The sequence below is a fragment of the Nocardia colli genome (assembly GCF_008704205.1).
GTDB classification, from domain to species: Bacteria; Actinomycetota; Actinomycetes; order Mycobacteriales; family Mycobacteriaceae; genus Nocardia; species Nocardia colli.
Genome location: NZ_VXLC01000015.1, coordinates 287,800 through 345,470 on the forward strand (window position 1 = coordinate 287,800; position 57,671 = coordinate 345,470).

The window sequence follows — 57,671 nt, forward strand, 5'->3', positions numbered from 1 at the left end:
TGATCCAGATGCTCATCGCGCCGATCGTCTTCCTGGTGATGGTCACCGGGATCGTCGCGACCGGCGGGATGAAGGCGGTGGGCCGGATCGCGGCGCGGGCGCTGCTCTACTTCGAGATCGTCACCACGGTGGGCATGCTGCTCGGGCTGCTCGCGGTGAACCTGTTCCGGCCCGGCGCCGGGGTCGCGCCGCCGGCGCACGCCTCCGGTGACCTGTCCAGCTATGTGAACGGCGGCGCGGACCACAACTCGTTCGGCGAATTCCTCTCGGAGATGGTGCCGGACAATGCGGTCAACGCGTTCGCCACCGGCAGCATCATCCAGGTGCTGATCTTCGCGGTGCTCTTCGCCATCGCGTTGATCAAGCTGCCGGATCGGATCTCCCAGCCGATCGTGGACGGCTGCGCCAAGCTCAGCGACGTGTTCTTCCGGATGATCGGCATGATCATGCTGCTCGCCCCGATCGGCACCTTCGGCGCGGTGGCGGCGACGGTCGGCAAGTACGGGCCGGAAACCCTTACCGCACTGATGAAGCTGGTGGCGGTCTCCGCGATCGCGCTGGTGGTCTTCGTCGTGGTGATCCTCGGCGGGGTCTCGCTGCTCGCGGGCTTCTCGCTGTGGCGGCTGATCAAGGTGCTGCGTAAGGAGTTCGCGGTGGTGCTCGGCACCTCGTCCTCGGAAGCCGTACTGCCGCAACTGATGCAACGACTGGAGCAGGTCGGCTGCCGTCGCAGCGTGATCGGTCTCGTTGTGCCGACCGGGTTCTCGTTCAACCTGGACGGGGTGGCGGTCGTGGTGCCGATCTGCGTGGTCTTCATCGGCCAGGTGTATGGCATCCCGCTCGGCTTCGGCGATCAGCTCGGGTTGTTCCTGATCTTCCTGGTGCTGTCCAAAGGCACTGCCGGAGTGAGCGGTTCGGCCTTCATCACGCTGGCCAACACGGTGGCCGCGACCAGCCTGGTGCCCGTCGCCGGACTCGCCCTCGTGCTCTCGGTCGACCGGTTCCTGTCGCTGATGCGCGCTTTGACCAATGTCCTCGGCAACGCGGTCGCGACGGTCGTCATCGCGCGGTGGGAACCCGACGGCCTCGACCGCGAACTCGCCGCTCGAACCATCGGGCTGTCCCGCCCGAAAACCACAGTAGGAGAGAAGTAATGCCCCGAATCGTCGCTATCCACGAGGGTGTCGTACCGATCAGTTCCTCGATGAGCAACGCGTTCATCGACTTCAGTGCGATGGACTGCTCCATCGTCGCGGTGGTCAGTGACGTGATCCGGGACGGCGCACCGGTCGTCGGCTACGGCTTCAACTCCAACGGCCGCTACAGCGCGGGAGAGATCTTGCGCCGCCGCATCATTCCGCGATTGATGCAGGCCGACCCGGACGAACTGCTGACCGAAGACGGCGCCGCCATCGATCCGGCGGTGGCGTGGAATCTCATGCTGCGCAACGAGAAACCGGGCGGGCACGGCGAACGGTCGGTCGCGGTCGGCGTGGTCGACATGGCGCTGTTCGATCTTGCCGCCAAGCTCGCCGGGCTGCCGCTATACAAGTGGCTCACCCGGCACTACGGGCTCGGCGCGCCGGATGACGACGTGTTCGTCTACGCGGCCGGCGGCTACTACGCGCCGAACAAGGGACTGACCCAGCTCCAGGAGGAGATGCGCGGCTTCCTCGACCAGGGCTACGACGTGGTGAAGATGAAGATCGGCGGCGCGAGCCTGGCCGACGACGTCAAACGAGTCGAGGCGGTGCTCGACGTGCTCGACGGCGACGGATCGCGGCTGGCCGTGGACGCCAACGGCCGATTCGACCTCGACACCGCGCTCGAGTACGGCCGCGCGCTCGCCCCGTACGGCCTGTTCTGGTATGAGGAACCCGGCGACCCGCTCGACTTCGCCCTGCACGCGACGCTGTCCGAGCGATACCCCGGCCCGCTGGCCACCGGCGAGAACCTCTTCTCGCTGCCGGACGCCCGCAACCTCATCCGCTACGGCGGCATGCGCCCGGACCGCGACTACCTCCAGTTCGACCCGGTGCTCGGCTACGGCCTGGTCGAATACCTGCGGATCCAGGACATGCTGCGGCAGCACGGCTGGTCCTCGCGCCGCTGCATCCCGCACGGCGGCCACCAGTTCTCCCTGCACATCGCCGCGGCGCTGCGGCTCGGCGGCAACGAGTCCTATCCCGGCGAGTTCCAGCCGACCGGCGGTTTCGCCGACGCCGCCGTGATCGGGCACAGCCGGCTGCGGCTCACCGACACACCCGGCATCGGCTTCGAAGACAAGGCTGAACTGCACCGAGTCTTCCGGGCGCTGCACACGGGGTAGCGCCTCCCCGCCACTGGGCCGCCGACCGGTTAAGATCAACGCGGCCCATGTGGACGTGGCGGCGTCCCTGGGTGTACGGGGAAGTGGCCCGCCCAGCGACAGATCGACCTTCCGTTGGGCGGGCCACACACCGGAACCGCCCTCCTGCTCGCGCGCCGCTGAACGTGTTGTGGCGCAGCGGTCGACCCGCGTCGACGATTCCCTTCCGCGGCCGTATTGACCGATCGCCGAAGCACATTCGTGCCCCACCACGCCCGTTTCGCCTGGTTGGGGCGCCGTGCATGTGCACTATTGCCGATCGGAATCTTTCTGAACTATGTCAATGGTGGCTGTCTGGGTCGCAGTGGTGTGCTCGTTCCAGACGACGCGGTCGATAGTTCTCGGCTGCCGTCGTGCCGTTCGAACACACGAGAGGAGCCGATTCGTGGCTTCGGTTGCACGCTCGGTCCGGGATGGACTGCGCTGGTCGGTTCTGCTGGCGGTCGTCACGGCGGCGGCGGGAGCGTTGGTGCCGGTGGGAGCCGCTTCGGCGGCGGAACCGGTGCCGGTCAGCGTCGCGGCAGATCGTCAGGAGCGGGTGCTCGAGACGCGCGATGGCGTGATCGTCTCGCAGGTGAGCTATCTGCTGCCGCTGCCAGCTGGAGCACCCGCGCATCCCGCGGCCTGCGATCGGGCCGGATATCTGCGCTACCGCGTGGTCGGCAGTCCGGAGAACTCCGCCGACGCCGACCATGTGATCGTGCAGCAGCCTGGTGCGATCGGCGGCGCGGTGAACAACGACAGCGTCGCCGCCAACACGGTGGTCGCGGCGAAGGCTTCAGGGCAGAACGTCGAGTTCTGGGCGTTGGCGCGCCGCAGCTCATGCCTGGATGAGACGACGGGTTTCGACTACGCGTTGCGAACCGGCAATTACCTCGACGCGGTCGACTACTACTTCAACCACAAGCCGATCGACGGGCAGGTGTTCGGCGGGTTCAAGGAATCGCCGGATCTGGCCGTGCTCGATGGCATGGGCATGGAGCGGATCATTCGCGACGAGTACGAGCTGATGCTCGCCGAGATCCCGGATCAGGCTGTGCGGCAACGGAAGTACGTGTGCACGGGGATCTCGCTGGGCGGCCTGGTCACCGGGTTCTTCGCGGACTGGGACTTCGACGGCAATCCGGCGACCACCAGCGACGCCGGCTACAACCAGTGTGCCGCGTTCGCCGCGCAGGACACGATGATCACCTCGGATCCGGTGGCGATCCAGAACACGCCGTTCCTGCACGATCTCACCAATGCGATAGTCGGCCCGACCAACGATGTGGTGAAGGCCGTCGCGAATGTCGGTGTGCTGCCGCGCTCGCTCGTCTCGCTGCCGATCATCGGCGCGCGGACGTTCATGATCTACCGGCTGGCCGGGCTCGCCGCGCATCTGGAACCAGACGCGGAAAGTCAACTGCTGGCGCATCTTCCACATGACCTGGATATCGACGCCACGCTCGATTTCATGTTCTCCGGGTCGCTGACCTCGTTCGCCACCAACGGTGCGGACGGTTCCGGCAGCATGCGCGACTTCCGGTTCACCAACACGGCCTTGCTCGGCGAGTTCATCGACAACAACTCCGGCAACTTCGCGCTGTTCCAGCAGGGTGTGGGGGCGCTGGCGGGTGGACCGGTGTCGGAGAAAACCTTTCCGGTGCCGGGCTCGGTCACCCAGGTTCCGCTGCTCGGCGGATTCCTGCGCGCGATCGCCGGTCCGCAGCCGCGCGTTCGCCCGACCGATCGCGACGCGCTCTACACCTGGCGCAATTACGACGACGTGCGCGGCGTGCCCTACACCTCGCCCAACCACGAGGCCTCCGATATCCGGGACGCGGCAAGGCAACTCGGCACCGGTGGCCCGTACGCGTACTGGGAGACCTACTTTCCGGCTCGGCTGTTCATCGATATCGGCGCAGGCTACGGCGGCGCGCGCAGCGGTGACATGACGAACCTGCGTTACCGCAATATGGCGCGGACCAAGCCCAGCTATATCGCTTACGCCGGTGACGGTTTCGTGCAGCAGGGCGTCGGCATCGTCGTACCGCCGCCGCCCACCGCGCAGGTGGTGACGCTGCCGGGTTACAGCCACGTCGACACGATCGGTGCGGCGCGCGTACAGAACGACGGCAAGCCGGACGCCAGCGCGCAAAGCCTGGCCGACTTCGTGAAAACCCTTGGATGACAACACATAACGGAACCACGCAGACCGGAAAGCGGGGAGCGATGCGGCTCACCAGTCGGATCAGATTGATGCTGGCCACGGCGATGTCGATGGCTATCACGGCGGTACTGATTGTCGCCGGCCTATCGGTGCCCATATCGACTGCCGCACCTGCGGTCTCGGTGGGGGCGGACCGGGCGGAAATCAGCCCGGTGACCGGTGATCCGGCGCTCGGCGACGATGTCGAGGCGAGCTATGTGCGGCTGCATTATCCGAGCCCGTACTCCACGATGACGCATCCGGAAGCCTGCGACTGGATCTCGTTCGTGCGGTATCGGTCCAAGAAGGGGCCGGAGCAGACGTCCGAGGCGGACGCGGTGCTGAGTGTGCAACCCGGCACCTTCTCGGGTGCGGCGAACATGAATCCGCAAGGCCCGCAGGTGGTTCGGAAGGCCGCGGCGACCGGTAAGTCGGTCGAGTACATATCGCTGGATCGGCGGGCGAACTGTGCCGAGGATCGCACCGGTTGGGAAGCCGCGGACAAGGCGGGCGACTATCACGTCGCCGCGGACTACTACTTCGGCGGTAAAGCGATCGACGGCAAGTCGTACCGCTACCAGACCCCGCAGGACCTGAACTATCTCGGCGAATACGGCCTGGCGCTGACCATGGACGACTGGCGGGTGGTGATCGAATATCTGCTGCCCGATCCCGGTACCCGGACCAAGAGCTTCTGTGGCGGTCATTCGTTGGGCGCCTTCCTGACCGGGCCGATGATGGCGTGGGACTTCGACCAGAACGCGGCGACCACCGAGGACGCGGGCTTCAACCTGTGCGGTGGCGGCATCATTCCGGAAGACGGTTTCGCCATGACCGATCCCGCCGGGTTCGCGGGAGCGCCGCCATTGGACATGTTCTTTTCCGCCGTCGGCGGTGCGGTGAAGAACGGCGTGGATTGGTTGTTGAAGAACGGTCTGGGTGTCGCGCAGTGGCCGGTGCTCGCGGCCAGCGAGATCATGAACGCCTATCAGCTGGCTGGCATGGCCGCGGACCAGAACCCGGACGGCGAAAGCGATTTGAAGAGTCTGGTGCCCGCTGATCTGCGCACCGAACCGTGGATGCGGGCGTTCTATGGCAAGGACTATCTGGACCTGTTCACCGGCCAGAATCTGCCGCGCGATTTCCGGCTCACCAATACCGCGGCACTGGGCATGCTGTTCGACCAGAACTCGGCGGAGTATGTCCTGCAGGCGGGCCTCGGCTATTACGACTGCCCGACGGTCGGCAAGACCTATCCGATTCCCAACGGACTCGCCTCGGTGCCGATCCTCGGACCGACCTTGTTCATCATTCCGCTGCGCGTCGGTTACGGCCAGAACTACACCCCGGTCGACCACAACCAGCTCTGCGGCTGGAAGAACTACGACCGGATGCCCGCCGCCACCATCGACGGAATCGATCCGGTCCGCGGCCAGCCGACCGACCGTGACCACGAGGTCACCGACATTCGTCAGTTCGCCCGGGCGATGAACCCCGGCGGGCAGCCGACCGACTTCTTCGAGGAGTACACCCCGCTGCGCATCATCACCGACACGATCTTCGCGCTCGGCCTCGGCCGCGACGGTGAGCTACGGCAGTTGCAGAACCGCAGCGGCGGCATCCTGAACTTCCTGCTGCACGGTGACCGCTGGCAGAGCACCCCTTCGGCGCGGCGCAACCTCACCCTGCTCTCGGGTGACTCGCCGTTGCAGAACGCGGGCTACGGCGGCATCCTGCCCGCCAACGCCAAAATCATTCCGGGCTACCGCCATTACGACGTGGTGACCGCCGCGGAACGGCAGAACAACGGCATGCCGGAGATGGCGAGCAGTCTGATCGCGAACTTCATCACCCAGCCGTGAGGTGACCGCCGAAGGGGCGCCGGCATTTTGGTGGAAGTGCGGTTGCCGCGCGCCTCTTTCGGTGTACTGTCCAGACACATGTCCAACGCGCGTATGGGCATGTGTTCTGGGAAGGATTGTCGATGGCACTGGTCAAGCCGCAGCGGGTGTCCGGGGGCGCCGATGAGCACGGACATCTGGAGGAGTTCCGCAGCGATCCGATCGCGTTGATGCGGCGGGTGCGGGCCGAATGCGGGGATGTCGGGGCATTCGAGCTGGCCGGGCGGGACGTGATTCTGCTGTCCGGGGCCGACGCCAACGAGTTCTTCTTCCGGGCCGGTGACGACGAGCTGGACCAGGGCGCGGCATATCCGTTCATGAAGCCGATCTTCGGCGAGGGGGTGGTGTTCGACGCGAGCCCGGAGCGGCGCAAGGAGATGCTGCACAACCAGGCGTTGCGGGCCGATCACATGCGCGGGCATGCCGCGACGATCGCCGGTGAGGTGGATCGAATGCTGGCGGGGTGGGGAGATACGGGGGAGATCGATCTGCTGGAGTTCTTCGCCGAGTTGACGATCTATACATCCTCGTCGTGTTTGATCGGGCGCAAGTTTCGCGGAGAGCTGGATGGGCGGTTCTCGCATCTGTATCACGAGCTCGAGCAGGGGACCGATGCGCTGGCCTATGTCGATCCGTATGCGCCGATCGAGAGCTTCCGCCGCCGGGACGCGGCGCGGGAGCAGCTGGTCGAGTTGGTGCAGGCGATCATGGACGGGCGGGCGGCGAAACCGCCTGCTGGCAAAGGCGATCGGGACATGCTCGATGTGCTGATCTCGGTCAAGGATGAGGACGGTGCGCTGCGGTTCTCGGCCAGCGAGATCACCGGGATCTTCATCTCGATGATGTTCGCCGGGCATCACACGACCTCGGGGACCGCGGCGTGGACGATCATCGAATTGCTGAGGCATCCAGAGGTTTTGGGCACGGTGGTGCGTGAGCTCGACGAGTTGTACGCCGACGGTTCGGAAGTCGGTCACAACGCGTTGCGGCAGATTCCGAATCTGGAAGCGGCGCTGAAGGAGACGCTGCGGCTGCATCCGCCGCTGATCATTCTGATGCGGATCGCGCGGGACGAGTTCGAAGTGTGCGGGCATCGGATCGCGGCGGGGGACATGGTCGCGGCGACGCCGGCGATCTCCAACCGCATCGCGGCGGACTTTCCGGAGCCGGATGCGTTCGATCCCGCGCGCTATCTCGATCCACGGCAGGAGGACATCGTCCATCGATGGACCTGGATTCCGTTCGGGGCGGGCAGGCATCGGTGCGTGGGGGCGCCGTTCGCGTTGATGCAGTTGAAGGCGATCTTCTCGATCCTGTTGCGGGACTGGGAGTTCGAGCTGGCGCAGCCGTCCGATACCTACCGCAACGATCACTCGAAGATGGTGGTGCAGTTGCAGCAGCCGTGCCGGGTACGGTATCGGCGTCGGCGGTCGTAGATGTCGATGCGCTGCTCTTGGACGAGCGCGCCGAATTTTCCTCGATTCGCCCATCCCGCGCCCGGAATTCCGGTACTGCCTTGGGTGCGGCAGCGTCGGTGCTGGGCGCGGTAGCGAATCGAGGAATCATGACCATTGCGCGTGGGCTGCTGATCGGCGGCAAGGATGTCCCGGCCGAGGGCGGCCGGACTACCGAGGTGATCACCCCGCATACCGGGAACGTGTACGCGAGGGTGGCTGCCGCCACGGCCCCGGATGTCGCCGCCGCGGTCGCTGCGGCGGCCGCGGCAGCCGAGCCGTGGGCCGTGGTGAGCCCGTTCGCGCGGCGCAAGATCTTTCTCGCTGCCGCCGACCTGCTCGACGCCAGGCTCGAACAGGTTGTTGAGCTGATGGCCGGCGAGACCGGAGCGACCTTCGGTTGGGCGGCGTTCAATGTGTCCTTGGGCGCCAACATGTTTCGTGAGGTAGCCGCGGCGGTGACCGCGCCGCGTGGGGAGGTGCTCGCCGCCGAGCAGCCGGGCGCGCTGGGGTTGGCGGTACGGGAGCCGCTCGGGGTGGTCGCCGCGTTCGCCCCGTGGAACGCGCCGATCATCCTCGGCAGCCGGGCGGTCGCCGCCGCACTGGCCGCCGGAAATGCCGTGGTGCTCAAGCCGAGTGAGGCCGCGCCGCTGTCGAGCGGGCTGTTCATCGCGGATATCCTGCGGGAGGCCGGATTGCCGGACGGCGTGCTGAACGTGGTGACCAACGATGTTTCCGATGCCGCCGAGGTCGCGCAGGCGTTGATCGGTGACGAGCGGGTGCGTGCGGTGAACTTCACCGGTTCCACGAAGGTCGGTCGCATGATCGGAGTCCTTGCGGCGCAACATCTCACGCCCGCGGTGTTGGAGCTCGGCGGCAAGAACTCGGTGGTTGTGCTCGCCGATGCCGATGTCGACTACGCCGTACAGGCTGCTGCTTTCTCGATGTGTGCCAATGCGGGACAGATCTGTATGTCGGCCGATCGGTTGCTGGTGCACGAGTCGTTGGCGGAGGAGTTCACCAGCAAGCTCGTCGCGGCGGTGTCCGCGCTTCCGACGGGCAGTCCGGAGGAGCCGGCCACCGTGATCGGGCCCTTGGTCAGCGAGGCAGCGGCCGCACGGGTTGCCGGGTTGATCGCCGATGCGACCGGCAAGGGCGCGAAAGTGCTTGCGGGTGGCGGTGTTCCGCAGGGTGCGCGGTATCCCGCGACGTTGTTGACCGGGGTGCCGCGCGAGGCTGAGTTGTACCACGCCGAGTCGTTCGGCCCGGTGTGTGTCATCGATACCTTCCGCACCGACGAGGAAGCCGCGGACAAGGTCAACGACACCGAGAACGGGCTGTCCGCCGGGGTGATCACCGAGAACCTGAGCCACGGCCTGCGCGTGGCCCACCGGCTGAAGACGGGGATCGTCCATATCAACGATCAGTCGGTCGGCGACGAACCGCAGGCGCCGTTCGGCGGGGTCAAGAGTTCCGGCTACGGGCGGTTCGGCGGACGCTGGGGCATCGAGGCGTTCTCCAACACCCGCTGGATCACCATGCTGACCGAGCACGCCCAGTTCCCCGGCTGAGCGCCGCTATCGGGTCAGTCTGCCGAGAAGCGAGGCGGCGCAGGCGATTCCGAGGACCGCGGACAGCACGAGGACGCCCAGGTCGAGCCAGAGGTGGTAGGTGCCGCCGACGAGCAGTCCGCGCAGGGCGTCCACCTCGTAGCTGAGCGGGTTCACGTGGCTGATCACGCGCAGCCAGCCGGGCATCAGGTCCAGCGGGTAGAGGGCGTTGGAGGCGAAGAACAGCGGCATGGTGATCGCCTGGCCGATGCCCATCAGGCGGTCGCGTTTCACCACCAGGCCGGCGATCGTCATGGACAGGCAGGCGAAGAACGAGGCGCCGAGGAGCACGGCGACCACCGCGCCGAACAGCTTCAGCGGATTCATCGTCATGTGCACGCCCATGATCAGCGCCAGCACCACGATGATCAGCACCTGGGAGACCGCGCGGACGCCGGCGGCGAAGCATTTGCCGGTGATCAGCGCGGCTCGCGGGGTGGGGGTGACCATGAGCTTGTTGAGGATTCCGGCGTCGCGGTCCCAGATCAGCATGATGCCGTAGAAGATCGCGATGAACAGCGCCGACTGCGCGATGATGCCGGGCGCGAGGAAGTCCAGGTACGGCATGTTCCCGGTGGGGATGGTGTGCAGCCGGGAGAAGGTGGTGCCGAAGATCAGCAGCCACAGCGCGGGTTGTACTGCGCGCGTGACGAGTTCGGTGCGGTCGTGGCGCAGCTTCTGGAGTTCGACGAGGGCGAAGGTGTTGATTCGGGAGCCCAGGGTGAGCAGCCGCCCGAGGCCGTGCGGCGCCAGGCGCAAGGGGCGGTAGTCAGCCGGCGCGTTGAGCGGTCCGGCGGGTGCTTCGGACACCACGCAGTCCTCCTTCGGTGGTCGAGTCCTCGTCCAGGTCGGCGCCGTGATGGCGGAAGACGTCTTCGAGGGTGGCGTCGGGGCCGAGCGCAGCTTTGAGTTCGGCCGGTGAGCCGACTGTTTGCAGTTTTCCCTTGTGCAGCAGAGCGACTCGGTCGCAGAGCAGATCGGCCTCGGCCATGTAGTGGGTGGTGAGCAGGACCGTGGTGCCGAAGCGGTGGCGCAGGTCGCGCACGCGATCCCAGACGCTGTCGCGGGCAATGGGATCGAGGCCGACGGTGGGTTCGTCGAGGACCAGCAGGGCGGGGCGGTTGACCAGGGCCTGGGCCAGTTCCAGTCGGCGGACCATACCGCCGGAGTAGCTCGAGGCGAGGCGATCGGACACGTCGAGGAGGTCCATGGCGGCCAGCACCTCGGTCACCCGGTCGGCGCGTTCGCGGCGGGGGACATCGAACAGCCGGGCGAACCAGGTGACGTTCTGCCGGCCGGTGAGGGCGCCCTCGATCGAAAGCTGCTGGGGGACATAGCCGAGGTTGTAGCGGATGTCGATGTCGCGGCGGCCGACCTCGAAACCGAGGATGCGGACCGTGCCCGCTTCGACCGGCATCAGCGTGGTGAGCAGGCGGATCGTCGTGGTTTTGCCCGCGCCGTTGGGGCCTAGCAGGCCGAATACTTCGCCTCGATCGATGCGCAGGTCCAGGTGGTCCACCACGGTGTGGTCGCCGTAGCGGTGGGTGAGGCCGGTGCATTCGACGGCCGGGGAATCATCGGGTGGAGCAACGGAATTCGATCTCATCTGCGCGTCCTCTGTTCGTGTTCGTGCAGGATCCCGGTGAGCTTGCCGACGACTTCCAGGCCGCGGATCAGTTCCGCGCGTTCGTCGGCGGTCAGCTCCGCGAGCGCGGTCGCGACCAGATCGTGCCTGCGCCTGCGTGTTTCATCGACGGATCGCTGAACCGGGCCGGGCAGGCTCAGCCGGGTCGCGCGCCGGTCCGCCGGATCCGGCTCGCGGACCAGCAGTTCCGACTTCACCAGCGCGGTGACGAAGGTCGACACGCTGTTCGGCGCGAGCCCCAATTCGGTCGCCGCCGCCTTCACCGAGATGTCCGGGTTACGCCCGACCAGACGCAGAAACTCCGCCTGCGCCGCACTGACCCCCGGCTGATCGAACGATCGCCCGACCAGTCGAGCCACCTGCCTGCGGAAACGACCGAACGTACTCATCAGCCGCTCGACCAGCTCCGCCGACTCCAGCGTCTCCTCCATGTCGCCATATTAGCTCTGACTCAGAGCTAAATCTAGAGGGCGCTCTCCGGGAGGCCGCGCACCGGCCGGGCTAGGCGCCTGCGTGTGGGGGTAGCGGAGGGAGTTCGAGGTTGGCGCGGAAGGTGTTGCCTACGTAGTCGGTGCCGACGATGTTGCGGCGGCGGAGTTCCGGTAGGAGGCCGTTGAGGAGGAAGTCGCGGGTGCGGGGGTCGGCGAGGCCGCCGAGGCTGATGACGTCGAGGACGCCGGCATCGTAGCGTTCGGCGATGGCGTCGGCGAGTTGTTCGGGGGTGCCTGCGGCGGCCCAGTGGCCGGTGTCCTTGGCGGCGATGATCAACTCGCGGAGGGTTTTTCCGGAACGGGCGAAGCCGCTGAAGATCTCGACGCGGCCGCGTCGGCGGTGGACCGAGTTCACGTCGGGGAGAAGGTGTTCCGGGATCGGCTTGTCCAGTGGGAGATCGGACAGGTCGACGCCGCCGCCGAGCATGTCGGCGAGGGCGCTGCGGCCCGCGACGAAATCGGTGGCCTCATCTCGTTCGCGGACCAGCCGGCGGACTTCGGCTTCGGAGGAACCGTAGGTGGCGTGGAACGAGCTCATGATCAGGGGGAGTCCGTCGGCTCGGCCCAATTCGGTTGCGCGGGTGCGGATCTTCTTCGTGTAGGTGATGGCGTCGTCGAGGGTCGGCAGCGAGGTGAAGACCACCTCGGCGAAGCGTGCGCCGAGTTCGATGCCTGCCTCGGACTGGCCGGCCTGGAACTGCACCGGGCGGCGTTGCGGTAGCGGCGGGATGTTCAGTGGGCCGCGGACGGTGAAGTGTTCGCCCGCGTAGTCGATCGGCCGGACCAGATCGGCGTTCAGGGTGGCGCCGCCGTTTCCGTCGGAGGTGAGGGCGCCGGGGTGCCAGCTGTCGAACAGCGCGTTGACGACCTCGAGGGATTCCGCGGCGCGCGCATAGCGTTCTTCCGGAGACGGCAGATCCTGGTCACCGTAGTTCTCCTCGCCGACCGAGGAGGTGACCGCGTTCCAGGCGGCGCGGCCGTTGCTGACGTGGTCGAGCGTGCCGAACAGCCGGGCCAGATTGAACGGGTGGTGGAAAGTCGTTGTCACGGTGGCGATCAGGCCGACGTGGGTGGTGACCGAACTGAGCGCGGACACGAAGATCAGCGGTTCCTGCGCACCGATCGCGCCCTGGTTTCCGAACGTGAGCAAGTCCGCGGCGAACAACGCGTCGAACTTGTTGGCTTCGGCGAGTTTCGCGATATCGATAGCCGAGGCCAGCGTGGATTTCCCTGGATTCAGCGCGGCTCCGTAGACATCGGGCGAACCACTGACTCCGGTAACAGTTTTCAACGGCCGCCGCCGTGTAGCACCCACTCGTTCGACGTTAAGAGGTCGGATCGGACGAGGCGATGGTTACCCTCGGCGTGAACGAAACCGCCCTCGGTTGCCCAGCGAACGCCCCGCGCGTCGGGACGACCTGCTCGGCGAAGTGCGGCACCATCGAAGCATGCACATCGATCTATCGGGACGACGCGCAATAGTTTCGGGTTCGAGCCAGGGAATCGGCCTGGCCATCGCCACCGAACTGGCCAGGTCGGGGGCCTCCGTGACCGTGAACGGGCGGGATCAGGCGAAGACCGAGGCCGCGTGTGCGACGATTGTCGACGAGGTGCCCGCCGCCGTCGTCACCCCGGTCGCCGCGGACCTCGCCTCCGCCGCGGGCGCCGAGATCCTGCACGAAGCGGTCGGTGAGGCGGACATCCTGGTGAACAATCTCGGCATCTTCGGCGCCAAGCCGGTGCTCGAGATCGACGATGACGAATGGCGGCGCTTTTTCGAGGTCAATGTGCTGTCGGCGGTCCGGCTGATCCGGATCTACCTGCCGGGCATGATGTCCCGCGGATTCGGCCGGGTGATGAACATCGCCAGTGATTCCGCGGTGGTCACGCCGCTGGAAATGGTGCACTACGGCACCACCAAGACCGCGCTGCTCGCGGTGACTCGCGGATACGCGAAAGCCGCTGCGGGAACCGGGGTTACCGTCAATTCGGTGATGGCCGGCCCGACTCACACGCCCGGCGTGGAGGACTTCGTGCGTGAGCTGGTCGGCGACGAATTACCGTGGGACGACGCGCAACGCGAGTTCATGCGGGAGCATCGCCCGTACTCACTGATCCAACGCCTGATCGAGCCCACCGAAATCGGCAACATGGTCGTCTACCTGAGCTCGGAGTTCGCCTCCGCGACCACCGGCGGCGCCGTCCGCGTCGACGGCGGATACATCGACTCGATCCTCCCCTGACGGGGGAGGAGTCCTTGCTCAATCGAGCATGCCGGCGATCTTCCGGACGGTGTTGCAGTTGCGGATGGTCATGCGCTGGGAGGGGCCGGGGCCGGCCAGTTTGGAGATGCCGGTTTTGTTGACGTCTTTGCCGTCGAAGGCCCAGAGGATCGCGCCGGGAACGTATTTCACGGTGTCGATGCCGTCCTTGGCGGGCAGCTTCTCGACGATGTCGGGGGAGTCGATGTCGGCCCACAGGAACATCACGTTGCAGCCCATCGACTTGCCGTGCACCCAATTGTCCGGCAAAGCGTCGGTGATCTTCTTGTACGCGGTTTTCGTGAGGGTGACGGCGTCCACCTTGAAGCCGAACGTGTCCTTGATGATTTTCTCCACCGCGTCGTTCACTTTGGCCGTCGCCTGCGAACTCTTCACCAATACGTTGCCGGAATTGATGTAAGTTTTTACGTCGGTGAAGCCGCCCTCTTCCAGGGCCGCTTTGAGATCGGCCATGCTGACCTTATTCTTGCCGCCGACATTGATGCCTCTGAGGAGGACGACATATTGCATGGGCCGGATTTTACGCGACGGGTAGTCGAGATGTCACTGTATTGCTACCGAAGTCGTTGACCGCCAGCGGATATCGGCCACGGGGTAGCGGACCGCCGCCCGCGTGCGACGCGCCGCGAAACGCCGATGTTGCTGGATGGAAACTATGACTTTGTCGGTACCCGATGGGATGCTTGCCTGATGGACTGGAAAATCGAGCTCATCGCGATCCCGGTGACCGACGTGGATCGTGCCAAGGACTTCTACGTGAAGATCGGTTTCAACCTCGATCAGGACAATGCCCAGGGTGATCTACGGTTCGTGCAGCTCACCCCACCCGGCTCGGCCTGCTCCATCTGCCTCGGTAAAGGCATGCCGCAGGGCGAACCCGGCAGTGTCCGCGGCGTCCACATCGTGGTTGCCAGCGCCGACGACGCCTACAAGAAGTTGCTGGACGCGGGTGTGGACGTGAACCCGGTCGAGGAACTGAGCTGGGGCAAGTTCGTGTACTTCGCCGACCCGGACGGTAACGAGTGGGCCGTCCAGGAGTTGCCGATCAAGTAGCAGCGCCGCGGCCTCGTGCGGTGGTGGGTGTCCGAGCGGCACGCCACCACCGGCAGGACTTCGCGGCCTCGAACCGGGGCGCTACCCGGTCAACGCCCAGTCGTTGATGGAGAATCGTTCGCCGAGCGCCCTGGCGTCGACCATGTACTCGCTGATCTCGGCGGCCTTGGCCGCCAAGTACTTGTCGCCGGTGCCCTCGCAGATCCGCAGCAGCCACTCGTAGGTTTTCTCGGCCGGCACCTCGTAGTCGAAGTGGACCTTGGCGAGCAGGAACAGGATGTCCTTGAAGTTGCGGCGATCGACCACCGGGGTCAACCCGAGCAGTCGCTGCTCGTCGGCGCCGGTGAAGGTCCGGCGCTGCCGGATCTCCGGTGGGGTGTCGCGGTTGTAGGTGCCGCGATCGCGGAAGATCGCCGCCTCGTCCCGGTCCGCGTCCAGGACGAAATCGACGCAGATCGATTGGCGGGACACGGTCGAGAAATTCACCGCCGAATGCACCGCCGCCGCGTCGAGATACCACAATTCACCGGGTCGCATCCGGAAAACATTGTCGCTGTCGGAGTGGAAAGCCTCCGGGTTGTCCTCCAGCACCATGAACGTCCGGAAGTAGTTGTCGTTGTCGCGTTCCAGCTCGACGAAATCGCGATGCGGCAGCACCATGGCGTCGATGAGATTGCGGGCGCGCACCATCTTGACCCGGTTACGGTCGAAGACCGTTTCCACCAGGTCGGTCAGATAGGTGGTCTTACGCCCGTGATCGGTGGTGATCGCGGCGCCCTCGATGTCCCGGTATTCGGTGTCATCGGTGAGTCCGCTGCTGTTGGCCAGCGAGATGTTCTTCCAATACCCGGAGGAGAACTCGTCGTATTTCTCCTCGACCCGTGGCACGCCGGCCAGGTAGTCCAGATCGGACGCTAAACGCTTGGCGTCCAGGTCTATACGAGCGATAATGTGTGACCGCATGTGCCTTCCCTAGTGTCATTCGAGGCTCCGTCGATACAGAAGTCCCGATCAGTGATTTACCGATGGACAATCCCGCCGATGCCGAACCAGCTACGCAATCGTGGTGTTCACCTCTCCGTTCCCGGCCTCGGGCGGCGGCCCGGAATTGTCGGACAGCGCCGCCAACATCGCGTCGAGTTCGGCCTCCGGCAAGCTCGCGATCCAGTTGTCGTCGTCGACCTCCAGCCCGCCCGGCGCGTCCTGGTCGAGTTCGCCGAGCATGTCGGCCATCGACTGCAGGTTCGAGTTGAGGAACAGCGTCTCCATCGGCACCTCGAGGCCGAAGCCGGTGCGAATTCGGGACACGAGCTGCACGACCATGAGCGAATGCCCGCCGAGCTCGAAGAAGTTGTCCTCGGCGCCGACACCGTTGATGCCGAGCATGTCTTCCCAGATGGCGGCCAGTGCCATGGCGGTCTCGCCCTCCGGCGGGGCCATCGACCCGCGCGACCTCGCCTCGGTGCGTTGCAGTGCCGCGAGGGTGCGCTGATCGATCTTGCCGTTGCTGGTCAGCGGCAGTTCGTCCTGGACCAGGATGGTGGTGGGCACCATCCAGTCGGGCAAGGTGCGCAACAGCGCGCGCCGCAGCTGGGTCGGGGTCGGCGCCTGAGCCTCGGCGGGGACGACGCAGGCCATCAGTGCTGTGCTGCCCACCCGGTCGTCGGCGACGAACACCGCGCACTGCGCGACCTCCGGCAATTGCAGTAGCGCGGAATGGGTTTCGCCGAGTTCCACCCGGTGGCCGCGGATCTTGAACTGGTGATCCGCGCGGCCGAGGTAGGCGAGTTCGCCGTCGCGGCGGCGGATGGCGGTGTCGCCGCTGCGGTACATCCGGGCGCCGGGTTGCGAGCTGTACGGGTCGGGCAGCATGCGCGCGGCGGTCATCGCCGGTGCGCGCTGGTAGCCGAGTGCGACGCCGGCGCCGCCGACGAAGATCTCGCCCGGAATCCCGGGCGGCACCGGCTCGAGTTCGTCATCGAGGAGATACAGCGTCAGGTCCGGTAGTGGCCGGCCGATCAACGACCCGGACTGGTCGGTGTCCGCGCTCGACAGTCGTCGGAAGGTCACGTGCACAGTGGTTTCGGTGATGCCGTACATGTTCACCAGCTCCGGCCTGCGGTCGCCGAAGGTGCGGAACCATTCGTGCAGGGTGGCGAAATTCAGTGCCTCGCCGCCGAATACGACGTAGCGCAGGGAGAGCTCGACCGGCTTGGCGACGGCGACTTGCGCGAGTTGAGTGAAGGCGGAAGGGGTTTGACTGAATACCGTCACTTCCTCTCGCGCGAGCAACTCCAGCAGCGCGTCCGGAACCCTGGTCAGCCACTGCGGAACCACGACGACGCGGCCGCCGTGCAGCAGCGCACCCCACAGTTCCCAGACCGAGTAGTCGAAGGCGTAGGAGTGGAACAACGTCCAGACGTCGTGTTCGCCGAGGTCGAACACGTGCTCCGCCGCGGTGAACAGGCGCAGCACGTTGGCGTGCGAGACCACCACGCCCTTCGGGGTGCCGGTCGAGCCGGAGGTGTAGATGATGTAGGCGGGCGCGGACGGGGGCACGACAGCGCTCACCACATCTGTCGAGGCATTCGCGAGTTCGGTTGCCTGCCAGTCCAACTCGATGATCGGAGCTGAGGTGGCGGGGAGCCGGTCGGTGAACCCGGGCGCGGCTAGCACCGCGGTCACCGCGCAGTCGGTGAATTGGATCGCGGTCCGGCTGGACGGGCTGTCCGGATCGATGGGCAGATACGCCGCACCGCATTTCAGCACGGCGAGCACGGCCGTCGGCAGGTCGACGGTTCGATCGACCATCAAGCCGACGATCGATCCCGGCCTGACCCCTTGGCGGACAAGCACATTCGCCAGCCGATCGGACCGCAGGTCCAGTTCGGCATAGGACAGCCGGGTGTTCTCATCGCACACCGCGATCGCGTCCGGACGATGCACCGCCTGATAACGGAAACGTTCGTGCAGTGCGGTGTCGACCGCGCCGAGTTCGGTTCTGCGGTCGCCGATCAGCTCGTCATTCTCGGCCTCAGTCAGCAGCGGCACCGTGCACAACGGGCGATCGGGGTCGGCCGTTCCCTCCTCCAGCAGCCGGGTCATCCAGCGGCCGTAGGTCTCGATGGTGGAGTCGTCGAAGAGCGCGTCGTCGTACGGGAAGTAGCCGATGACCCGGTCGTCCTCGCACCACAGCTCGACCATCAGGTCGTAATGCGTTACGCCGCCGTCCAATTCGGCGAAGCCGACGTCCAGGCCGAGCAGGTCCGGCGGCCGCGGGGCGGCGTCGCGCAGGCTGAACGAGGTCTGGAACACCGGTGTCACGCCGGGCACCCTGGCCGGGGACAGCTCGCGGACCAGCATGTCGAAGGGCAGATCCTGGTTGATCAGCGCGCCCGCGAACACGTCCCGGGTGCGTTGGATGAGCTGCCGCAGGGACGGCCGGTCGTCGAGCCGGATGCGGACCGGCAACCAGTTCAGGAAGTAGCCGAGCAGCTGTTGCAGCGCGGGCTGTGAGCGGCCGGCGATGGGCACGCCGACCACGAGATCCTGCTGCCGGGTCAGCCGGGAGAGCAGGGCGAAGTAGACGGCGAGAAAGACTACGTTGAGGGTGGCGGAGTTCTCCTTCGCCAGCCGGCGCGCGGTCGCGGTCAGCCGCACCGGGAACTCGATCGGGCAGAACTTGCCCTGCGAGGTCCGAATCGCTTGCCGCGGACGGTCGGTCGGCAACTCGAGCAGGCCGGAGTAGCCCGCGAGCTGGGTCCGCCAGAAGTCGAGCTGGCGCTCGAGCGACTGCTTGTCCAGGATCTCCCGTTGCCAATAGGCGAAGTCCGGATACTGCACTTCGAGCGGCGCGAGGGTGACCGGCCTGCCGAATTCGCCGGAGTAGTACGCGCCGAGTTCAGTAAGCAAGATGCCCAAAGACCAAGTGTCGGAGACGATGTGGTGCTGGACGAGGAGGAAGAGATGATCGTCGGCGCCGATCTCGTACACGTCGCAGCGCAGCAGCGGTCCGGTGAGCAGGTCGAACGGCTCGCCCACCGACTCCGAGGCGTGCTCGCGCGCGGCCTGCGCCGGGTCGGGCAGCTCCCGGAACTGGTGCACGACGAGCGGCACGTCCATGTGGTCGAGCACGACTTGGCGGGGGTTGTCATCCTTCAGCACCAGTACTGTGCGCAGGGCCTCGTGCCGCTCGACCACGCGGGCGATGGACCGGCGCAGCGCCTCGACATCGAGGGGGCCGCGCAACCGTAATGCGGTGGGCACGTTGAAAATCTGGCGCTGGGTGAACAGTTCGTTCATGAACCAGAGGCGCTCTTGCTCGAACGACGCGGGTATGTGGGTGAGGGTGGCCGGCCGTCGGCGGATGGTCCCGCTCGATTCCGCGCCGCGCTCGGCCATGATGCGTTCCACGAGAGCCCGCTGCGCGGGGCTGAGCGCGGCCAGTCGCTGCTGTAGGGCGTTGTCGGCGGCAGTTTCGTCTCGTTGCTCGATCATCTCCCCGTTCCTCTCCTATCGCCTCGGCAAGCGCCACGTGCGGCCGTCGTCCGTGCAGGGTTCGTGGACCGAAGGGGTGCGCTCGACAATCGGGGCAGTGCACCGTCACGAGTCTCGAGCGCCGCATCGTCAGTGCGGCGAGCCGACGAGTCATCCCGAGATACGGTGAATAGTTTGTTGTTTCTGTCGGACTTCCCCCAAACACTGGCACAGTCTCGGTGATGTCTCCAGCGACACTGTACTCGACATACGAGACGTGAGCTAGCGTACCGACCGGGCGAGATGCGCCGGTCATGCGCGAAATATGCGGCCGGACAGGGGCACCCAGAGGCTACAGGCCGGGTGTAGTGTGAGGTGCTATTCAGTAGAGGAGGCTGCGTGAAGGTCAGTTGGGCGCAGGTTTCCGCGTGGCGGATGCGACGGCAATACCTCGATCCGCGCGGCATCGGAACGGCTCGCGAGATCGTCGGCAGATTGTGCGGTGTGCAGGTTCAGGTGTGGAGCGCCGCCGAGTTGGCCGTCGCGTTGCGGCAGTCGGCGCCCGATCGGGACAGCGTCAACCGGGACGTCGCCGCGCTCGCGTTGATGAAGACCTGGGCGATGCGGGGGACCCTCCATCTGCTGCCGCCGAGCACGGCGAGCGCGTATCTGACGCTGATGGAGGCCAACGGTTCCTGGCGAAAACCCGCTTGGCAGCGAGCTTCCGGCGTCACGCCGCACCACATCGACGACCTGACCGACAAGGTGGCCGACCTGCTCGACGGCACCGTACTCACCCGCGATCAGTTGGTCCGGGAACTGGTGTCGGACAAGCGATTCGCCGGGATGGAGTCCAGGCTTCGATCGGGGTGGGGGCAGGTATTGAAGCCGCTCGCGTGGCGCGGTGTGCTCTGCCACGGTCCGAATCAGGGCAACAAGGTGACCTTCACGCTGCCGGCCAGTCAGTACCCGGACTGGGCGAAAGCGCCGGAGCTGGACGCGGCGGCGGACACCGTGATCAGGGCGTATCTGGGTGCGTACGGTCCCAGCACGCCTGAGGTATTCGACCGTTGGTTGTCGCTGAACAGTACAAGCAAGCCGAGGCTGCGAAAGTGGTTCGCGGACCTGGGCGATGCGCTGACCGAGGTCGACGTCGAGGGCCGCAAGGCGCTGATTCTGACCGAACACGCGGCCGAACTCGCCGACACCGCCGAATGCTCGGGTATTCGCCTGCTCGGTGGCTTCGACCAGTACATTCTCGGCCCCGGCACCAAGGACGACGTGATTCTCCCGCAGGTGCATCGCGCCGCGGTGAGCCGCACGTCCGGGTGGATATCGCCGATTGTCGTGGTGGACGGCCGGATCGGCGGCGTGTGGGAGGTGGTCGGCCACGAGGTGGTCGTGACCCCGTTCCCCGGCGGCGCGGACCTGCCGCGTACAGAACTCGAGCGGGAAGCGGCGCATGTCGCGCGCGCGGGTGGACTGAGTCGGCTGACGGTACGGGTCGATCGAGCGGCGGGATGAGCAAATGACCGGAACAACAAGCAAAGTCGAGCAGAGTCTCGGACCCTACGTCGAGCACTTGGGCCTGCAATTCGAGCAGGTCAGCCCGGATCGGGTGATCGCGGGCTGGTCGGTGCGCGGCGACCTGCTACAGCCGCACGGCATCCTGCACGGCGGTGTGCACTGTGCGGTGGTGGAGTCGGTGGCGAGCGTGGCCGCCGACTGCTGGCTCGGCGATCGCGGCATGGTGGTGGGCGTCAGCAACGCCACCGACTTCTTCCTGCCCGCCACCGCGGCCAACGGCAGGCTGACCTCGACCGCGCTGCCGGTGCATCGCGGTGCGACGCACCAGGTTTGGGTGGTGGAGACGGTGGACGCGGTCGGCAGTCTGGTCGCCCGTGGACAGGTCCGGCTACAGAATCTGCGCTGAGCCGCCGAGTGGCTGCGCCGGGCGTCCAGCGGGTTCGGGGCGCCCGGCAACGCCATGCCCAGTCGGCGGAAGTAGTCAGTCACAGACCGAATACAACACTGCGAACAGGCAACACTTCACCGGGTGCGCACCGGCCTTGACGCACATGACCTGGTGTGACATAAATGTCGTATCTTCGATGAGTATGTCGAGTAGTCATTGAAGACTAGAGAGTCGGCAGGTTTCGACCCTGTGGACTCGTCCCGAGCCGGGCGACTGATTCCGGCCTGCGCGTTCAGCACCGTCTTGTCGACGGAGACCGCGACGATAGGAGACGGGGACAGCATGCACAGTCCGATCGCGAACATGGATGTCGCGGACAAACGCCGGCTGCTCGCGGAAATGCTGGCCGGTGCCGAGCGAAAATCGGCCGGGCGCACGGGTCCGGTGTCCTTCGCGCAGCGGCGGTTGTGGATTCTGGACAGCCTGGTTCCCGGTAGCTGCGCCTACAACGTTCCCGTGGTGCTGCGGACGAGCACGCCGCCCGACCCGGTGGCGTTCGCGCGTGCGCTGGAAGTGGTGATCGACCGGCACGAGGTGCTGCGGACCGTGTTCGTCAGCCGGGACGGCGTTCCGGTCCAGCGAGTCGGCCCGAGCTTTCGACCGGCGATCGATGTTCACGATGTCAGTGCCGAACCCGATCCGGCTGCTGCCGCAGACCAATTGGTGCGGACCTCGATCCGGCGTCCGTTCGACCTGGCGACCGGGCCGATGCTGCGCGTTCTCCTGGTCCGGGTCGCGCCGGATGAGCATCTGATCGCGCTGACCGTGCATCACATCGTCTGCGACGGCTGGTCGATCGTGACGTTGTTCCGCGAGCTCGACGGGCTCTACGCGCAGATGCGCGGCGGCGCTCCCGTGCCACTGGCGAAACTCCAACACCAGTACATCGATTACGCGGTGTGGCAGCGGACGCGGCTGTCGGGACCGCGACTGACCGAGCTGAACGATTATTGGCGGGGGTGCCTCGACGGCGCACCCGGCCTGCTGCAACTGCCGCACGACGCGCCGCGCCCCGCGCACCAGCGTGCCAACGGCGGAGTCCACGAATTCACGTATGCCCGCCAATTACGCGAGGACCTACTGACTTTCGCTGCCAAGGCGAAGACCACGCCGTCGGTGGTGGTGCTGGCCTGCTTCAACGCGCTGTTGCAGCGGTTCTGCGCCCAGGACGACATCGTGGTCGGCGTTGCCACGGCCGGCCAGACGCACAGCGCGTTGCAGGGCATGATCGGATTCTTCGTCAACACGCTGGTCATGCGCATGGACATGACCGGACAGCCCAGCCTCGCCGAGGCCATCCGGCGCGGGCACGACCGCACGCTGGACATGTTCGCGCATCAGGACATGCCGTTCGAGAAGCTGGTGATCGAGCTCCAGCCGGACCGCAATCCGACCGTGACGCCGATCTTCCAGGTGTTGTTCAACTTCCAGACCGCGTCCAACGACCGGGTGCGGCTGCCGAATCTGGACGCCGATCTGGTGCCGTTCGACACCGGGATCGTCCGGTTCGACCTGGAATTCAATGTGTTCGTCGCCGAGGAGGAGATGGGCGGCAGCTGGCTGTACAACCGGGAGCTGCTCAACGCGGCGGCGGTGGCGCGGATGGCCACGCTGCTCGAACGCATGATCGCGGCGGCGATCGCGCGGCCGGAGGTGCCGCTGTCCGCGCTCGACCTGTTCGATTCGGCGGATCTGGCGGAGTTCGATCGGGTCGGCGGAGCGGTAGCGGCGAGTGTGCCTGTCGCTGTGCCGAATCCGGGTGAGCCGGTGGTTCGGGTGGGGCCGCACATCGTGTTCGCGGATGGCCAGCCGATCTCCGCGTCGAACGACGCGGCGACCGGAGCATATCGCTGGTTGGTCGACGACCTGATTCCGCAGTGGCGCAACGGGATCGATGCGGCCGCGCGTCGGGCGGTGGATCGTCGGCGGGCGCGGTTCCCGCTGCCGCCGCGTGGTGTCGTGTTGTTCGCGGCCGCGCCTGCCGCGATCGAGTTCGACGAAGCTGTCTGGGCGCTGGAGGCTGGTGCGCAGCTGGCGTTGGTCGACGTGCGCGCCGGACTGCTGGACGCCGTGCTGGACGCGCTCGCGACGGAAGACGTCGATACCTTGTGCATCGCACCGGGTCTGCTGAGTCAGGTGATGGATGCCGTTGAGCGGAAGGAGCTTTCGCCGCGCATCCGCAGGGCGCTCAGTACGCACGAGCCGCTCGGTGTCGAGCTGGAGGCGCGTTGTCTGCACCTGCTGCCGGATACCGAGTTCTGGACTGGGTACCGGGTTCCCGGGATCGGTGACATCGCGTCGCGCCGTTGCCTCGATGATCGGCCGCTCTGCCGGGACATCGCCGGCACGGTCGCCCCGGGCCTCGCGGTGCGGATCCGGGATGCCGATGGGCATCTGCTTCCGATCGGCGCCCCCGGCCGAGTGTGGGTGAGCGATTCCGCGGACAGTGAAGTAGCGACCGGTGACCTCGGACGATTCCGCGAGGACGGGCAGTTGGAACTGCTGGGACCGGAAGCGGCGCAGGTACTTCTGCGGCAGGTCCGGGTGTCGCTGGGCGAGGTGGAATCGCCACTGACCGCGCATCGGTCGGTGAGCGACGCGCGGGTCCTCTCGGTCGCCGACTCCGCCGGTGCATCGCGGTTCGTCGCGTATCTCGCGACTTCGCCAGGGACGCAGCCGGATCGGGCAGAGCTGCGCGATGACGTACGGGCACACGCGCAACGTCTGGTGCCCGGTCCGTTGGTGCCCAAGTCGTATGTCTTCCTCGACGCGCTGCCGCTGACCGCAAGGGGCACCGTCGATTCGGTAGCACTGCGCGAGATCCCCTGGGACGACAGCGAAGTCGAACGCGTCGCGCCGCGCAATGACACCGAGCGGCTGCTCGTCGACATCTGGCGCTCGGTGCTGGAGCTCGACCATGTCGGCATCCACGACAACTTCTTCCTGCTCGGCGGGCATTCGCTGCTGGCGATCCAGCTGATGAGCAGGCTGCGGCAGGCGACCCGAATCGACCTGCCGGTCAGCGTGCTGTTCCGGCATCGGACGGTGGCCGATCTGGCGGCGCGGGTGATCAGCATGTCCGGCGAGGCCGGGGCGCTGGGCAATCTGGTCGAGATCCAGGCCGGGTTCGAGCCGGTGCCGGTGGTCGCCGTGCATCCGGCCAGCGGAGGTGTATTCCCCTATGTCGCTTTGGCTACCGCGCTGAGCAATCGCACGGTGTACGCGTTCGAGGGGCGTGATCCGGGGCCCTCGGTGACCGCGTTGGCGGAGCGGTATCTCGATCAGTTGCCCGAAGACGTGCTGAGTGGGCCGTTCGCGTTGGTCGGCTGGTCGCTCGGCGGTGTGGTGGCGTTCGAGATGGCGCGCATCCACGCGCAGCGGGGTGGGCGCGAAGTGCCGCTGACGCTGATCGATTCCGCGTTGTTCGAGGTCGATGCTGCCGCGCCCGATGCGGAGGCGCGCCTCGCCGAGGGCTATTTGCACAGTGTCAGTGCGGATTTCGGCGTCGAGCTGCCGTCGTTGTCCGGACTCGATCGATTGTCGCCGCGGCGCGTGTTCGCGGATCTGCTGGAACGGTGGGGTTCTGCCGCACCCGAGGTGCTGGATCTGGAGGAGATGATGCGCCAGTTCTCCGTGTACCGCTCGCACATGCTCAACGTGGCGGTGTACCGGCCGCCGGGGCAGTACGCCGGGCCGGTGCACTTGTTGCCCGCGACGCAGTCGCCGCCGGGGATGGCGGCGATATGGCGGGAGTTCGCGCCGGAGCTCGTGGTTCGGGAGATCGACGGTGACCACTACAGCGTCATGCGCAATCCGGGGCTCGGCGCGGTGGTGACGGAGATCGAACAGCAGTTGAAAGGTCTCGACGCCGAGCGGGGGTTCCTCCGGTGATGCACAGCGAAATCCTCTCGGGCACAGTGGTTGGCGGGATCGGCGCCGCCGTGGCGGACTATCCGGACAACCCGGCGGTCGTGGACGATGCGCAGAGTCTGTCGTATTCGGAGTTGTGGCGGGAATCGGCGCGGATCGCGCATGGGCTGCGGGCCCGGGGAGTCGGTGCCGGTCAGGTCGTCGCGCTGGCGGCGGAGCGGTCCGCGAGCCTGCTGGTCGGGCTGGTCGGGATTCTGCGGGCGGGTGCGGCGGTGCTGCCGCTCGATGTCACGTATCCGCAGGCCAGATTGCGGATGATGGTGGACGACAGTGGTGCGGCCGTGGTCGTCGGGCATGCGCACACCGTCGCGCCGTTCGTCTCGGATGGACGTGAAGCATTCGTCATACCAAAGGTTTTCGAGGGTGGGAATGATCTGCCCACCGACCCGCTCGTCGAGCCCGATCCGGCGAACGGGTGTTGCCTGCTCTATACGTCCGGGTCGACCGGGCGGCCCAAGGGCATGCTCATGCCGCATTCCGGGCTGGCCAATCTGGTGCGCTGGCAGGCGAGCGCGTCGGTGTCCGGCCCGGGGAGCCGGACGCTGCAATACGGGGCGATCTCGTTCGATGTCGCGATGCAGGAGATATTCGCGACCCTGATCTCCGGCGGGACGTTGGTCTGCATCGACGACACCACGCGGCGCAATCCGGTACTGACCTGGGACCTGATCATCCGGGCGGAGATCAATCGAATATTCATGCCCTACGTCGGGTTGCAGTCGCTGGTGATGGTGGCCGACGAGGTCGACCTGGACGCGGTGCGGCTGCGCGAGATCATTCCGGCGGGGGAGCAGTTGCAGTGCACGAACGCGCTTCGGGCGCTGCTGAAGAAGCTGCCGGAGTGCCGGTTGTTCCAGCAGTACGGTCCATCCGAGGCGCACACCGTCATCAATCATCCGCTCGCCGACGATCCGGACGAATGGCCGCCGCTGCCGCCGATCGGTATTCCGATTCCGGGAAATCGGGCATATGTGCTGGACGATGCCGGCCACGAATTGGCACCCGGCGAGATCGGCGAGCTCTACATCGCCGGTGCGCAATTGTCGTTCGGCTATTGGCGGCAGCCCGGGCTGACCGCGGCGCGGTTTCTGCCCGCGCCCGACGGTGTCGGCGAACGGATGTACCGGACCGGGGATTTGGCCCGCCGCCGGGAGGACGGGACCATCGATCATTTGGGGCGCGCGGACAGCCAGGTGAAAATCCGGGGATTCCGGGTGGAGCTCGGCGAGGTCGAATCCGCGCTCAGCAATTACCCGGAGGTCAATGCGTGCGGCGTGACGCCGGCCGGTAGCGAGGGCATCGATCTGATTCTGGTGGCGTTTGTCGTCGCCGACACCGGGATCGATACCTCGGCGATCCGGGAAAGCCTGCGTGCCACGTTGCCCCAGCACATGGTGCCCGCCGTGCTGCACGTCGTGGACGCGCTGCCGCAGGTGCCGAGCGGCAAATTGGACCGGCGCCGGCTTCGGCTGCTGGCCGAAACCAGCATGACGGCAGGGGATTCGGACCGCGTTCGTGCCTGACCGATCCTGCCCGGCGGGTCTGCCATTCCATCTGCTCGAACCATGAACTCGAGGCGACGACACCATGACTGTGCAAGAATCGCAGACCATCGATTTCCGCAGTGCCATGCGGCGCAAATGCTTTCTGTACGACGATGGCGTTGTCCTCTCGGTCACGTTGCGCGCGCTCGGCCAATTGGGTTTACTGACAACGGATTCCGGCGGTGAGCGGTCGCTGCAGAAGCTGCTGCCGGATTTGACGCCGAGTGGGTTCGGATATCTTCGAGTGGCGTTGCGGTCGCTGGTCGCGCAGGGGTGGTTGCGCGAAGCTGCCGATCTGGACCCGATGTCGGTGTTTCTGAATTGGACGAGAGCCGGGCGAGCGGTTGCCGATGCGCCTGAGGCTTACCTACGGGTGGGGCGGTTTCTGGCGTCGTTCGACGATCCCGCGCCGGCGTCCTGGGCCGTGCCGTGGCGCGGTGAGCTCGTCGCGGAGTACGAGGCGCTGATCGGGTCATTGGAGATCTGGCGGCGCGAGTTCGTGCTCGAGGCGGCGCATTCTCCGGTTCATTTCGAAGGGGCGATGATCGTCCCGACGGTGCTGCATCTGCAGGCGTCGGGGGCGTTGGCGGACGAGGGGCCGGTGTTGCCGGCCAACCGATTCGGGCGCGCGGCCTTGCGGCTCTTGCAGACGTCCGGGTATGTCGATGCCGATGCGAGCTGGACCGGCGTCGGACGTGAGTTGTGTGCGTTCGCCACGCATTTCGGGATGGTGGGATCGTATCTGCCGATGTTCGCTCGACTACCGGAGTTGTATCGGGGCGAACTGGTGGTGACGACCGAGTTCGGAGTGCCCGAGTGGCACGTCAATCGGGAGTTGAACGTGGTGGCGAGTGGGCATGCGCATCGCCGCTACTACGCGGATGCCGACCGGATCTTCGTCGAGATCTTCGATCGGACACCGGTATCCAGTCAACCTGCGTTCATTGCCGACATGGGTTGTGGTGACGGTACGTGGCTTGCGCGGCTGTATCACCTCATCCGGGAATCGACGCTGCGCGGGCGTTGCTTGGACACCGATCCGCTGCTGATGGTCGGCATCGATGTCAACGAGGCGGCGTTGGACTGCGCTCGGGAGACGTTGCGTGAGGCCGGGGTTCCGGCGCTGCTGCTGGCCGGGGACATCAGCGATCCGGACGGGGTGCGGATCCAGCTGGAGGAGGTCGGTGTCGCTGTCGAGGACGGGCTGCATATCCGGAGCTTCATCGATCACAATCGGGAGTTCCGGGGTACGGGATCTACCGTGCCGAGTGGACCGTCGAGTGGTGCGTCCGTCGATTCGGCCGGACACGCGCTGTCCGACCGTGCGATCGAGGACGATCTGACCGTCCATCTTCGGCGGTGGCGCAACAACATTCGCAAACACGGGATGGTGGTGCTGGAGGCGCATTCCGTGCCGCCACAGGTCGTGCGGCGGCATATCGGGTCCCTGCACAGCATCGCGTTCGATGCCTACCACGGATACTCGCACCAGTTGCTGGTCGACCACGCCGCCTACACGCGGTGCTGCCGCGAAGCGGGGCTGGAGTCGATCGCGTACCTGGAGCAGAGGTATCCGGCTCGGAGGCCGTTCGTGGCAATCAGCTTGAATCGCTTGGCCGTACGCCCCGAGGGGGATCCGTCGTTCGCGGCCGCCGCCTCGCCGGAGCGGCACGACACCTGGCGGCCGGACGACTCGGTCGATCTCACCGATGGCGAGGGGCTGCATCGACTGCTGTTCGATGGTGGTGATATTCACCAGCCGCGCGGGTGGTGTGCGGCGGCCACGGGGGTGGTCGTCAAGGACGTTCTGCTGGAGATAGATCGCCGAACCCGCACTGCCACACCGGGTGAGGTCATCCGGGTGATGGACTACGGCGCGGGCACCGGGCTGGCCGCCATCGAGCTGATCAAAGCCTGCCGCGATATCGAGCTCGAAGAACGGCTGGCTCGGGTGGGTGCCGGGTTCGAGATCCACTTGGTGGATATACCTTCCGGCTGGTTCGCCAAGGGCTACGAACTGCTCAAGGGCAGCCCGTGGACTCGCTTCCACTCGATGCAGGCGCGGGACAAGACGTTTCGCGAGTTGCGGGACGTCACCGAGGGTCGGGCGATGGATATCGTCATGGCCAACATGGTGTTCCACCTGATCCCTGCCCGGGCGTTCACCCACGTAGCCGCCAACCTGGCAGAGGTGCTGGCACCGGGCGGCCGATTGGTCTGGAGCACACCGGATCTCGGACCGGCCGCCGAATCCTCGGTGCTCTTCCACGACCCCAACCGCCTCGCCCGGCAACACTGGATGCAGCTGATCGCCGAAGCAGACTCCTTCTGCGTCGACGGACTACCCGCCGCAGTGCGCACCGCAGCTGCGGTCGCCGCCCGCCTCTCCGAAGAGGAACGAATCCAGGCCTTCGGCCGCTCCGATCGCCGCATCCTCCCCACCGCGAACGACCGCTTCGCCGTAGAAGCCGCCCTCACCCCACATTTCCTGGGCGCCATGCAGGTTCGATCATTCGAAATGTCCGAACCCGAATTCATCGACGCCGTCCTCGTCCCCTCCAACCAACGCGAATACTTCCCCGAGGTAGCCGACGACCACCTCCGCGAACGAGTCCTCCGCCACCTCCTCCTCACCGACGTCCTCCCCACCCTCACCCGCGGCCCCGCCGGCACCGGCCGCGGCCTCAACGTCGAATGGACCTTCGGCGACTTCTACCGCCGCTGAGACAGCACCAGGGTCGTTCCCGCGGCCACCAGTATTCGAGCGTCCACACGTAATCCCACGGCTCGCTGCTCCGTGGGTCGCCGCCGCGCGTCGGCAGCCGACCGGAACTGAGTTGGATTCTGCCCTGACCGGACTCGACGGTACCGGGATCGCCGTGTTGGTCATCTCAGCGAGAATGCCGGTGTCGCCCGACTAAGGGCAACACCGGCATGGATCCGACGCGCAATTGGCGAGAGTACGTCAACTCTCCGCAGAGAAAAGCGTTACGCCGGTTGGCCGTTCGGCGTATCGAAGCGGACTTTGAGGCTGTCGAAGAGGATGTGGCGGCCGTTGTCGAAGTGGATGGGGGGTGCTTCGGTTAGGTGGAAGGTGGGGTGGCGGGCTATTTCCGACAGCACTGCCTTGAACTCCATGCGGGCGAAGTGTTCGCCGAGGCAACGGTGGATGCCGTGGCCGTAGGTCAAGTGGTGGTGGGAGTTGCCGCGGTTCAGCGAGAAGGTTTCGGGGTCCGGGAACTCTTCGGGGTCGCGGTTGGCGGCGTCGAAGAGGAGGACGACGCGGGCGCCGGCGGGGATGGTGACGCCGCTGACGACTACCTCGCGGGTGGTGACGCGGGTGAATCGGTCGGTGGGGCACCAGCGGCGCAGGACCTCGTCGCCGATGGTCGGCATGAGTTCGGGCTCGCGCTTCAGGCGCTGCTGGAGCTCTGGGTCGCCGGCCAGCCACCAGAGGATGCGGTTCACGGTGTTCATCGTGTTGGCATGTCCGGCAACGCAATACGACACGATGATGGAGTAGAGCAGGTCGTCGGAGACCGGTTCGCCGTCGAGGGTCGCGTTCACCAGCCAGGACAGGTAGTAGTCGCCGGGGTTCTCCCTGGCCCGCTTGATCTCGCCGGCGAGGATGGGCTGGTAGTGCATCCAGAAGCTGGTCGCGTCGGTCTCTTCGCCGAGGTAGCGCCACATCGTGCTGGTCATGGCGCGGATCTCGTGCTGCACCTCGACGGACAACCCGATGGCCAGCCCCAGCGCGCCGATGGCGTAGGGCTGCACCAGTTCGGCGACGAAGTCGCCATGGCCGCGTTCGACGATCGGTGCGATCAGCTCGGCCGCGAGCGCGCACACCGAGGCTTCCAGGTCGTGGATCGCCTGCTTCTTCAACGGCGGCGCCATCAGATTGCGGATCTTGGCCTGCACCGGCAGGTCGAAATCGATGGGGGAGAACGGCGGCATCCCTGCGGCGCGCGGAAAATGCACGCCCGCAGCGGAACTGAACGTCTCGTGGTCGCGCAGGGCGGCCTTGACGTCCGCATAGCCGGACAGGATCCACATGCCGCCGTGCGCGGACGAATAGGCGACCGGGGTGCGTTCGCGGATCGTGCGGTTGACGATCTCGGCCAGCTCCGGGGTGTACTCGGGATCGAGCCAGTTGAATGTCGTCGTGAGCCGATCGACGACGGCTTGTTTGGCGGGTTGCTCTGTCGCAGTCACGTTTCCTCCGAACCTCGGTGAGCCGCACCTATGACCCGGGCATCGGGGGAGGCACCGCGAGATCGCAGTCTATGGGCGCCGAGTGTTGAGTGTTATTGAACCAGAATGCCACAGGCAGAGGCAACAGTGCAGTGTTCTCGAAAGTGTATACATTGTGGGCGAATACCTCATTCGAGGACCAAGTCCGCGATGGGCGTGTGTGGGCCCGCTGCCGCGGCGGCGAGGATCCGCAGGACCTGGTCTATCTGCTGGTGACCGGACGCGTGATCCCACAGATCGGTGTTCAATTCGAGCATCGCGGACAAGCCGGACGGGCGCAGGAGACCGTGGAAGGCCATGTCGTATCGGGCGGTGCCGTGCGTGAGGAATCGGTAGTCGCAGTCGACACCGGCGGCGAACTGGGCCGGGATCCAGGACTCCAGCTGTAGCTCGCAGGTGACCTGGTAGACCGGATGCTTTCCGGTCACCCGAGGGCGCTGGAGGAGCTGCACGATGTCGGCGAACGGGGCCTGCTGGTGTTCGTAAGCACGCAATACGGCCGCGCGGACGCGCTGGACCAGCTCATCGAAGCGAGGGTTGCCGGACAGATCAAGGCGCAGCGGGACCACGTTGAGGAAGCAGCCGATCAGCTGTTCCGCGCCGCGTTGGGTGCGGTTGGCCGTCGGGATGCCGATCAAGATGTCGTGTTGGCCGCTGAGTATCTGCAACTGAACCGCCACCGCGGCGCAGAAGACGGCGAACGGGGTCGTCTTCCCGGCTGCTGCCAGTTCGCGTACGGCGGCAGCGCCGTCGACCGAGGTCGGCCGCTCCAGGAACTCGCCCCGGAACCTGGCCTTGTCGCCGCGCGGGCGATCGGTGGGTATCCGCAGCTCCGGTGCGCCGGCCAGTTCGCGGACCCAGAATCGGCGCAGCCGTTCGCCTTCGGGGCCGTTCAACATCTGCTGCTCTTCTTGGGCAAGGGTGCCGAAGTCGACCTCGTGCCGGGGCAGTGTCGGCGGGTGACCGGCAGCTCTGGCCTGGTATGCGGTGCTCAGTTCGCGCATCAGCAGGGTCATCGACACCTCGTCCATAACCAGATGGTGGAACAGCAGCTGTGCCTGGTGACGATGTGCGTCGAGCCGGATGATCCGGGCGCGCAGCAGGGGATAGGCGGTGATGTCGAAACCGGTGAACGCGATGTCCTGTTCGAGGCGCTTCAGCTCGGCCTCGCGTTCGGTCTCGTCCAGCTTTGCCAGGTCCAGGACGGGGACGTCGATGCCGGTGTGCGGGTGGATCCGTTGCACCGGAAGGCCTTCCACCTCCACGAACGTGCCGCGCAGGCCGGGCTGGTGCGCGACGACATCGTTCACTGCCTGGGCGAACGCGTCCGGTTGCAATGGTCCGGACAGGTCCAGGACCAAGGGGATGGTGTGGGTGAGGGAACCCGGGTCGGCCTGTTCGGCCAGCCAGAGTTGACGCTGGCCGGAGAGCAGCGGCACGTCGACGAGGGTGTCGGGCCAGCTCGGTACAGGCGCAGAATGCTCCGAATCGTTCGGCAGGTCAGGGATCAGACTGTCCGGCAGCTCGCCCAACTCGGAGACGAGCTGAAGCATCTTGTCCAGCTCCGGATTCGCGGTGCGCAGGTGGGTGGTCAGTTCGGCGGGCGTGGGATTCTCGAACAGCGTCCGCACCCGGACCGGCACGCCGAGAGTCTCCTGCATCTCGGCGGTCAGGCGGGTGGCCAGCATCGAATGTCCGCCGCAGGCGAAGAAGTCGTCGTCCGGTTGAAGGCCGGGTTGTTCGAGGGCCTGTATCCAGAGTTCGGTCACGAGTTCCAGCAGACAGTCCGAGGTTGGCGCAGTTAGGGTTTCGACCACGGCGGGCTCGGCGGAAGCGGTGTCGGGCAGTCCGGCAACGATTTCCAACCTGCCCTGCGCGTCGCGCCGAGCGGTAAGCCCGGTGGGGGATCCATCGAGCAGCAGCGCCGACGGCTGATGCACCGACCGCGCCGAATCCAGTTGCAGGCCCTCGGTTCCGGTCAGCACCGGCCACCAGTCCGCACCGCGGGAACGATCCACCGACAACATGATCGGCGTCCCGTCGGACAGTTCAACCCGGACCTGCTCAGTGCTGATCGGCGCAAGCGGTGCCGGAACCGGTTCGGTCAAAACCAGCTCGGACATGCGCAATTCGGGCCGCTCGAGCCATTGACGCAGCACGGTCGCGTAGTCCCGCACCAACGCGTCGATGCCGTCCGGCGTGTAGAGATCGCCGTCGTACTCCAGCCATAGCCTGACTTCGTCACCGGCGAACTCGATTTCGACGACCGTGTCGAACCGTCCGCGTTCGCGTTCGACGTCGAGCACCTGCACCGGGTGCCCGCCGAGCAGCAACTCGCCGACCGCGTCCACCGGCGGCAGGAACAGGTGCTGGATCAGCGTGGTCCGGTCGGTCGGGCGGGGCGCGCCGATGGCGCGCACGATCCGGTTGAACGGCAACCGAGCGTGCTCGATCGCGGCCGCCACGGTGTCCGAACAGCGCGTCGTCGCGTCGGCCAGCGTGAGATCACCGCCGAGGTCGAGGCGCAGCGGGACGGTGTTCGACATCTGCCCGACCAGCGTTTTCAGCTGCGGGACAGCGCGATTGGCGGCGAGCGCGCCGAGAATGAGGTCCGGGTGACCGGTGGAGCGGGCGATCGTCGCCGCCCAGCCGGCCAGGCACAGCGCGTACGGCGAGCAGCGCAGCGTGCGTGCGGTGCTGCGAAGCGCGAGGCCGGCGACTCCGGGCAGGACGAAGGGCGTGCGTCGGCCTACGCCGCGTTTGATGCGGCGGCGCGGCCGGTCCGGCCGCAGGTCCAGACTGGTCGGCGCATCGCGCAGAGTCTCCTGCCACCAAGCGGTGTCGGCAGCTTCGAGGGCGGGGAACAGGGTGTCGCGTTCCCACCGGACGAAGTCGCTGTATTGCAGTTCCGGTGCCGGCACCGGAGACGGGTCTCCGGCCAGCGCGGCGTCGTAGTCCGCGCTGAGCTCGCCGAGCAGTAGCCGAACCGCGGTGGCGTCCAGGAACAGGTGATGCAGCGCCACCACAAGGACATCTCCGCCATTCGGCCCGCCGCCGCGCAACAGCAGGAACGCGATGGCGCCCCCGGCCGCGGGATCGATTCCGGTACCGGCGAATCGAGTCAGTTCCTGATCGCGGAGCTGAACGAGATCCACGCCGGAGCCGACGGGCAGCGTGATCTCGGTGATCGGCAGTGGCTCCGGCACCGGTAGCACAACCTGTTTCGGCTGCCCACCCTCTGCTCGCACTGCGCTGCGCAGGATCTCGTGCCGGGTCAGCATCGCCCGGACCGCGCTGCGCAGGGCATTCGGGTCCAGCGTGTCCGGCACGGCGAGTCCGACGCACTCGGTCAGCGGGGCCTGCTCGGCGGCCGAACCGTCCGGGAACCAGAAGTGTTCTTGAATTGCCGCGAGAGGCATAGAGTTTTCGTAGTCTCTCATACAGACACCTTATCCGTTATGCAGCCATTGAGCAGGAGTTCTTGCCTTGCTGCACCAGTCAACACTCACGTGACTTCCCGGCAAAGAGACTGTACGGTGATGCGTGGTGTGTTGAGAAAAATCGACATCTCACACCGACTTCCCCGCAGAGGAGTCATAGGGCATGACCTCATCACTGAATCGTCGACCGGCTGTCCAGGAGACGGGCACGGATTCGACCCTGGTCTCCCGGATCGAAGACTTCGCCCGCACCACGCCATCGGCGCCGGCCGTCCGGCACGGCGATCGGGAACTGACCTACGCGGAGCTGAACCAGCAGTCGGACGAACTCGCCCGGCGGCTGGTCGAATTGGGCGTGGTGCGCGGTGACATCGTCGCCATGTACCTGGGCCGCTCGATCGAGTGGGTGGTCGGCATGCTCGGCTGCCTGAAGGCCGGTGCGGTCTGCATGCCGCTCGATCCGGCCGCGCCGGCCGAACGGTTCAGCCGCGCGATCGACGCCGCCCGCCCGGTCGTCGTGATCGGCGCGGCCAACGGTCATCCCATACCTGCCGGGTCGGATGGATTGCCCGCAGTGCTCCTCGACGCCGAGGTTCCCGCGCCGGACGACGTCTTCGACCTGCCCAGGGCACCGCGTCGGGCGGAACTCGCGTATGCCATGTTCACCTCGGGCTCCTCGGGTGTGGCGAAAATCGTGCTGGCCCAGCACTCTTGGATCGCCCTGAGCGCCGATCGGAGCGCCGCGATCAACGCGACCACCGGTGCCGACCGCGGCTCGTGGCTCGGCGCGGCCGGTGCCGGCATCGCGTTGCACGAGGTCAGCGGATTGCTCTGGCGGGGCGCGCACATCGTGATCGGCGAGCACGACGTGTACGCCAACCCGCGGGCGTTGCAAGACTGGCTGCTCGCCGAGCGGATCACGCAGTGCTTCGTGGTCGCGCCGGTCGGTGAGGTGTTGCAGAGCCTGCCGTGGCCGCGCGACTGCGCGCTGCGGCTGCTGACCTGCGGCGGCGAACGGTTACATCGTTGGGGGCCGGCGGATCTGCCGTTCGAGGTGGCGGTCTCCTACGGCTGCCTGGAGGCGTTCCAGGTCGCCCACTCCTGCTATCCGTGGGAGCAACGGCACACCGCCGCAACAGCCACCGCCGCGGACCGCGAATTGCCGCCGACTGTCGGCCGCCCGATCGAGGGCGTCACCGTGCATCTGCTGGAGGACGACGGGCTGACCCCCGTCGGGGACAGCATCGGCGAGGTGTGGATCGACTCGGACTGCCTGAGTCTGGGTTATCTCGGGGACCCGGCGCAGACCGCGGATCGTTTCCGCCCCAATCCCTTCGGCGCCGCAGGCAGCCGGATCTACCGCTCCGGCGACGCGGGCCGGCTCCGGCCGGACGGCATCCTCGAACACCACGGCCGGATCGACGACATCGTCAAGATCCGCGGCAATCGAGTCGAACTCGGCGACGTCGAGTGGGCGCTCGGCCGCCACTCGGCCGTGCGCCGGGTCGCGGTGGTCACCGCGGTGGACGGCGACCAGGTTCGCCTCGTCGCCTGCTTCGTCGCCGAACGCGATGTCGCGCCTTTGGAATTGCGCAACTACGCGCTGGAGCGCCTGCCGGATTGGATGGTTCCGGTCGCCTATGTGCAGATGAACGCGTTGCCGCAGAACACCTCCAATAAGATCGATCGACGGCAGCTGCCGCCCGCCGACTGGGCCCGCTGGCGGCCGGCGAGCACTTGGCGCGCTCCGGCACCCGGCACGGAAACCGTTCTGGCCCGGCTGTTTTCCTACGTGTTGCGGCTGAACCGCGTCGGCGCGGACGACCACTTCGTCGAACTCGGCGGCGACTCATTGCAATTGGCCGAGCTGCAAGGCCGCATCGAGCAGGAATTCGGCCGCCGGATCGAGCTGGCGGATCTCCAGGTCGCCGGCACGGTCAGCGGCCTGGCCACGCTCCTCGGCACCGCCCCGGATATCGGCGGTCTGCCCCCGCTGGGCCGGGTCGAGCTGCGTTCGAACACCAACGGGATGCGCACGAGCACAACGATTCCCGGACCCACGAGGGAGGCTGGCATGACCGCGGACACGGGGACGATCAGTGAGGGACTGGCCACCGCCGTCCCGGCTGCGGAACGAACCGGCGAAGCGTCCGCACCGCCCACCCTGCTCATCGACTTGGCCACCGGAATGTGGCGTACGCACACGCTGACCGCCGCGATCGAGATCGGGCTGTTCGAAGCCCTGGCCCCGAGCCCGGCGACAGCGCTGGAACTGGCTGCCCGGCTCGGCATCAACGAGCGCCCGGCGGAGATCCTGCTGACCGCCTGCGCCGCGCTCGGCCTGTTGGAGCAACAGGACGGCCGCTACCGCAACACGCCCGTGGCCGAGCAGTACCTGGTGCCCGGCCGGCGCGACTACTTCGGCGACTACGTGCAGATGGTCGCCAAACACACTGCGCCGGGCTGGAATCGGGCCGCCGAGGCGGTGCGCACGGACGCGCCCAGCCGGCCGGTGGTCGACCCGAACCGGACCATCTTCGAAGAGGGCAACACCCCGAGCTACTTCTGGGGCGCGCTCTGGGCCTACTCCACGCTCACGGCCCGCGAGCTGGCCAAGGCGATGGATCTGTCCGGCGTGCGCCGAATCATGGACGTCGGCGGCGGATCCGGCGCCACCCTGATCGAATTGTGCAGGCAGCACCCGCATCTCAGCGGCACCGTGCTGGATCTCCCGCACGTGTGCGCCATCGCGCAGCAGCGGATCGACACGGCCGGCCTGTCCGATCGGCTCGGCACCACGGCCGCCAACTTCTTCACCGATCGGCTGCCGACCGGGCATGACGCCGTGCTGCTGTCGATGATCATGCACGACTGGGACGAGGAGCGGAACCGCAAGATCCTCGCCGCCTGCCTGGACGCGCTGCCCTCCGGCGGCCTCGTGGTGATCAGCGAACTGCTGGTGGACGACGACAAGTCCGGCCCGGCGGACGCGGCGCTGATGAGCATGAACATGCTGGTCGGCTGCCTGGGACGCAACTACACCGCGGCCGAATACGGTGCGTGGCTGCGCGATGCGGGCTGTGTGCGGGTGCGTACGGTCCGGTTCGACTCGCCCGGCGCCAACGGTGTGGTGATCGGGGAGAAGGCGTGATGGAACGGCAACAGCGTCGCTGGTTCCTGCGCGAACCCTCGCCCGAGTCCCGAATGTTGCTGCTGTGCATGCCGTATTCGGGTTGCGGCGCATCGATGTATCGGGCCTGGCCCACGACCATCGGCGCGGCCGAGGTGGTTCCGCTGCAACTGCCGGGACGCGAAAACCGGATCAAGGAACCATATTTCGACACCTATCAAGAGGTGGCCGCGGCCCTCCTGGACGACGTCGGCGAGCTGATCACGGCTCGTCCGTACGCGCTGTTCGGGCACTGCGGTGGCGCGCTGCCCGCGTTCGAGCTGGTGATCCAGATCGCGGAACGCGGTCTGCCCGCGCCGGATCGGTACTTCGTGTCCAGTCAGGTCGCGCCGCAAGACGGTCCGTGGGGCCGTTTCCTCGGCCTGGACGAGCAGGGGCTGCGCGACGAGATCGCCGGGCTGCTCACCGCGATGGGCGCGCCCGAATCCGCCGGTGAGCTGGTCGATCTGTTCATCGATGTGATGGAGGCCGACCTGGAGGCGAACAAGAAGTATTGGCGCCCAGCAGGTTCGGTGCCCTGCCCGATCACCGCGCTGGGCTGGAGCGAGGACGTGGAGGTGCCGCACACCCTGATGGGCGGCTGGCCGGAATGGGCGGAGACCGAGAAGGAGATCCTGCCCGGCACGCACTACAGCTTTCTGAACGCGCCGCCGGAACTGCTCGCGGTGCTGGCGCAGCGGCTCGCTGTCGGATCGGCGGCGGAACCGGCCGGCTGAACGTAGTGAGCGGTTCATAGAGACTATTTCGCGGTCTATTGCAGAGTATTATGTTGACTTCGAGGGGTCTGTTCTCAACAGGCGACATCTAGCTGTAGTAAGTTGCAGATTGACTGGGAGGCCACGGCATGGGTCCACAGAGCGAGTTGCTTCGTCGACTGCGCCAGCTCCCGGGGGAGCGCCGAGACGAGTTGCTGGCCCAGCTGGCAGACGTCTCCTCCGGGGTCCGATCGGCACCGCTGTCCTACCGGCAGGAGCAGCTGTGGCTGTTCGACCGGCTCGCCCCGAGCAGCCTGGCCTACGGGCTCGGCTTCGCGTTCCCGATCGACGGCCCGCTCGATGCCGAGGCATTGCGCGCGGCACTGACCGATCTGTTGCGCAGGCACACGGTGTTGCGCTCGACCTTCCCGGACGAGGAGACGCGCGGCACCCAGCAGGTGCTTCCGGTGCCGGAGCTGCGGCTGACCGTGGAGGACGTGGCCGACGGGCAGTTGCGGGCTCGGGCGGACGAGGTGGTGCAGGACGAGTTGCGCCGAGGACTGCAACTCAATACCGGTCCGGCGATCCGGCTTCGGTTGCTGCGCGCCGATCCGGAACGGCATCTGCTGGTACTGATCGGCCACTACATTGTGCTCGATCCGCGGTCGGCGCGGGTTCTGCAGGGCGACTTGGCTTTTGCCTACCGTGCCCGAGTGGCCGGCGAGGCGCCGCAGTGGCCGCAGGAACCCGTCGACTTCGGCGCGTACGCGGGCTGGCAGCGGGAGTGGTGCGAGCAGGACACCGCGCGCGAGGCCACCGAATACTGGCGTGGCGCGCTATCCGGCTGGGAGGGAACGGAGTTGCCGCCGGACGGTCATCGTCCGCGACTGCTCGACCTGAGCAGCGACGCGGTCACCAGGTCGTTGCCGCCGGAACTCGTTGCCGCCGTGCACACCCTGGCCGGGACGGCGGGGGCCGAGCGGTACGATGTCTTGCTGGCCGCGCTGCTCGTGGTGATCGCCCGGCACACGGCCAGAGGCGATCTCACCGTCGGTCTGCCGTTCGACGTCACCGGACCGTTCGACGCCGATCGGCTGGTCGGTGACTGCGGCAATCTGATGCCGCTGCGGGTCGAGCTGGACGAGGCGGACAGTTTCGTCGCGGTGATCGCCGCGGTGCGGGCCGCCCGGCTGGCCGGAGCGCTGCATGCGACGTTGCCGTTCAAGCTGATCCTGGACGCGCTCGGCGTCGAGCCGGACACGGGACGATTGCCGCTCGTGCAGATCGGTTTCGTCGATACCGGCGAGCCCGCCGGCCCGATCGAGGCCGACGTCGTGCGGATCGGCTGCGAGCGGGTCGACGCCGGAGCCGGAGCGTTCGAGCTGGCGCTCGAGGTCAGCGGCGGCGAACGGCCCACGGTGGCATTGCGATTCGCCACGGCGCTCTACGGTGCGGCCACCGCCGGCCGCCTGCTGGACCGGTTCTTGCAGACCCTCGGTGCGCTGTGCACGCAGCCCGACCTGCCGCTGGGCGACGCGCCGTTCGGCACCGCGCAGGAACGCGCGGACATCCTCGAACACTGGAACGCGCCGATCGGCCTGCCCCTGGACACCCCGGTGCACGACCTCTTCGCCGAGGTCGCCGCCGCCGACCCGGACCACGCGGCGCTGGTCTGGCAGGACGGCAGCCTGAGCTACCGTGCGCTGGACGACTGGTCGCGCCGCATCGCCGACCGACTGGCCGCGGCCGGCGCCGGACCCGGTGACCTGATCCCGGTGGTGATGGAGCGCGGTCCCGCGCTGATCGCGGTCGCGCTCGGCGTGCTGCGCGCGGGGGCAGCCTACGTGCCGCTCGACGTCACCCAGCCCGACGAGCGGCTGGCGATGATCCTCGAGGACACCGACGCCAAAACCATTGTCGTCTCGCCGACTACCGCCGAACGGGTACCGCCGCCCCATCGATTGGTCATCGACCCCGACCCGGACCACGAGTCCCTGCGACTGGCGGATCCGCCCGGTGCCGCGCCGGCGGTGCCGCCCGCCGCGGCCGCCTATGTGATCTACACGTCCGGCTCCACCGGCAAGCCCAAAGGTGTTGTGGTCGAACATCGTAACGTCACCAACTTCGTTCGCACCGTGCGCGCGATGTTCGACCTGACCCCGCAGGACCGGGTGCTGCACTTCAATTCGCCCGGCTTCGACGTCTCGGTCTTCGAGATCTTCGGCACGCTGCTCAGCGGCGCGGTGCTCTATGTGATGGACGAGGATCAGCGGCGCTCGGTGGACGCGCTCGACGCGGTGCTGCGCGGGCAGCGGATCACCATCGTCGACCTGCCCCCGGCCATCATGGGACTGCTTGCGCCGGAAGGCTATCCGGATCTGCGGGTGGCGTTCGTGGGTGGCGAGGCGTTCACCGGTGAGCTGACCACTCGATGGGCGCGCGGCCGCGGCTTCTGGAACGGTTACGGACCGACCGAGACCACGGTGACCGTGGTGGCCAAGCTGTGCGAGGGGGAGTGGACCTCGTCGCCGCCGATCGGGCGGGCGATGGCCAACCACCGCGCCTACGTCGTGGACAGCACCGGGGCGGGCGTACTGCCGCCCGGCGCGATCGGCGAGCTGGCCATCGCCGGACTCGGGGTGGCGCGCGGCTACCTTGGCCGGCCCGATCTGACCGCGGACCGGTTCCGGCCGGACCCGGACGGGCCGCCCGGAACGCGCCGCTACCTCACCGGCGACCTCGCGGTCTGGGACGATGCGGGCGATCTGTGCTTCGTCGGCCGGGCCGATCGCCAGGTGAAGATCCGCGGTGTGCGCATCGAATTGGGTGAGGTGGAGGCCGCGTTGCACGCGGTGGCCGGAGTCGCTCAAGCGGTGGCCTCGGTGGTGATCGAGCCGCGGACCGGGGCGATGCTGGTCGCCTACGTGGTGCCCGAGCGAGCCGGTGAGCTGCAACTCGATTCGGTGCGCGCGGCGGTGAGCGGCCGGCTTCCCGCGGCGATGGTGCCGTCGGTGCTGGTGCCCCTGGACGAGGTGCCGCTCACCCCGAGCGGCAAGATCGACCGGCGGCGGCTGCCCGCGGTCGAGTTCTCGGTCGACGAGCTGACCGATGCCGACGAGGAGAACAGCACTCCCACCGAACGGATCATGCGCGCAGAGGTTTTCGCGCCGCTGCTCGGTGTCCGGATCGGCAACGACGTGAATTTCTTCGCCGCCGGCGGGACGAGCCTGGAGGCCATTCAACTGTCCTCACGGGTCAACGCGGTGTTCGGGGTGGCCCCCTCGATCGCGGACTTCTTCGCCGATCCGACGGTGTCCGGTCTGGCCGCGCTGGTCGACGCGGCGAAAGCCGAGCAGCAGACGCAGCAGGATGCGCTGGCGGACGCGCTGAAGCTGGTCGAAGGCCGCAGCGATGCCGAAATCGCCGCGCTGGCAGCCGAATTGGATGGGACGGCAGTGCAATGACGTCCGACGTCGGGACGGTCAGTTACACGACGGATTCGCTCTGGGTGCGCCGGTTGCCTCGCCCAGGTGCTCGGTTGCGGCTGATCTGCTTGCCGTTCGCCGGCGGCGGTGCGTCGGTGTTCCAGCGGATGGCGGCGCTGCTGCCGGCCGAGGTGGAGACGCTGGTGGTGCAACTGCCGGGGCGAGAGGACCGGTCGCGAGAGGACCCACCGAGCGACATCGGACGCCTGGTCACCGCGTGTGCGATCGCGTTGCGGCCGTACACGACGATGCCGTACGCGTTGTATGGGCATTGTGCCGGTGGGCTTCTGGCGTTCGAGATCGCGCACGAGATGGGCAAGCGGTTCGGCACTTGGCCGCGACGATTGATCGTCGGCGAGCAGCCGCCACCGCAGGCCCCGCCGCCTGCCGAGCCGCTGCATCAACTGCCCGACGAGCAGTTGCTCGCCACCGTGCGCGACCGCGGCGGGCTGCCGGAAGCCGTGGTGCGCAACGCGGAATTGCAGGAGTTCCTGCTGCCGATGCTGCGCAGCGAGTTCGCGCTCTGGGAGAACTACCGGTACCGGCCGCGCCCGCCGCTGCCGGTGCCGATCACCACGGTTCGCGGGTCCACCGGATCGGTGGATGCGCCGACCCTGGCCGGGTGGGCCGAGCAGACCGGCGCCGGATACACGGGGCTGAGCGTCGAGGGCGGTCACTACTTCATCGTCGGACTCACCGCGGCGGTCGCACGGCAGATCGGCGAGCAGTTGCCTGCCGCGGCACCGGCCGCTTAGGACGAAAGGACGCTCGCGTGAGCACTGCCGTAAGCCCGAGTACTCGGGTCGCGCCGGATGACATTGCCCGGATCGCGGCGGATACGGCGGGCGTGCTCGACGCGGCTGCCGTATACGACCGCCAGCTGCGTTCGCAACGGTCTCGGCAGGCTGTGGGCGAGCGCAGTGTGCCGACCGGTGTCGCGATCTCGCCGGACCGGCTCGCGTCGACGCGTGGGGCGACGCCGGTATTGCCCGCGGACGCGGTGTCGACGTTGCCGGAGGCGTTGGCGCGCGCGGCGCGGGTGGCCGCCGATCGCGGCACCACCTATGTGCTGCCGGATGGGAGCACGGATCGGCAGACCTATGCCGAGCTGTATGACGACGCCCGCCGGATGCTCGGCGGGTTGCGCAAGCACGGGCTGGCAGTGGGTGATTCGGTCCTGTTGCAGTGCGCGGACAGCCGGAACTTCGTGACCGCCTGGTGGGCCTGTGTGCTCGGTGGATTTCTGCCGACCGCGGTGGCGCCGGCGCCGGAGTACAGCACCGACAACGCTGGGGTGCGCAAGCTGGTCGCCGCCTGGGAACTGCTCGGGCATCCGCCGGTAGTGGCCGATCCCGAATTGCTCGCGGGGGTGCGCTCGTTGGGTGACCGGTTGCCTGATGGCGAGGCGTTGCGCGTGCTGGACGCGAGTACTTTGTTCGCTCCGGAGCCGGCTGACCGGACGGTGCCCGATCCAGGGCAACTGGTCGTCAACCTGTTGACCTCCGGTAGTACCGGTACCCCGAAATGTGTTCAGCACTACCACCATACGATCGTGGCGCGGACCTACGCCGCGATCGACGCGAACAACTTCACCGAGCACGAAGTGTCGTTGAACTGGATGCCGCTCGACCATGTCGGCGGGATGATCATGTTCAATCTGCGGGACGTGTTTCTCACCTGCGAGCACGTCAATGTGCGGACGGAGTCGGTGATCGGTCGTCCGCTGCTGTGGCTGGACTGTGTCGACCGGTTCCGGGCAACCTGTACGTGGGCGCCGAACTTCGCGTTCTCGCTGGTCTGTCAGCGGCCCGACGAGATCGCCGCAGGCGCTTGGGATCTGAGCAGTCTCACGAATATCTGCAACGCGGGCGAGGCCGTGGTGGCTCGCACCGCTCGGCGCTTCGTGGAACTGCTTGTGCCGCATCGGCTCCCGGCCGATGCGATGGTGCCGTGCTGGGGGATGTCGGAGACGTCTTCCGGCGTGACGTACTCCCGTATGCGGCTCGATGACCCAGCGGCGGCGACGATTACGCTCGAGCCCGCCTCGTTGGACGGTGGACTGCGTGAATTGCCGGTCGGTACGCCGGGTGCGCTGGTGGTGACCGAGGCAGGGACGCCGATTCCCGGTGTGGCGCTGCGGATCACAGACGATCAGGGAAGCGTGCTGCCCGAAGGGCGGGTCGGCCGGTTGCACGTGTCCGGGCACACCGTGCACTGCGGGTATGCGCACAACGAGCGGGCGAATCGGGAGAGTTTCACCGCCGACGGCTGGTTCGACACCGGGGATCTGGGGTTCCTCAGCGGCGGCCGGCTCTATCTCACCGGGCGCGGGAAGAACACGGTGATCGTCAACGGGGCGAACTTCCCCGCGCACGAGATCGAGGCGGTGGTCGAACAGGTCTCGGGCGTGCGGCCTGCGTGCTCGGCGGTGGTCGGGGTGCCCGACGAGGACACCGGGACCGACGCGCTGGTGGTGTTCTTCGTGCCGGAAACCGACGACGTGCCCGCACTGGTGGACACCATCCGGGTCGCGCTGGCGCGGGATCTGGCGTTGCGGGCGACCTATCTGGTTCCGGTGACGGTGCAGGAGTTTCCGCGGCAGCAGGGCGGAAAGGTGCAGCGCGAGCGGCTGTTCGAAGGGTGGCATGCGGGGCGGTTCGATGACCGTTGTTACGGCGGGGAAGTCGACGGTGCCGGTCCGGAAGTCGTGGATGACGACACCGGTGTCGCGGCGCTCGCGGTCGGCTGGGAGCCGTGCGAGCTGCCGCTGCGACCGCGCCCTGATGGTCCGGTGATTGCCTGTGTCTGCGATCCAGCCATCGATTGGCGGGGAGCGGTTGCTGCTCTGGTCCCGATCGGTGACGATCCTGAGCTTTTCGGCCAAGCCTTGGAACAAGCGTTGGATCAGGCCGGATCCGGTGTGCCGCAAGTGCTTTTCGTCGCCACCGGCGATACTGATTCGTCCGACGCCGGCGTCTTGACGCAGTTCCTCGCCGTGGCAGGTGCTTTGGCCCGGATTCGGCCCGAGGCCGAGCTGACTGTTCTTACTACCGGTGCCGCGCAGGCACATCCCGACGACGTGGTGGTGCCTGGGCGCGTCGGACTGACCGCGCTGGTGCGGACTGCGCGCGCGGAACGACTGGTCGCCCGCTGCGCGTTGATCGATGCTCCGGCGGACGCCGACGCGAATGTGCTTGCCGCCTTGGCGGAACAGCGGCACGACAATGACGTGGTCGCGGTGCGTGACGGCGTTCCGTTGCAGCAGCGGTTGCGGACGGTGCCGTTGCCGGAGGCCTTCGACGTGCCTACCGGAGTACTGCCGCGCGGTGGAACCTGCCTGCTCACCGGCGGACTCGGCGGTCTGGGGCGGACGGTCGCCGAGCATCTGGTGACCGCGCACGGTGCCCGGCTGCTGATCGTCGGGCGTACGCCGGTCGCGGAACTGGACGCCGGCGCGCAGGCGGAACTGGAGATCCTCGGGACGGTCGGCGAGGTCCGCTATCGCCAGGTCGACGTCGCCGACTCTGACGCGCTCGCCCGGGAAGTGACTGCGGCCGAGACGGATTGGGGTCGCGGACTGGACCTGGTACTGCACCTCGCGGGCGCTTCGGTCGCGCCGCAGTGGGATCGATTGTCCGAGCACGAGTTACGGACCGAATCCGCGGACTGGCTGGATCGGACGCTGCGCCCGAAGGCAGGCGGCTGCGTCGCCATCGACAAAATCCTTGCCACCCGGCCGGATACGGCTGTCGTGGTCTTCTCCTCCGTCAACGGGCTGTTCGGCGGCACCGGATTCGGTGCCTACTCCGCCGCCAACGCGGTGCTGGACGGCTGGGCGCAGCGCTGGTCGGCCACGGGTAGGCAGGCACAGAGTCTGGCCTGGAGTATGTGGGGTGGGCCGGGCATGAACCAGGGGAGTCCGCTGGTCGCGGCCGCTCGGCATCGGGGACTGTCGTTGATCGATCCGGTGCCCGGGATGGTGGCGCTGTTGCGTGCGCTGCATGTCGGGGCTCCGCACTTGCTGCTCGGGGCAGATCCCGCGCACGAGCAGATCAAGCCGTTCCTGGCGGCGGATCAATTGCGCAGCGGGACAATCGCGGTCGCGGTGGTGCCGCAGTCAGGGACGGATCCGCAGCGGGTGCGGGCGGCGGTGGCGGCCAGGCTGGCCGGGCACGCCATCTTCGCCCGGGTGGCGGTGACCTCGCGGATCGAGCGGGATCGCAGTGGCGCTCCGGACCGGGTGGCCCTGCTGGCCGCCATCGGCGCCGGGAGCGCCGGCTACGTGGCGCCCGAGGGCTGGCTGGAAGAGCTGGTGGCGGGGGCTGCGGCGGCGGTGCTGGCGGTGGCGCGGGTCGGGCGGGAGGACTCGTTCTTCGGGCTCGGATTCGACTCGTTGCGGGCGGTGCAGCTGGCGGCGACGTTGAGTGAGCGGCTCGAGCAGCCGGTCAGTGTGGGGTTGCTGTACGAATCGCCGACGGTGCGTTCGCTGGCCGCCAGCATCGCGGTCTGAGCACCCGGAAGCCGACGACAACCAACAGAAGCCGACGACAAGGCGATGGCCTTTCCGGATACAACCGGAAAGGCCATCTTTGGGTCGAGTTGGGCCGCAACCCTATTGCGGGGCCGTGGTGACCGGCACACTCTGTGGCGGTCGGCTCGAACGACTCCACCGATTCATCGCGGGCCGCTCCACGAACAGATGCAACAGCACGGCCAACCCGATACTGACCGCGATCGTCACCACCGACAACGCGATCACCCAAGGCCACGAAGAGGTTCCGCTCGGATCCCCGCCCCAGCCCGGCGAAGTACGCCCGATCGGACCGTAGGCCACGACCAGCCAGTGGATCAGGTAGATCGCGTACGAGATCTCGCCGAGGAAGACCATCTTCCGCCCGCCGAATGCCGTTGCGCGCGAGCCGAGATCGGCGGTGGCGACCGCCCCGATCACCAGCGCCATCGGCACCGCCTGCAGCACCGCGACACCGAAACGCAGCGGCAGCACGCCCTGCGCGAACACCGCGAGGATCGGCAGCACGAGCGCCACCGGCAGCGGGAACCGGATCCACTTACCGTGAATCAGGATCTGCGCCAGCACCATGCCGAGGATGAACTCCAGCATCCGCACCGGCGGGAAGAAGGTCATGAACCACATCTGCAGCCACGGCACGCCGGTGCCCTGCTGAATCTCCGAGGCGGGCAACAGGGTTGCCACGAACGGGACCGACCAGATCAGCGCGTAGGTGGCGATGAACGCCAACCACAGCCGCTCGGGCCGGATCTTCTGCACCAGCGGCAGCAGAATCGGGAACAGCAGGTAGAACAGCAGATCCAGGCCCAGCGACCAGGTCGGCGCGTTCGACCAGAGGTTGTAGAGCAGGTGCTGATCCGGAATCCACGCGTGCACCAGGAACAGCGTGGCCACCGTGTCCCGAGCCGACAGGGCATGCCCGGCGATCGCCGCGAGCACGCACAGCACGGCGAACGTCACCAGATGGTTCGGGTAGACCCGGAAGAACCGGCGCCGCCAGAACCGCTTCACCGGAACCTTTTTCGTGGTGACCCAGGTCAGCACGAACCCGCTCAGCACGAAGAAGAACGACAGCGCGGCGATGCCGATGGCGTGGAAGGTGCCGATCACCGGCCGCGAGTCGGTCAACCGCGGCAGCACATTGATCCCGACGTGGCACAGCACGACCGCCATCGCCGCGTAGAAGCGCAATCCGGTGAGCGAGGGCATGTTCCGCGTGCGGTCGACCGTGGGTTTCGTCGTCTCGGCCGCAGGCGCCGGGGCGGGCACCGCTTTCAGCGTGGGTTCCTCCATGGGACTGCCTCCAGCAACTGATGTCGTCAGGTGATCACGAGGTCGCGACGCCATGCTCACGCACCCCCGTCGGCCACGGTCTGCGGGAGTTCACCGGCCAGCTCGCGGATCGCGGTGGCCTGATAGAACTTCCGGGCCGGCAGGCGCACGCCCTGTTCGGCCTCGATCAGGTCGAGCACCTCGATGGCGGTCAGCGAGGTGCCGCCCAGGGCGAAGAACTCGTCGTCCGGGGTGGTCTCCTGCTTCAACTGGAGTACGCGCTGGAATACGCTCTGCACGTAGCGGATTCGGGCCTCGTCGCGGACCCGTGCCGGACTGTCCATCGTCATCACCTCGTCAAAGGGCAGCGGCACTGTGCGGCGCCGGTTGCTGGATCGGTCGATCATTCGGTTCGTGGGTCCGGTCGTCCGGCCGCCGGGCGAGCAACTCTCGCGCGGCGGCCAGCACGGCCTCGGTACTCACGCCATGTGCCTGCAACACGGTCCGCTGGTCGTGCACGCGGGCGCCGGGGCGTCCGCGTACCGCCAATCGGCGCAGTGGCACGGCCAGTTCGGCCGACACCACCTCGGCGACCGCGTCACCCAGGCCGCCCTGCGGGCGATGCTCCTCGACGGTGACCACGCCGGCGCGGCCGCGGCAGGCGGTCAGCAGGCCGTCGCGGTCCAGTGGGTGCAGGGTGTGCAGGTCGACGACCTGCGCGCCGATTCCCTCGACGGCCATTTCGTCGGCCGCTTCGAGGGCGAAAAGCAGTGGTAGCGGGCCTGCCGCGACGATCGTGACGTCCGCGCCCGCGCGCAGCACCCTGGCCTTGCCGAACACCAGATCGGGCGTCGGGCCCGGTGGTATCGGGGTGGCCGAGCGGCCCAGTCGGAGGTAGGCCGGACCGGGTAGGTCGTGCAATTGGCGCGTGGCGGAACCGATTTGGCGCGCGTCGCCGGGGACGACGATCGCCAGATCGAACAGGGCGCGGGTCACGGCCAGGTCTTCCAACGCGAAGTGGCTGGTGCCGAAATGCGCGGCGGAGACGCCGCCGTGGGTGGCGATCACTCGTACCGGCAGCCGGTTGCCGACAATGTCGAGCTTCAGGAACTCACCCGCGCGCATCGTGGCGAAGGTGGCCATGGTGTGCACGTACGGGATGAATCCGCGTCGTGCGAGTCCGGCGGCGACCGTCATCAGGTTGGCCTCGGCGATGCCGACATTGATATAGCGGTCAGGGAACTGCTCGCCGAAGGTGTTCTCCAAGCCGCCGGTATCGGAGTCGAGGCAGATCACCCGGGGGTCGCCGGCGGCCAGCTCCAAGAGCGCTTCGCGGTAGGCGGCCCGCGGATCAGGGCCGAGTTCGGGAACGTGCTGTACCGCAGCTGGATCCGGGACAGTTGGCTGGTCTGCGACCGGGCGAGGATCGGAAGCTGTTGCTACGTCGGCGACTTGGGGTGAGTCGACGTCCGGGATGATCGGTGTGCCCGTCATGACGTGGCTCCCGCCGGTCGGGCGAGTGCGGCCAACGCTCGGCGCACCAGCGCCGGCTTGAGTTTGGCGTAGTGCCCGGCGACGCGATCCTCCAGGAATGGCACCCCGCGGCCTTTCACGGTCCGGGCGATAACCATGACCGGACCGTCCGGGGACGGCCGCAGCGCCTCGCGCAACGCGCTCAGATCGTGGCCGTCGATGCTGCGCACCTGCCAGCCGAAGGCGGTGAACTTGGCGTCGAGCGGTTCGAGCCCGACGCAGTCTTCGGTGCGGCCGGTGATCTGTAATCCATTGCGGTCCACCGCCGCGACGAGTCCGGTCAGCTTGCGATGCCCGGCCAGCAGAGCTGCCTCCCAGACGCTGCCCTCTTGCAACTCGCCGTCACCGAGCAGGGTGTACACGTGGCGGTCGCCGCCGGACAGTTGCTCGGCCAGGGCCAGCCCGATCGACAGTCCGAGACCGTGACCCAATGAGCCGGTGGCGAATTCGACTCCCGGCAGTTCGTACGGCGGGTGGCCGAACAGGCGGCTACCGGGGCGGGCGTAGGTGTCCAGCTCCTCGGCCGGAATGCGCCCGAGCTGGGCCAGCGCGCTGTACAGCGCGGGTGCCGCGTGACCCTTGCTGAGCACGAAAGAGTCTCCGGGGCGCAGCAATTCGGCGTAGAGGACGGCAATCAGGTCGGCGCTGGAAAGGCTGCCGCCCGCGTGCGCGCCCTCGGGTCCGCCCGCCATCCGGATCACGTCTTCACGGACACGCTGTGCCATCTCCGCCGAATTCCGCGACGATGCTGTGGCATGCGCGGCTGCCGTGGCGTCCGTCGGCGGCGCAGCCTCGATCGGTGCCGCACCGTTCGCGGGCGGTGCGGGGGAATGCGGCGGGCCGGTGGTGGCCATGGCCATGTCGTGTTCCCTTCGAGTCGGTGGGTCAGCCCTTGCGGAGCACTTCGCGCCAGCCCGGGGCGGGGCGGGAGCTGGCCATTCGGCGGATGAGATCGAGGTGCTGCCACACCTTTTCGAAGGCGTCGGCATAGCGCTGGAGCAGTGGACCGGCGGCCGGATCGAGGTGGCGGCGTTGCAGGCAGAGTGATCCGTCGACGACAGCGGCGGTCACCGGGAAGCGCTCGGCGACCTCGTCGAGAGCGGCCGACTCGGACAGCCCTGCGCGGCGGAACGCGGGGTGCGCGGGCAGCGGGACCACCTGGTACTGGGAGACCGGCACGCCCTCGGCCCGCAGTACCCGGTGCAGGGCGGCGCGCAGACCGGTCCGATGCTCGGGACCGAGGCCGAACGCCGTGGGATCGGGCATCAACCGGAGGATGTGCCATGCGTGCGTGCGGCCAGGGGGAACGCTGGGTACGCGCAGTCCGGGCAGTTGAGCCAGTCGGTTCAGGAAGCCGCGGATGTGTGGCTCGCGTTGGCGGGCAGCATCGTCGAACCGCGTCAGCTGAGACAGGGTGAATGCGGCGGCAATGGGCGCTATTCGGGCGTTGAGCGCGGCCCGGTGGGCGATGTAGGTGCGGGCGCCGGACGGGGGCAACTCGCCGAAGTTGCGCAGCCGCACCAACTGTTCGTGCAGGTCGTCATCGTCGGTGGTGATGAGCCCGCCCTCGCCGCAGGTCGGCAGGTTCTTGTGCGGGTGCAGGCTGAAACAGCCCGCGGCGCCGAGCGCGCCGACGCGACGGCCGTCGAGTTGCGCGCCGTGTGCCTGGGCGGCGTCCTCCACGACGGGGATGTCCAGGCGGTCGGCCAGTTCGCGCAGTGCGGGCATGTCGGCCGGGAGGCCGTGCAGGTGCACCGGCAGCAGGGCCTTGGTACGCGGCCCGGCGGCGTGGGCGGCGGATCTCGGGTCGAGGGTGTAGGTCGCGGGTTCCACGTCGGCGAAGACGGCGGTGCCGCCGGCCGCGTAGACGGCGTGGGCGGTGGCGTTCATGGTCAGCGCCGGGACGATCACCTCGTCGCCGGGACCGATGCCGCGGCCGCGCAGGGCCAGGTGCAGCGCGGCGGTGCCGGAGGCGACGGCGACGCAGTGCCGGGTTCCGGTGGCCTTGGCCCACGCGTTCTCCAGTTCGCCCACTTCGGGTTCCGCGGGGGTGGCGGCGTTGAGCTTGCCGCTGCGGAGCACGCGGAGCACGGCTGCTTCATCCGCCGCGGTCACGATCGGCCAGTCGCCGCCCGTGGTGTCTTTGGGAACGGCTCGAGGGCCGCCGAGTAGCGCGAGGCCGGTTTCAGGCATGAGCGGGGACCACTTCTATGCCGCGAAACTTGCCGCATTTGGATGCAGACTCTGCACAGTCGTCATGCAGACGTTGTCGGGTTTTTGCGCCCCCGCCGGTGATCCGTCCACCCCGGTTCGCGCGACCTGCCCACTCGATCTCCACCGCCGTGCCTCCGTGTCTATTCCGCGATGTAGCAGCCGAACTGAGTCGCCGACTCGAATACTCTGCGATCGCTTCTGCCAGTGCCTGCCCCGTGGTCACGTCGGGTTTTCCGTGTCCCTTTGGCTTGCGATCTGGGGTGTGTTGACGTGAAGTATGTGTTAGTTTTTGCAGTGTGAATATAGACAGTAGTCACACAATCTACGGGAGGCAACCCATGACTACCGCAGTAAGTGCGGAGTGTCCCGAGTGCCGGGATTCGGTGAAACTGTCCAATGACCTGCTGGTTGCCGAGATCGTGATCTGTCAACACTGCACGAGCGAGCTCGAGGTAGTGGCGACCGAACCCGTCGTGTTGGCGTTGGCTCCCGAGGTCGAAGAGGACTGGGGCGAGTAGTGAAGGTGAGCGTCGTCGGCGCGGCCGGCTACACCGGTGGCGAGCTGCTCCGGTTGGTGCACGGACATCCGGAATTGGAGCTGGTGCAAGCCATCTCGCGCCGGTATGCGGGCAGGCCGGTGTCGGAGGTGCACCCGAATCTGCATCACCTCGGGCTGACCTTCCACGCGCCGCCGGAGCTCGATCGAGTGAGTATCGCCTTTCTGGCCGTGTCGATGGGCGCCGCCGCGGAGCTGGAAGCCGGTGTCGGCGAGCGCGCGGAGACGATCGTGGATTTGAGCCCGGACTTCCGGGCGGGTGCCCGGTCGGCGACGGGCATCGAGTACAAGACCGGTCTGCCGGAACTCTTCGCCGACGAGTTGGCCGGCGCCACCCGGATCAGTGTTCCCGGATGCATGGCGACGGCTGCCATATTGGCGTTGGAGCCGATACAGCGCGCGGGACTCGTCTCCGGTGATGTGGTGGTGGACGCGCGGACCGGCTCATCGGGGTCAGGCGCCGAGCCCACGCCGGCTTCCCATCATGCCGAGCGCGGGCAGGCCTTTCGGGTCTATCGCCCGGCCGGACATCGGCACGAGGCGGAGATCGCCGAGCTCGCGGGGGTGCGGGCGCGGATGACCGTGACGGCCGTGCCCGCGGTGCGCGGCGTGCAGGTGATCTGTCACGTCACGCCGCCACGGCCGGTCACTCGGCAGGAAGTCTTACGGATTTTGCAGCGGGCCTACCGCGACCGCCCGTTCGTCCGGGTGGTGGCGCGCGGCCGCGGCGTGCATCGGATGCCGGATCCACAGTTCTTGTCCGGCAGCAACTTTGTCGATATCGGCTGCGTGGTGGACGCGGACGGCGGCCGGATCGTGCTGGTCGCGGCCTTGGACAACTTGGTCAAGGGTGCGGCGGGTGGCGGCGTGCAAAGCCTGAACGTAGCCAGTGGCTTGGCCGAGGACGCGGGTCTGGGTTTCCCCGGCCTGCATCCTGCCTGATCGGAGAGTGCGGGACATGACGGCGCAGCGAAATGAACACGGCCGGAGCAGGCCTGGCCTGGTGCGGGACGCGCTGACCGCCGGAGTGATCGTGGTCAAGATCGGTGGCGGCGCGGACCCGGAACCGGTGCTCGACGAGGTGGCCGAGCTGGCCGCGGCCGGGCAGCCGGTGGTGCTCGTGCACGGTGGCGGCGTCGCCGCGGATCGGCTCGCCGACCAGCTCGCCGTGCCGCGCGAAGTGATCGAGTCGCCGGACGGAACACACAGCAGGCGCACCGATCCGCGCATGCTCGCGGTACTCACCCTGACCCTGCTCGGACAGGTGAAACCCCAACTGGTCAGCGGATTACGAGCGCGCGGCGCGTCCGCGGTCGGCCTCAGCGGCGCGGACGGCGCACTGATCACCGCATCCCGCAAACCTGCCATCCGTTCCGTGCAAGCCGGGCGGACCACACTGATCCGCGACGACCAGTCCGGCCGGATCGACCAGGTCGACCCCAGCCTGCTGCGCGTGTTGCTGGCGCGCGGTGACGTCCCCGTGGTATCTCCGCCCGCCAGTGACACCGAGGGCAACCTGCTCAATGTCGACGCCGACGAGGTCGCGGCCAGGCTCGCCGCCGCGCTGAACGCCTCGGCTCTCGTGCTGCTCACCGACGTCTGCGGCGTGCTGTCCGACCCCGCCGATCCGGCCAGCCGAATCGACGAAGTCGGCCCAGACCACCTGACCGGCGATGTCGTACGCGGACGGATGCGGCACAAGGTCCGCGCCGGGCTGCGCGCCAGCCGGACCGTGGCGCAGGTGAGTATCGCCTCCGCCCACCAGCATCGGCCGATCCGACAGGCCTTGGCCGGCGGCGGCACCTGGGTGCGCGAAGGAAGTGCCGCATGAGTGACTCACGCCCGGCCATCGCTCGATCCCGCCCGGTCCGCCCGCTCGACTTGCAGGGCGACTACCCGGCCTGGTTGCTGCGCGCCGCCGTCGGCATCCCCTCGGTTTCCGGCGAGGAACTGCCGGTCGCCGGTTTCCTCGCCGAACAGTTGACCGCACTGGGTTTCGACGCGCACGTCGACGAGGTCGGCAACGTGCACGGCGTGATCGGCCCGAGCACCGCGCCCACCGTGATGCTGCTCGGCCACATCGACACTGTCCCCGGCCGAGTCCCGGTCTGCCAGATCGGCGATCTGCTCTACGGCCGCGGCGCGGTGGACGCCAAAGGCGCGATGGTGGCGATGATTTGCGCCGCCGCGCGCAGCAGCGACGTGCGCGTGCACGTGGTCGGCGCGGTCGGCGAGGAGGTGGCCGGCGGGCGCGGCGCGTTGCATGTGATGGCCACGGTCCCGAAACCCGCGGCGGTGGTGATCGGCGAACCGAGCGGCTGGGACGGAATCTGCCTGGGCTACAAGGGCCGAACGGGCATCGGCTACGAAATGCAGCAGCCGCCGCTGCACACCAGCAGCCCGGAACCGACCGCGGTCGAATGGGCCGTTCGGTTCGCGTCGGAGGTGCAGGGCTACCTGCGTGGCCTCTCGCCCGAGGCCGATCCGATCGCGTTCGGCGTCGCCACCGGCACGCTCACCTGGCTGCGCGGCGACCTCGCCCGTGCCGAGGCGTTCCTTACTTGCCGAGTGCCACCCGGTTTCGACTTCGCCGCACTGGAACGTTTCGCCAAAAGCCTTCCGCACAGCCGGATCTGGGTCGACGAACGAGTGCCCGGCGTGACCCGTCCGCGGGCCGATCCGGTGGTCAGTCAGCTGCGCGCGGCGATCGCTTCCCGGGGTGTGCGACCCACGCTGAAGCTCAAGGCCGGCAGCTCGGACATGAACACGCTCGACCCGTGGGGCGTACCGATGGCCGCCTACGGACCGGGCGATGCCCACCTGGATCACACGATCGATGAACACATCGCGCTCAGCGACCTCTACCGCGCGATCGACGTTCTAGCGCTGACGCTGCCCCGCCTCGCCCGGCAGCTACCCGCCCCAGCCGCCGAAACCGTGGACCGTCCACCGGCTTTGGTCGGACCGGCACCGCACGACCGAACACATTCTTTGGAGGCCTGATGCTGCTCGACGGGAATGTCGCCATGATCACCGGCGCCGCTCGCGCGCTAGGCCGTTCGCACGCATTGCTTTTCGCCGGCGAGGGCGCGGACCTGATCCTGGTCGACCAGTGCGAGCCGGACGCCGGACCCTATCCGATGTCGAGCAGGCGCGATCTGGAGGAAACCGCCGAATCCTGCCGCAGGCTGGGCAGCCGGGTAGTCACCGCGGTGGCCGACGTCCGTGACCAAGCGGCCGTGGACAAAGCGACGGCCGCCGGGGTGGACGAATTCGGCCGGATCGACGTGCTGCTGAACAACGCCGGAATGCTCGGCCCTGGCGGTCGCCGCGTGCACGAACTGACCGAGGAACAGTGGCAACTCGCCCTCGACGTCAACCTCAGCGGCACCTGGCGCTGCTGCCGGGCGGTGTTGCCGCACATGGTCGAACAGGGCGGCGGCCGCATCGTGAACACCTCGTCCACCGGCGGCCGCGTCGCCTTCGAGATGTACGCCAACTACGTCGCCGCCAAGCACGGCGTGATCGGCCTGACCAAAGCCATTGCGCTGGAATACGGCCGCAACGGCGTGCGCGCGAACGCGGTGTGCCCCAGCACCGTTGCCGACAACTCGTCGCTCGGCACCCGCAGCACCCGCGCGGTCGCCGAGGGCATGGGCGCCGAATTGCAGGACTACGAGCGCAGTTCCGCCGCTCTGCATCCGATCGGCCGGCTGGTCACCGCGGCCGAGGTGTCGGCGGCCTGCCTCTGGCTGGCCGGCCCGCACTCCGGCGGCGTCACCGGCACCGAGCTAGTGGTCGACGGCGGCTTCACCGCCCGCTGACCCGAACGAACTGTCCAGCAAAGACATCCGCAAAACCGACCGGGAGGATGCGCCGAGACCTTGCCGCAGCCATCGCACGGCGGCGACCAGACCTGGGCGTTCTAGATCGATGGGAGTAACAGTGACCACGGACGAGCGCACGTATCTCGTGGTGCGCAACCACGAGGAACAGTACTCAATCTGGCCCGACGGGCGGGACGTCCCGGACGGTTGGGCCGCCGCAGGTTTCGCCGGCCCGAAGGACGAATGCCTGGCACACATCGCCGAGGTTTGGACCGACATGCGACCGCTGAGCCTGCGCCGTGCAACTGACAATGAGGGAGGCGTGCGCCTTGACTGACAATGGCCAGACTTCGACTGTGACCCCGCATCCGACCGAGGAGCCGCTCGCGGTGATCGGCATGAGCTGCCGGTTCGCCCCCGATCTAGACACTCCCGGCCAGCTGTGGGAACACCTGCGCGCCGGCCGCAGCGCGGTGGGCGAAATGCCCTCCCGGCGTTGGGATCCCTACGAGATCGACCCGCAGACCCGGGCCATCCTGCGCAAGACCACCCGCAAGGGCTCGTTCATGCGCGACATCGAGGGCTTCGACGCCGAGTTCTTCCAGATCACGCCGCGCGAGGCCGAGTACATCGACCCGCAGCAGCGGATCATGCTCGAATTGGCCTGGGAGGCACTGTGTGACGCAGGCCTGCCGCCGATGTCGTTGTCCGGCACCAACGCCGGGGTGTACGTGGCGGCGAACTCCAATGACTACGGCCGCAGGCTGCTGGAGGACCTGAGCCGCACGGGCGCCTGGGCGGTGAACGGCACCACCTTCTACGGCATCGCCAATCGGATCTCCTACTTCCTCGACACCCACGGCCCGAGCATGGCGGTGGACGCCGCGTGCGCGGGTTCGCTGACCGCCCTGCACGTGGCCTGCCAGAGCCTGCGCAGCGGGGAGACCGGCGTGGCGATCGTCGGCGGCATCAACATCATGGCCTCACCGGCCCTGGTGGTCGCGCTCGACGCCGCCTCGGCAACCGCACCGGACGGGCGCAGCAAGGCCTTCGACAAGGCGGCCGACGGTTACGGACGCGGCGAGGGCGGCGGCGTCGTCGTGCTCAAGCGGCTCGGTGATGCGGTCCGCGACGGTGATCGGGTGCACGGGCTGGTGCTGGCCAGCGGCGCGTTCCAGGACGGTCGCTCCGACGGGATGATGGCGCCGAGCGGCGACGGCCAGCGGCGGATGTTCCAGGAGATCTACCAGCGGGCCGGAATCGAGCCGCGCACAGTGCAGTACGTCGAGGCGCACGGCACCGGCACCCGGCTCGGCGACTCCGCTGAGGCCGGTGCCATGGGCAGTGTCTTCGGTGCGGGCCGGGACAGCGACGATCCGCTGCTGATCGGCACGCTCAAGCCGAATGTCGGTCACGTCGAGGCGGCTTCGGGTATCGCCGGGGTGATCAAGGTGCTGCTGTCTATGCGGCACGGTGAGTTGCCGGCCAGTCCGCACGAGGAGGTCGATCCGGAGCTGAATCTGGAGGCCAACGGGATGCGCCTGGTCGGTGAGCCGACGGCGTGGCCAGCAGGTCGGCACGGCCGGCGAGCAGGTGTCTCCAGTTACGGTGTGGGCGGGTCGATTTCGCACGTCGTGCTGCAACAGCCACCGGCAGAGGCGGACGCGACGGGTAATGGTCGTCGTGATCGCGCCGCACGACCGTGGGTGTTCCCGGTGTCGGCGGTGTCCGAGGCGGGCGTGCGCGGGCTGGCCGGG

The 57,671-nt window shown here is 67.5% G+C and carries 39 protein-coding genes (2 of these 39 only partly in view); 25 read left to right on the plus strand and 14 right to left on the minus strand.

Annotated elements, in window-relative coordinates; all coding sequences use genetic code 11:
* From F3087_RS28410 to F3087_RS28435, 6 genes are all read left to right on the plus strand, one after another.
* Window positions 1–1,154: the 3' portion of a cation:dicarboxylate symporter family transporter gene (locus tag F3087_RS28410; protein WP_150405117.1), read on the plus strand. It extends 181 nt beyond the left edge of the window; 1,154 of the gene's 1,335 nt are visible here — the last part of the coding sequence; its start codon lies beyond the left edge, outside the window; it ends in the stop codon at window positions 1,152–1,154.
* Window positions 1,154–2,329 carry a mandelate racemase/muconate lactonizing enzyme family protein gene (locus F3087_RS28415; protein ID WP_150405118.1) on the plus strand — a complete coding sequence of 392 codons (1,176 nt, stop codon included), beginning with the start codon at window positions 1,154–1,156 and terminating at the stop codon, window positions 2,327–2,329. Before F3087_RS28410 ends, F3087_RS28415 begins: the two co-directional genes overlap by 1 nt.
* 424 nt (window positions 2,330–2,753) lie before the next feature.
* The gene (locus F3087_RS28420; RefSeq protein ID WP_223885409.1) at window positions 2,754–4,538 is read left to right on the plus strand and encodes a hypothetical protein; all 1,785 of its coding nucleotides are present in this window, start codon (window positions 2,754–2,756) and stop codon (window positions 4,536–4,538) included.
* A gap of 89 nt (window positions 4,539–4,627) precedes the next feature.
* Window positions 4,628–6,418, plus strand: coding sequence for a hypothetical protein (locus tag F3087_RS28425; protein WP_150405120.1), 1,791 nt, complete (start codon window positions 4,628–4,630; stop codon window positions 6,416–6,418).
* Window positions 6,419–6,540: 122 nt separating this feature from the next.
* Entirely contained in the window at window positions 6,541–7,893 is a 1,353-nt protein-coding gene (locus F3087_RS28430; RefSeq protein WP_150405121.1) for a cytochrome P450, read from the plus strand.
* 128 nt (window positions 7,894–8,021) lie between these two features.
* On the plus strand, window positions 8,022–9,482 hold the full coding sequence (locus tag F3087_RS28435) for an aldehyde dehydrogenase family protein (RefSeq protein ID WP_150405122.1): 1,461 nt from the start codon (window positions 8,022–8,024) through the stop codon (window positions 9,480–9,482).
* A gap of 6 nt (window positions 9,483–9,488) precedes the next feature.
* Here F3087_RS28435 and F3087_RS28440 read toward each other — a convergent pair whose 3' ends face one another.
* The 4 genes from F3087_RS28440 to F3087_RS28455 all read right to left on the minus strand — a co-directional run bounded on the left by F3087_RS28440 (window position 9,489) and on the right by F3087_RS28455 (window position 12,948).
* A complete protein-coding gene (locus F3087_RS28440) occupies window positions 9,489–10,280 on the minus strand; it encodes an ABC transporter permease (RefSeq protein ID WP_223885433.1) in 792 nt (263 codons plus the stop codon).
* Between the two features lie 10 nt (window positions 10,281–10,290).
* The gene (locus F3087_RS28445) at window positions 10,291–11,127 is read right to left on the minus strand and encodes an ATP-binding cassette domain-containing protein (RefSeq protein ID WP_150405124.1); all 837 of its coding nucleotides are present in this window, start codon (window positions 11,125–11,127) and stop codon (window positions 10,291–10,293) included.
* Complete coding sequence (locus F3087_RS28450) at window positions 11,124–11,597, minus strand: MarR family winged helix-turn-helix transcriptional regulator (protein WP_150405125.1); 474 nt, start codon at window positions 11,595–11,597, stop codon at window positions 11,124–11,126. Before F3087_RS28450 ends, F3087_RS28445 begins: the two co-directional genes overlap by 4 nt.
* 70 nt (window positions 11,598–11,667) lie before the next feature.
* Window positions 11,668–12,948, minus strand: a complete 1,281-nt coding sequence (locus tag F3087_RS28455) for an NtaA/DmoA family FMN-dependent monooxygenase (protein ID WP_223885410.1) — start codon at window positions 12,946–12,948, stop codon at window positions 11,668–11,670.
* 157 nt (window positions 12,949–13,105) lie between these two features.
* Between F3087_RS28455 and F3087_RS28460 the strand changes: the two genes are divergently transcribed.
* On the plus strand, window positions 13,106–13,900 hold the full coding sequence (locus F3087_RS28460; RefSeq protein WP_150405127.1) for an SDR family NAD(P)-dependent oxidoreductase: 795 nt from the start codon (window positions 13,106–13,108) through the stop codon (window positions 13,898–13,900).
* An 18-nt stretch (window positions 13,901–13,918) separates the two neighbouring features.
* On the opposite strand, the gene F3087_RS28465 is transcribed toward F3087_RS28460, so the two are convergent.
* Window positions 13,919–14,449, minus strand: coding sequence for a DUF1697 domain-containing protein (locus F3087_RS28465; RefSeq protein WP_150405128.1), 531 nt, complete (start codon window positions 14,447–14,449; stop codon window positions 13,919–13,921).
* A gap of 180 nt (window positions 14,450–14,629) precedes the next feature.
* Here F3087_RS28465 and F3087_RS28470 point away from each other — a divergent pair, with 180 nt between their 5' ends.
* Complete coding sequence (locus tag F3087_RS28470) at window positions 14,630–14,992, plus strand: VOC family protein (protein ID WP_150405129.1); 363 nt, start codon at window positions 14,630–14,632, stop codon at window positions 14,990–14,992.
* 81 nt (window positions 14,993–15,073) lie between these two features.
* Here the strand turns inward: F3087_RS28470 and F3087_RS28475 are convergent, their stop codons facing one another.
* Both F3087_RS28475 and F3087_RS28480 read right to left on the minus strand, forming a co-directional pair.
* Window positions 15,074–15,955, minus strand: coding sequence for an aspartyl/asparaginyl beta-hydroxylase domain-containing protein (locus F3087_RS28475; RefSeq protein WP_150405130.1), 882 nt, complete (start codon window positions 15,953–15,955; stop codon window positions 15,074–15,076).
* A 90-nt stretch (window positions 15,956–16,045) separates the two neighbouring features.
* On the minus strand, window positions 16,046–19,489 hold the full coding sequence (locus F3087_RS28480) for a non-ribosomal peptide synthetase (RefSeq protein ID WP_150405131.1): 3,444 nt from the start codon (window positions 19,487–19,489) through the stop codon (window positions 16,046–16,048).
* Between the two features lie 378 nt (window positions 19,490–19,867).
* On the opposite strand from F3087_RS28480, the gene F3087_RS28485 reads away from it, so the two are divergent.
* From F3087_RS28485 to F3087_RS28505, 5 genes are all read left to right on the plus strand, one after another.
* Window positions 19,868–20,992 (plus strand): winged helix DNA-binding domain-containing protein, encoded by a 1,125-nt coding sequence (locus tag F3087_RS28485; RefSeq protein ID WP_223885411.1) that lies wholly within the window; start codon window positions 19,868–19,870, stop codon window positions 20,990–20,992.
* A 4-nt stretch (window positions 20,993–20,996) separates the two neighbouring features.
* Complete coding sequence (locus tag F3087_RS28490) at window positions 20,997–21,401, plus strand: PaaI family thioesterase (RefSeq protein WP_150405132.1); 405 nt, start codon at window positions 20,997–20,999, stop codon at window positions 21,399–21,401.
* Between the two features lie 324 nt (window positions 21,402–21,725).
* A complete protein-coding gene (locus F3087_RS28495) occupies window positions 21,726–25,334 on the plus strand; it encodes a condensation domain-containing protein (protein ID WP_150405133.1) in 3,609 nt (1,202 codons plus the stop codon).
* Complete coding sequence (locus F3087_RS28500; RefSeq protein WP_223885434.1) at window positions 25,334–26,896, plus strand: amino acid adenylation domain-containing protein; 1,563 nt, start codon at window positions 25,334–25,336, stop codon at window positions 26,894–26,896. The genes F3087_RS28495 and F3087_RS28500 overlap by 1 nt, the downstream gene beginning before the upstream one ends.
* A 64-nt stretch (window positions 26,897–26,960) precedes the next feature.
* On the plus strand, window positions 26,961–29,642 hold the full coding sequence (locus F3087_RS28505) for a class I SAM-dependent methyltransferase (protein ID WP_150405135.1): 2,682 nt from the start codon (window positions 26,961–26,963) through the stop codon (window positions 29,640–29,642).
* 263 nt (window positions 29,643–29,905) lie between these two features.
* Here the strand turns inward: F3087_RS28505 and F3087_RS28510 are convergent, their stop codons facing one another.
* The gene (locus F3087_RS28510) at window positions 29,906–31,132 is read right to left on the minus strand and encodes a cytochrome P450 (protein ID WP_150405136.1); all 1,227 of its coding nucleotides are present in this window, start codon (window positions 31,130–31,132) and stop codon (window positions 29,906–29,908) included.
* 167 nt (window positions 31,133–31,299) lie between these two features.
* Window positions 31,300–34,590 (minus strand): condensation domain-containing protein, encoded by a 3,291-nt coding sequence (locus F3087_RS28515; RefSeq protein WP_191094177.1) that lies wholly within the window; start codon window positions 34,588–34,590, stop codon window positions 31,300–31,302.
* 184 nt (window positions 34,591–34,774) lie between these two features.
* Here F3087_RS28515 and F3087_RS28520 point away from each other — a divergent pair, with 184 nt between their 5' ends.
* The 5 genes from F3087_RS28520 to F3087_RS28540 all read left to right on the plus strand — a co-directional run bounded on the left by F3087_RS28520 (window position 34,775) and on the right by F3087_RS28540 (window position 46,491).
* Window positions 34,775–37,762 carry an AMP-binding protein gene (locus F3087_RS28520; protein WP_150405138.1) on the plus strand — a complete coding sequence of 996 codons (2,988 nt, stop codon included), beginning with the start codon at window positions 34,775–34,777 and terminating at the stop codon, window positions 37,760–37,762.
* Window positions 37,762–38,517 carry a thioesterase II family protein gene (locus tag F3087_RS28525; protein ID WP_150405336.1) on the plus strand — a complete coding sequence of 252 codons (756 nt, stop codon included), beginning with the start codon at window positions 37,762–37,764 and terminating at the stop codon, window positions 38,515–38,517. The genes F3087_RS28520 and F3087_RS28525 overlap by 1 nt, the downstream gene beginning before the upstream one ends.
* A gap of 128 nt (window positions 38,518–38,645) precedes the next feature.
* Complete coding sequence (locus F3087_RS28530) at window positions 38,646–41,960, plus strand: non-ribosomal peptide synthetase (RefSeq protein ID WP_150405139.1); 3,315 nt, start codon at window positions 38,646–38,648, stop codon at window positions 41,958–41,960.
* On the plus strand, window positions 41,957–42,736 hold the full coding sequence (locus F3087_RS28535) for a thioesterase II family protein (RefSeq protein ID WP_150405140.1): 780 nt from the start codon (window positions 41,957–41,959) through the stop codon (window positions 42,734–42,736). The genes F3087_RS28530 and F3087_RS28535 overlap by 4 nt, the downstream gene beginning before the upstream one ends.
* Window positions 42,737–42,753: 17 nt before the next feature.
* On the plus strand, window positions 42,754–46,491 hold the full coding sequence (locus F3087_RS28540) for an SDR family NAD(P)-dependent oxidoreductase (RefSeq protein ID WP_150405141.1): 3,738 nt from the start codon (window positions 42,754–42,756) through the stop codon (window positions 46,489–46,491).
* A 102-nt stretch (window positions 46,492–46,593) separates the two neighbouring features.
* Here F3087_RS28540 and F3087_RS28545 read toward each other — a convergent pair whose 3' ends face one another.
* Genes F3087_RS28545 through F3087_RS28565 form a run of 5 tightly spaced genes read right to left on the minus strand, consistent with a single transcriptional unit; the run spans window position 46,594 to window position 51,510 of the window.
* Window positions 46,594–47,805: an acyltransferase family protein gene (locus F3087_RS28545; RefSeq protein ID WP_191094178.1), complete on the minus strand. Its 1,212-nt coding sequence runs from the start codon at window positions 47,803–47,805 to the stop codon at window positions 46,594–46,596.
* Between the two features lie 56 nt (window positions 47,806–47,861).
* On the minus strand, window positions 47,862–48,128 hold the full coding sequence (locus F3087_RS28550) for an acyl carrier protein (RefSeq protein ID WP_191094179.1): 267 nt from the start codon (window positions 48,126–48,128) through the stop codon (window positions 47,862–47,864).
* Between the two features lie 13 nt (window positions 48,129–48,141).
* Window positions 48,142–49,278 carry a transketolase family protein gene (locus F3087_RS28555; protein ID WP_150405144.1) on the minus strand — a complete coding sequence of 379 codons (1,137 nt, stop codon included), beginning with the start codon at window positions 49,276–49,278 and terminating at the stop codon, window positions 48,142–48,144.
* The gene (locus F3087_RS28560) at window positions 49,275–50,177 is read right to left on the minus strand and encodes a transketolase (RefSeq protein ID WP_223885412.1); all 903 of its coding nucleotides are present in this window, start codon (window positions 50,175–50,177) and stop codon (window positions 49,275–49,277) included. Before F3087_RS28560 ends, F3087_RS28555 begins: the two co-directional genes overlap by 4 nt.
* A 25-nt stretch (window positions 50,178–50,202) precedes the next feature.
* Window positions 50,203–51,510: a DegT/DnrJ/EryC1/StrS family aminotransferase gene (locus F3087_RS28565; protein ID WP_150405145.1), complete on the minus strand. Its 1,308-nt coding sequence runs from the start codon at window positions 51,508–51,510 to the stop codon at window positions 50,203–50,205.
* 359 nt (window positions 51,511–51,869) lie between these two features.
* Between F3087_RS28565 and lysW the strand changes: the two genes are divergently transcribed.
* From lysW to F3087_RS28600, 7 genes are all read left to right on the plus strand, one after another.
* Window positions 51,870–52,049: a lysine biosynthesis protein LysW gene (gene lysW, locus F3087_RS28570; RefSeq protein WP_150405146.1), complete on the plus strand. Its 180-nt coding sequence runs from the start codon at window positions 51,870–51,872 to the stop codon at window positions 52,047–52,049.
* Window positions 52,049–53,029: an N-acetyl-gamma-glutamyl-phosphate reductase gene (gene argC, locus F3087_RS28575; RefSeq protein ID WP_150405147.1), complete on the plus strand. Its 981-nt coding sequence runs from the start codon at window positions 52,049–52,051 to the stop codon at window positions 53,027–53,029. Before lysW ends, argC begins: the two co-directional genes overlap by 1 nt.
* Window positions 53,030–53,045: 16 nt before the next feature.
* Complete coding sequence (locus F3087_RS28580; RefSeq protein WP_150405148.1) at window positions 53,046–53,918, plus strand: [LysW]-aminoadipate kinase; 873 nt, start codon at window positions 53,046–53,048, stop codon at window positions 53,916–53,918.
* Window positions 53,915–55,090 (plus strand): M20/M25/M40 family metallo-hydrolase, encoded by a 1,176-nt coding sequence (locus tag F3087_RS28585; RefSeq protein ID WP_150405149.1) that lies wholly within the window; start codon window positions 53,915–53,917, stop codon window positions 55,088–55,090. Before F3087_RS28580 ends, F3087_RS28585 begins: the two co-directional genes overlap by 4 nt.
* Window positions 55,090–55,911, plus strand: coding sequence for an SDR family oxidoreductase (locus tag F3087_RS28590; RefSeq protein ID WP_150405150.1), 822 nt, complete (start codon window positions 55,090–55,092; stop codon window positions 55,909–55,911). Before F3087_RS28585 ends, F3087_RS28590 begins: the two co-directional genes overlap by 1 nt.
* A gap of 121 nt (window positions 55,912–56,032) precedes the next feature.
* A complete protein-coding gene (locus tag F3087_RS28595) occupies window positions 56,033–56,251 on the plus strand; it encodes an MbtH family protein (RefSeq protein WP_223885413.1) in 219 nt (72 codons plus the stop codon).
* Between the two features lie 19 nt (window positions 56,252–56,270).
* A protein-coding gene (locus F3087_RS28600) for a type I polyketide synthase (protein ID WP_223885414.1) crosses the window boundary here: on the plus strand, window positions 56,271–57,671 show its start. It continues 3,948 nt past the right edge of the window; 1,401 of the gene's 5,349 nt are visible here — the first part of the coding sequence; its start codon is at window positions 56,271–56,273; its stop codon lies off the right edge, out of view.

Bases quoted from the DNA above. Each gene is read 5' to 3' on its own strand.
- F3087_RS28505 (WP_150405135.1), top strand. From the start codon at position 26,961: ATGACTGTGCAAGAATCGCAGACCATCGATTTCCGCAGTGCCATGCGG.
- F3087_RS28565 (WP_150405145.1), bottom strand. From the start codon at position 51,510: ATGCCTGAAACCGGCCTCGCGCTACTCGGCGGCCCTCGAGCCGTTCCC.
- F3087_RS28555 (WP_150405144.1), bottom strand. From the start codon at position 49,278: ATGACGGGCACACCGATCATCCCGGACGTCGACTCACCCCAAGTCGCC.
- F3087_RS28490 (WP_150405132.1), top strand. From the start codon at position 20,997: ATGACCGGAACAACAAGCAAAGTCGAGCAGAGTCTCGGACCCTACGTC.
- F3087_RS28530 (WP_150405139.1), top strand. From the start codon at position 38,646: ATGGGTCCACAGAGCGAGTTGCTTCGTCGACTGCGCCAGCTCCCGGGG.
- F3087_RS28515 (WP_191094177.1), bottom strand. From the start codon at position 34,590: ATGCCTCTCGCGGCAATTCAAGAACACTTCTGGTTCCCGGACGGTTCG.
- F3087_RS28470 (WP_150405129.1), top strand. From the start codon at position 14,630: ATGGACTGGAAAATCGAGCTCATCGCGATCCCGGTGACCGACGTGGAT.
- F3087_RS28545 (WP_191094178.1), bottom strand. From the start codon at position 47,805: ATGGAGGAACCCACGCTGAAAGCGGTGCCCGCCCCGGCGCCTGCGGCC.
- lysW (WP_150405146.1), top strand. From the start codon at position 51,870: ATGACTACCGCAGTAAGTGCGGAGTGTCCCGAGTGCCGGGATTCGGTG.
- F3087_RS28580 (WP_150405148.1), top strand. From the start codon at position 53,046: ATGACGGCGCAGCGAAATGAACACGGCCGGAGCAGGCCTGGCCTGGTG.
- F3087_RS28475 (WP_150405130.1), bottom strand. From the start codon at position 15,955: ATGCGGTCACACATTATCGCTCGTATAGACCTGGACGCCAAGCGTTTA.
- F3087_RS28445 (WP_150405124.1), bottom strand. From the start codon at position 11,127: ATGAGATCGAATTCCGTTGCTCCACCCGATGATTCCCCGGCCGTCGAA.
- F3087_RS28590 (WP_150405150.1), top strand. From the start codon at position 55,090: ATGCTGCTCGACGGGAATGTCGCCATGATCACCGGCGCCGCTCGCGCG.
- F3087_RS28465 (WP_150405128.1), bottom strand. From the start codon at position 14,449: ATGCAATATGTCGTCCTCCTCAGAGGCATCAATGTCGGCGGCAAGAAT.
- F3087_RS28495 (WP_150405133.1), top strand. From the start codon at position 21,726: ATGCACAGTCCGATCGCGAACATGGATGTCGCGGACAAACGCCGGCTG.
- F3087_RS28520 (WP_150405138.1), top strand. From the start codon at position 34,775: ATGACCTCATCACTGAATCGTCGACCGGCTGTCCAGGAGACGGGCACG.
- F3087_RS28415 (WP_150405118.1), top strand. From the start codon at position 1,154: ATGCCCCGAATCGTCGCTATCCACGAGGGTGTCGTACCGATCAGTTCC.
- F3087_RS28560 (WP_223885412.1), bottom strand. From the start codon at position 50,177: ATGGCCATGGCCACCACCGGCCCGCCGCATTCCCCCGCACCGCCCGCG.
- F3087_RS28550 (WP_191094179.1), bottom strand. From the start codon at position 48,128: ATGGACAGTCCGGCACGGGTCCGCGACGAGGCCCGAATCCGCTACGTG.
- F3087_RS28525 (WP_150405336.1), top strand. From the start codon at position 37,762: ATGGAACGGCAACAGCGTCGCTGGTTCCTGCGCGAACCCTCGCCCGAG.
- F3087_RS28480 (WP_150405131.1), bottom strand. From the start codon at position 19,489: ATGATCGAGCAACGAGACGAAACTGCCGCCGACAACGCCCTACAGCAG.
- F3087_RS28535 (WP_150405140.1), top strand. From the start codon at position 41,957: ATGACGTCCGACGTCGGGACGGTCAGTTACACGACGGATTCGCTCTGG.
- F3087_RS28500 (WP_223885434.1), top strand. From the start codon at position 25,334: ATGCACAGCGAAATCCTCTCGGGCACAGTGGTTGGCGGGATCGGCGCC.
- F3087_RS28430 (WP_150405121.1), top strand. From the start codon at position 6,541: ATGGCACTGGTCAAGCCGCAGCGGGTGTCCGGGGGCGCCGATGAGCAC.
- F3087_RS28450 (WP_150405125.1), bottom strand. From the start codon at position 11,597: ATGGAGGAGACGCTGGAGTCGGCGGAGCTGGTCGAGCGGCTGATGAGT.
- F3087_RS28435 (WP_150405122.1), top strand. From the start codon at position 8,022: ATGACCATTGCGCGTGGGCTGCTGATCGGCGGCAAGGATGTCCCGGCC.
- F3087_RS28460 (WP_150405127.1), top strand. From the start codon at position 13,106: ATGCACATCGATCTATCGGGACGACGCGCAATAGTTTCGGGTTCGAGC.
- F3087_RS28425 (WP_150405120.1), top strand. From the start codon at position 4,628: ATGGCTATCACGGCGGTACTGATTGTCGCCGGCCTATCGGTGCCCATA.
- F3087_RS28585 (WP_150405149.1), top strand. From the start codon at position 53,915: ATGAGTGACTCACGCCCGGCCATCGCTCGATCCCGCCCGGTCCGCCCG.